This window comes from Enterococcus sp. R12, assembly GCF_058135755.1.
Map to the genome: position 1 here is coordinate 3126885 of NZ_CM176874.1, position 57069 is coordinate 3183953.

The 57069-nt window shown below is 42.9% G+C and carries 60 protein-coding genes, 1 tRNA gene and 1 other annotated feature (2 of these 62 running past the window's edge); of the genes, 29 read left to right on the forward strand and 32 right to left on the reverse strand.

All coding sequences use genetic code 11. The features are described from left to right. Together ACTW1R_RS14430 and ACTW1R_RS14435 are read right to left on the reverse strand one after the other, a co-directional pair. A protein-coding gene (locus tag ACTW1R_RS14430; RefSeq protein ID WP_005227945.1) for a DUF4956 domain-containing protein crosses the window boundary here: on the reverse strand, positions 1-273 show its beginning. 405 nt of this gene lie to the left of the window's left edge; 273 of the gene's 678 nt are visible here — the first part of the coding sequence; the start codon lies at positions 271-273; its stop codon lies off the left edge, out of view. Continuing rightward, the gene (locus tag ACTW1R_RS14435; protein WP_489927307.1) at positions 263-985 is read right to left on the reverse strand and encodes a polyphosphate polymerase domain-containing protein; all 723 of its coding nucleotides are present in this window, start codon (positions 983-985) and stop codon (positions 263-265) included. Before ACTW1R_RS14435 ends, ACTW1R_RS14430 begins: the two co-directional genes overlap by 11 nt. Before the next feature lie 132 nt (positions 986-1117). Between ACTW1R_RS14435 and ACTW1R_RS14440 the strand changes: the two genes are divergently transcribed. The 3 genes from ACTW1R_RS14440 to ACTW1R_RS14450 are packed head-to-tail and all read left to right on the forward strand — an operon-like array spanning position 1118 to position 3599. Continuing rightward, a complete protein-coding gene (locus ACTW1R_RS14440) occupies positions 1118-1792 on the forward strand; it encodes a response regulator transcription factor (protein WP_167821418.1) in 675 nt (224 codons plus the stop codon). A gap of 3 nt (positions 1793-1795) precedes the next feature. Then, complete coding sequence (locus ACTW1R_RS14445; RefSeq protein WP_005227932.1) at positions 1796-3112, forward strand: sensor histidine kinase; 1317 nt, start codon at positions 1796-1798, stop codon at positions 3110-3112. A 13-nt stretch (positions 3113-3125) separates the two neighbouring features. Beyond that, positions 3126-3599, forward strand: coding sequence for a GNAT family N-acetyltransferase (locus tag ACTW1R_RS14450; RefSeq protein ID WP_005227930.1), 474 nt, complete (start codon positions 3126-3128; stop codon positions 3597-3599). A gap of 348 nt (positions 3600-3947) precedes the next feature. Here ACTW1R_RS14450 and udk read toward each other — a convergent pair whose 3' ends face one another. The 3 genes from udk to ACTW1R_RS14465 all read right to left on the reverse strand — a co-directional run bounded on the left by udk (position 3948) and on the right by ACTW1R_RS14465 (position 6069). After that, complete coding sequence (gene udk, locus ACTW1R_RS14455; protein WP_005227927.1) at positions 3948-4571, reverse strand: uridine kinase; 624 nt, start codon at positions 4569-4571, stop codon at positions 3948-3950. Positions 4572-4654: 83 nt separating this feature from the next. Next, positions 4655-5338: a YjjG family noncanonical pyrimidine nucleotidase gene (locus tag ACTW1R_RS14460; protein ID WP_016609901.1), complete on the reverse strand. Its 684-nt coding sequence runs from the start codon at positions 5336-5338 to the stop codon at positions 4655-4657. A 14-nt stretch (positions 5339-5352) separates the two neighbouring features. Further along, positions 5353-6069, reverse strand: a complete 717-nt coding sequence (locus ACTW1R_RS14465; RefSeq protein WP_005227924.1) for a 16S rRNA pseudouridine(516) synthase — start codon at positions 6067-6069, stop codon at positions 5353-5355. Between the two features lie 300 nt (positions 6070-6369). Between ACTW1R_RS14465 and ACTW1R_RS14470 the strand changes: the two genes are divergently transcribed. The 3 genes from ACTW1R_RS14470 to ACTW1R_RS14480 all read left to right on the forward strand — a co-directional run bounded on the left by ACTW1R_RS14470 (position 6370) and on the right by ACTW1R_RS14480 (position 8913). Next, positions 6370-6984, forward strand: coding sequence for a 50S ribosomal protein L25/general stress protein Ctc (locus ACTW1R_RS14470; RefSeq protein WP_005227923.1), 615 nt, complete (start codon positions 6370-6372; stop codon positions 6982-6984). Positions 6985-7300: 316 nt separating this feature from the next. Then, entirely contained in the window at positions 7301-7618 is a 318-nt protein-coding gene (locus ACTW1R_RS14475) for a DUF960 domain-containing protein (RefSeq protein ID WP_005227922.1), read from the forward strand. A 248-nt stretch (positions 7619-7866) separates the two neighbouring features. Then, positions 7867-8913, forward strand: coding sequence for a helix-turn-helix domain-containing protein (locus tag ACTW1R_RS14480; RefSeq protein ID WP_005227921.1), 1047 nt, complete (start codon positions 7867-7869; stop codon positions 8911-8913). A 38-nt stretch (positions 8914-8951) separates the two neighbouring features. On the opposite strand, the gene ACTW1R_RS14485 is transcribed toward ACTW1R_RS14480, so the two are convergent. The 6 genes from ACTW1R_RS14485 to ACTW1R_RS14510 form a co-directional block, all read right to left on the reverse strand. Further along, on the reverse strand, positions 8952-9806 hold the full coding sequence (locus ACTW1R_RS14485; protein WP_010749087.1) for a MetQ/NlpA family ABC transporter substrate-binding protein: 855 nt from the start codon (positions 9804-9806) through the stop codon (positions 8952-8954). Positions 9807-9850: 44 nt separating this feature from the next. Then, positions 9851-10537 (reverse strand): methionine ABC transporter permease, encoded by a 687-nt coding sequence (locus ACTW1R_RS14490; protein ID WP_005227919.1) that lies wholly within the window; start codon positions 10535-10537, stop codon positions 9851-9853. After that, complete coding sequence (locus tag ACTW1R_RS14495; protein ID WP_005227918.1) at positions 10530-11564, reverse strand: methionine ABC transporter ATP-binding protein; 1035 nt, start codon at positions 11562-11564, stop codon at positions 10530-10532. Before ACTW1R_RS14495 ends, ACTW1R_RS14490 begins: the two co-directional genes overlap by 8 nt. Positions 11565-11635: 71 nt before the next feature. Then, positions 11636-11885: a binding site (T-box leader), on the reverse strand. Positions 11886-11962: 77 nt separating this feature from the next. Continuing rightward, complete coding sequence (locus ACTW1R_RS14500) at positions 11963-12301, reverse strand: glycine cleavage system H family protein (RefSeq protein ID WP_010749086.1); 339 nt, start codon at positions 12299-12301, stop codon at positions 11963-11965. Continuing rightward, positions 12283-12660 carry an arsenate reductase family protein gene (locus tag ACTW1R_RS14505; RefSeq protein WP_005227914.1) on the reverse strand — a complete coding sequence of 126 codons (378 nt, stop codon included), beginning with the start codon at positions 12658-12660 and terminating at the stop codon, positions 12283-12285. The genes ACTW1R_RS14500 and ACTW1R_RS14505 overlap by 19 nt, the downstream gene beginning before the upstream one ends. A gap of 9 nt (positions 12661-12669) precedes the next feature. After that, a complete protein-coding gene (locus tag ACTW1R_RS14510; RefSeq protein WP_010749084.1) occupies positions 12670-13854 on the reverse strand; it encodes an FtsW/RodA/SpoVE family cell cycle protein in 1185 nt (394 codons plus the stop codon). A 453-nt stretch (positions 13855-14307) separates the two neighbouring features. Here ACTW1R_RS14510 and ACTW1R_RS14515 point away from each other — a divergent pair, with 453 nt between their 5' ends. The 7 genes from ACTW1R_RS14515 to ACTW1R_RS14545 are packed head-to-tail and all read left to right on the forward strand — an operon-like array spanning position 14308 to position 20435. After that, positions 14308-16251 (forward strand): BglG family transcription antiterminator, encoded by a 1944-nt coding sequence (locus ACTW1R_RS14515; protein WP_167821415.1) that lies wholly within the window; start codon positions 14308-14310, stop codon positions 16249-16251. 2 nt (positions 16252-16253) lie between these two features. Next, complete coding sequence (locus ACTW1R_RS14520) at positions 16254-16709, forward strand: PTS sugar transporter subunit IIA (protein ID WP_005233600.1); 456 nt, start codon at positions 16254-16256, stop codon at positions 16707-16709. A gap of 15 nt (positions 16710-16724) precedes the next feature. Next, positions 16725-18062 (forward strand): PTS galactitol transporter subunit IIC, encoded by a 1338-nt coding sequence (locus tag ACTW1R_RS14525; RefSeq protein WP_074536139.1) that lies wholly within the window; start codon positions 16725-16727, stop codon positions 18060-18062. Positions 18063-18077: 15 nt separating this feature from the next. Continuing rightward, on the forward strand, positions 18078-18362 hold the full coding sequence (locus ACTW1R_RS14530) for a PTS sugar transporter subunit IIB (RefSeq protein WP_015510443.1): 285 nt from the start codon (positions 18078-18080) through the stop codon (positions 18360-18362). 12 nt (positions 18363-18374) lie between these two features. Further along, positions 18375-19223, forward strand: a complete 849-nt coding sequence (locus ACTW1R_RS14535; protein WP_005227902.1) for a class II fructose-bisphosphate aldolase — start codon at positions 18375-18377, stop codon at positions 19221-19223. Beyond that, positions 19223-19915 (forward strand): triose-phosphate isomerase, encoded by a 693-nt coding sequence (locus tag ACTW1R_RS14540; RefSeq protein WP_005227900.1) that lies wholly within the window; start codon positions 19223-19225, stop codon positions 19913-19915. The genes ACTW1R_RS14535 and ACTW1R_RS14540 overlap by 1 nt, the downstream gene beginning before the upstream one ends. Before the next feature lie 4 nt (positions 19916-19919). After that, positions 19920-20435 carry a YjbQ family protein gene (locus tag ACTW1R_RS14545; RefSeq protein ID WP_005227898.1) on the forward strand — a complete coding sequence of 172 codons (516 nt, stop codon included), beginning with the start codon at positions 19920-19922 and terminating at the stop codon, positions 20433-20435. Between the two features lie 102 nt (positions 20436-20537). On the opposite strand, the gene ACTW1R_RS14550 is transcribed toward ACTW1R_RS14545, so the two are convergent. Further along, a tRNA-Thr gene (locus tag ACTW1R_RS14550) sits at positions 20538-20610 on the reverse strand. 126 nt (positions 20611-20736) lie between these two features. Between ACTW1R_RS14550 and ACTW1R_RS14555 the strand changes: the two genes are divergently transcribed. Further along, a complete protein-coding gene (locus ACTW1R_RS14555) occupies positions 20737-20973 on the forward strand; it encodes a hypothetical protein (RefSeq protein WP_005227896.1) in 237 nt (78 codons plus the stop codon). Between the two features lie 173 nt (positions 20974-21146). Here the strand turns inward: ACTW1R_RS14555 and upp are convergent, their stop codons facing one another. The 7 genes from upp to ACTW1R_RS14590 all read right to left on the reverse strand — a co-directional run bounded on the left by upp (position 21147) and on the right by ACTW1R_RS14590 (position 27785). Then, a complete protein-coding gene (gene upp, locus ACTW1R_RS14560) occupies positions 21147-21776 on the reverse strand; it encodes a uracil phosphoribosyltransferase (protein WP_005227894.1) in 630 nt (209 codons plus the stop codon). Between the two features lie 248 nt (positions 21777-22024). Beyond that, a complete protein-coding gene (gene glyA / locus ACTW1R_RS14565) occupies positions 22025-23269 on the reverse strand; it encodes a serine hydroxymethyltransferase (RefSeq protein ID WP_489927308.1) in 1245 nt (414 codons plus the stop codon). A gap of 81 nt (positions 23270-23350) precedes the next feature. After that, positions 23351-24379 (reverse strand): L-threonylcarbamoyladenylate synthase, encoded by a 1029-nt coding sequence (locus ACTW1R_RS14570; protein ID WP_489927309.1) that lies wholly within the window; start codon positions 24377-24379, stop codon positions 23351-23353. Between the two features lie 176 nt (positions 24380-24555). Further along, complete coding sequence (prmC, locus tag ACTW1R_RS14575; RefSeq protein WP_142965603.1) at positions 24556-25413, reverse strand: peptide chain release factor N(5)-glutamine methyltransferase; 858 nt, start codon at positions 25411-25413, stop codon at positions 24556-24558. Further along, a complete protein-coding gene (prfA, locus tag ACTW1R_RS14580; RefSeq protein ID WP_005227884.1) occupies positions 25406-26479 on the reverse strand; it encodes a peptide chain release factor 1 in 1074 nt (357 codons plus the stop codon). Before prfA ends, prmC begins: the two co-directional genes overlap by 8 nt. Positions 26480-26482: 3 nt before the next feature. Continuing rightward, a complete protein-coding gene (locus ACTW1R_RS14585) occupies positions 26483-27067 on the reverse strand; it encodes a thymidine kinase (RefSeq protein WP_005227882.1) in 585 nt (194 codons plus the stop codon). Between the two features lie 139 nt (positions 27068-27206). Beyond that, entirely contained in the window at positions 27207-27785 is a 579-nt protein-coding gene (locus ACTW1R_RS14590; RefSeq protein WP_223597488.1) for a GNAT family N-acetyltransferase, read from the reverse strand. A 128-nt stretch (positions 27786-27913) separates the two neighbouring features. Here ACTW1R_RS14590 and msrA point away from each other — a divergent pair, with 128 nt between their 5' ends. Both msrA and ACTW1R_RS14600 read left to right on the forward strand, forming a co-directional pair. Next, the gene (gene msrA, locus ACTW1R_RS14595; RefSeq protein WP_016609916.1) at positions 27914-28432 is read left to right on the forward strand and encodes a peptide-methionine (S)-S-oxide reductase MsrA; all 519 of its coding nucleotides are present in this window, start codon (positions 27914-27916) and stop codon (positions 28430-28432) included. Between the two features lie 162 nt (positions 28433-28594). Beyond that, positions 28595-29659, forward strand: coding sequence for an iron-containing alcohol dehydrogenase family protein (locus ACTW1R_RS14600; protein WP_015510450.1), 1065 nt, complete (start codon positions 28595-28597; stop codon positions 29657-29659). 150 nt (positions 29660-29809) lie between these two features. On the opposite strand, the gene ACTW1R_RS14605 is transcribed toward ACTW1R_RS14600, so the two are convergent. Continuing rightward, a complete protein-coding gene (locus tag ACTW1R_RS14605; RefSeq protein WP_005227867.1) occupies positions 29810-30604 on the reverse strand; it encodes a Cof-type HAD-IIB family hydrolase in 795 nt (264 codons plus the stop codon). 354 nt (positions 30605-30958) lie between these two features. On the opposite strand from ACTW1R_RS14605, the gene ACTW1R_RS14610 reads away from it, so the two are divergent. From ACTW1R_RS14610 to ACTW1R_RS14640, 7 genes are all read left to right on the forward strand, one after another. Further along, a complete protein-coding gene (locus ACTW1R_RS14610) occupies positions 30959-32374 on the forward strand; it encodes a TrkH family potassium uptake protein (protein ID WP_260603761.1) in 1416 nt (471 codons plus the stop codon). Positions 32375-32572: 198 nt separating this feature from the next. Further along, on the forward strand, positions 32573-33922 hold the full coding sequence (locus ACTW1R_RS14615; protein ID WP_123834461.1) for a Mur ligase family protein: 1350 nt from the start codon (positions 32573-32575) through the stop codon (positions 33920-33922). Further along, positions 33915-34586, forward strand: a complete 672-nt coding sequence (locus tag ACTW1R_RS14620; protein WP_005227859.1) for a type 1 glutamine amidotransferase — start codon at positions 33915-33917, stop codon at positions 34584-34586. Before ACTW1R_RS14615 ends, ACTW1R_RS14620 begins: the two co-directional genes overlap by 8 nt. A gap of 187 nt (positions 34587-34773) precedes the next feature. Next, positions 34774-36366 carry an alpha-glucoside-specific PTS transporter subunit IIBC gene (locus ACTW1R_RS14625; protein ID WP_016609922.1) on the forward strand — a complete coding sequence of 531 codons (1593 nt, stop codon included), beginning with the start codon at positions 34774-34776 and terminating at the stop codon, positions 36364-36366. Between the two features lie 13 nt (positions 36367-36379). Then, entirely contained in the window at positions 36380-37711 is a 1332-nt protein-coding gene (locus ACTW1R_RS14630; protein ID WP_008379332.1) for a 6-phospho-alpha-glucosidase, read from the forward strand. A gap of 63 nt (positions 37712-37774) precedes the next feature. Next, entirely contained in the window at positions 37775-38548 is a 774-nt protein-coding gene (locus ACTW1R_RS14635) for a MurR/RpiR family transcriptional regulator (protein WP_077452306.1), read from the forward strand. After that, entirely contained in the window at positions 38541-38981 is a 441-nt protein-coding gene (locus ACTW1R_RS14640; RefSeq protein ID WP_005233546.1) for a hypothetical protein, read from the forward strand. The genes ACTW1R_RS14635 and ACTW1R_RS14640 overlap by 8 nt, the downstream gene beginning before the upstream one ends. Before the next feature lie 56 nt (positions 38982-39037). Here the strand turns inward: ACTW1R_RS14640 and ACTW1R_RS14645 are convergent, their stop codons facing one another. Then, positions 39038-39868, reverse strand: coding sequence for an endonuclease/exonuclease/phosphatase family protein (locus ACTW1R_RS14645; RefSeq protein ID WP_016609923.1), 831 nt, complete (start codon positions 39866-39868; stop codon positions 39038-39040). Positions 39869-39961: 93 nt separating this feature from the next. Next, positions 39962-42136, reverse strand: coding sequence for a PTS transporter subunit IIBC (locus ACTW1R_RS14650; RefSeq protein WP_074536166.1), 2175 nt, complete (start codon positions 42134-42136; stop codon positions 39962-39964). Positions 42137-42387: 251 nt separating this feature from the next. Between ACTW1R_RS14650 and ACTW1R_RS14655 the strand changes: the two genes are divergently transcribed. Together ACTW1R_RS14655 and ACTW1R_RS14660 are read left to right on the forward strand one after the other, a co-directional pair. Beyond that, on the forward strand, positions 42388-44652 hold the full coding sequence (locus tag ACTW1R_RS14655) for a glycoside hydrolase family 65 protein (protein WP_167821410.1): 2265 nt from the start codon (positions 42388-42390) through the stop codon (positions 44650-44652). Between the two features lie 107 nt (positions 44653-44759). Next, a complete protein-coding gene (locus ACTW1R_RS14660) occupies positions 44760-45779 on the forward strand; it encodes a LacI family DNA-binding transcriptional regulator (RefSeq protein WP_005227844.1) in 1020 nt (339 codons plus the stop codon). Positions 45780-45857: 78 nt separating this feature from the next. On the opposite strand, the gene ACTW1R_RS14665 is transcribed toward ACTW1R_RS14660, so the two are convergent. Both ACTW1R_RS14665 and ACTW1R_RS14670 read right to left on the reverse strand, forming a co-directional pair. Beyond that, complete coding sequence (locus ACTW1R_RS14665) at positions 45858-46823, reverse strand: ribose-phosphate diphosphokinase (RefSeq protein WP_010749060.1); 966 nt, start codon at positions 46821-46823, stop codon at positions 45858-45860. Positions 46824-46894: 71 nt separating this feature from the next. Further along, positions 46895-47434 carry a C39 family peptidase gene (locus tag ACTW1R_RS14670; protein WP_005233534.1) on the reverse strand — a complete coding sequence of 180 codons (540 nt, stop codon included), beginning with the start codon at positions 47432-47434 and terminating at the stop codon, positions 46895-46897. A gap of 140 nt (positions 47435-47574) precedes the next feature. On the opposite strand from ACTW1R_RS14670, the gene ACTW1R_RS14675 reads away from it, so the two are divergent. After that, positions 47575-49467: a M13 family metallopeptidase gene (locus ACTW1R_RS14675; RefSeq protein ID WP_087628064.1), complete on the forward strand. Its 1893-nt coding sequence runs from the start codon at positions 47575-47577 to the stop codon at positions 49465-49467. A 63-nt stretch (positions 49468-49530) separates the two neighbouring features. Here the strand turns inward: ACTW1R_RS14675 and ACTW1R_RS14680 are convergent, their stop codons facing one another. The 3 genes from ACTW1R_RS14680 to ACTW1R_RS14690 all read right to left on the reverse strand — a co-directional run bounded on the left by ACTW1R_RS14680 (position 49531) and on the right by ACTW1R_RS14690 (position 51549). After that, on the reverse strand, positions 49531-50142 hold the full coding sequence (locus ACTW1R_RS14680) for a hypothetical protein (protein WP_241655703.1): 612 nt from the start codon (positions 50140-50142) through the stop codon (positions 49531-49533). Positions 50143-50248: 106 nt separating this feature from the next. After that, positions 50249-50857, reverse strand: coding sequence for a hypothetical protein (locus tag ACTW1R_RS14685; protein ID WP_167821409.1), 609 nt, complete (start codon positions 50855-50857; stop codon positions 50249-50251). Positions 50858-50994: 137 nt separating this feature from the next. Further along, entirely contained in the window at positions 50995-51549 is a 555-nt protein-coding gene (locus ACTW1R_RS14690) for a hypothetical protein (RefSeq protein WP_240935560.1), read from the reverse strand. Positions 51550-52419: 870 nt separating this feature from the next. Here ACTW1R_RS14690 and ACTW1R_RS14695 point away from each other — a divergent pair. Continuing rightward, complete coding sequence (locus tag ACTW1R_RS14695; RefSeq protein ID WP_167821407.1) at positions 52420-53439, forward strand: hypothetical protein; 1020 nt, start codon at positions 52420-52422, stop codon at positions 53437-53439. A 100-nt stretch (positions 53440-53539) separates the two neighbouring features. Here the strand turns inward: ACTW1R_RS14695 and ACTW1R_RS14700 are convergent, their stop codons facing one another. Genes ACTW1R_RS14700 through ACTW1R_RS14710 form a run of 3 tightly spaced genes read right to left on the reverse strand, consistent with a single transcriptional unit; the run spans position 53540 to position 55142 of the window. Next, a complete protein-coding gene (locus ACTW1R_RS14700; RefSeq protein ID WP_005227832.1) occupies positions 53540-53839 on the reverse strand; it encodes a hypothetical protein in 300 nt (99 codons plus the stop codon). Continuing rightward, positions 53840-54403 carry a cysteine hydrolase family protein gene (locus ACTW1R_RS14705; protein WP_074934050.1) on the reverse strand — a complete coding sequence of 188 codons (564 nt, stop codon included), beginning with the start codon at positions 54401-54403 and terminating at the stop codon, positions 53840-53842. A 43-nt stretch (positions 54404-54446) separates the two neighbouring features. Continuing rightward, positions 54447-55142, reverse strand: a complete 696-nt coding sequence (locus ACTW1R_RS14710; protein WP_005227823.1) for a 5'-methylthioadenosine/adenosylhomocysteine nucleosidase — start codon at positions 55140-55142, stop codon at positions 54447-54449. 151 nt (positions 55143-55293) lie between these two features. On the opposite strand from ACTW1R_RS14710, the gene ACTW1R_RS14715 reads away from it, so the two are divergent. Continuing rightward, the gene (locus tag ACTW1R_RS14715; protein ID WP_087628066.1) at positions 55294-55896 is read left to right on the forward strand and encodes a class I SAM-dependent methyltransferase; all 603 of its coding nucleotides are present in this window, start codon (positions 55294-55296) and stop codon (positions 55894-55896) included. Positions 55897-55953: 57 nt separating this feature from the next. On the opposite strand, the gene macP is transcribed toward ACTW1R_RS14715, so the two are convergent. Both macP and ACTW1R_RS14725 read right to left on the reverse strand, forming a co-directional pair. After that, complete coding sequence (macP, locus tag ACTW1R_RS14720) at positions 55954-56250, reverse strand: cell wall synthase accessory phosphoprotein MacP (protein ID WP_005227820.1); 297 nt, start codon at positions 56248-56250, stop codon at positions 55954-55956. Next, a complete protein-coding gene (locus tag ACTW1R_RS14725) occupies positions 56243-56821 on the reverse strand; it encodes an NUDIX hydrolase (protein ID WP_005227818.1) in 579 nt (192 codons plus the stop codon). Before ACTW1R_RS14725 ends, macP begins: the two co-directional genes overlap by 8 nt. 218 nt (positions 56822-57039) lie before the next feature. Here ACTW1R_RS14725 and ACTW1R_RS14730 point away from each other — a divergent pair, with 218 nt between their 5' ends. Beyond that, a protein-coding gene (locus ACTW1R_RS14730; RefSeq protein ID WP_010749055.1) for a 5-bromo-4-chloroindolyl phosphate hydrolysis family protein crosses the window boundary here: on the forward strand, positions 57040-57069 show its 5' portion. It continues 612 nt past the right edge of the window; 30 of the gene's 642 nt are visible here — the first part of the coding sequence; it begins with the start codon at positions 57040-57042; the stop codon falls past the right edge of the window.

Consider the following 57069-nt stretch of genomic DNA (forward strand, 5'->3'; position numbering starts at 1 on the left):
TCTAGACCCTCCTGGAACCGAGCGGAAACGAATCAAACTGAAGGCGCCTAAGATCGCCACACCTGTGCCAAGATTGCCGTTGACTAGCATGATCACGGATTGAACGAGGATCGGTAAGACCGCCAAGGTAATGACGAAGTTTTTTGTGTAGACATTGCGGATCATATGGATCGCCGCTACCAATATTCCTAAAAGCAATGAGGCGGCGATACAGATCAATAAGCTACGCCATTCCAAGGTGCTCGTATCGCCAGAAAACAGACTAGATAACATGTAACCATTCCTCCTTCTTGAACAAATGCCGTTGATACGTTTGGGCATATTTTGAAAAGCTACCTTTGCGCACGCTGTATTTGTTCAACAGCTCCACAAACCATAATGGATAAGCGCCGAGGGCTTTCACTTCCATCAACACCCCGATTTCAAGTGCTACCAGCGCTCCCTCACTGCCAGAACCGAACATAAGATCATAGGTGCGAAAGCGAATGTTTTGGTCGAATGTCACGCGAAATTCACTATCATCATCAATAAACAGCGACAAGCGATCATAGGCAATCAACACTTTCGGCAGCAAGTCTGGGTTTTGCTTAAATAGCCAGTGAATCTCTGCAGCGATTTGCGGTGCTTCTGCCATTGACGGCAAGACCCCTGTTTGCAACCAGCCGCAATAGTCAGCATAGGGCAGCGGGATTCGGCGTTTGTAGACCACGCCATTGACTTTCTTTTTGATCTCTAAAAAAATCAACTGCTGCTCTGTCGGTATGCCATAGCTGCGGACCCGAAATTTTTCTTTGTATTTCGGTTTGTCCATCGAATGACGAATAAATCGGTAATCGTGGGTATCGTAATACAAGGACATAATCGTGTGCTGCCCATATTCATCGATCGCCATTCTTTGCTGCAGCTCAGCAAGAAATGCAGGAAATTGCTCCTTGGCTATTAAATATTTTGTCTCTTTTCTTTGAAAGACTTTTTTCAATTTCATAAAAATGTTCCTCCCTTGAAATCCATGCACTGAATTTACGGCAGCTATCTTAAATGCAGCTTAAGGCAAAACAGTTTTTTTAAGCATTTTTTATGCTATTCGTGCTATTCTTATCCTTAAAGAGGTGGGAACATGATTAAACTATTAGTGATCGAAGATGACAAAACATTATCTGATAATATGAAAGAAATCGTCAGCGAGATCGGTGACGTCACACAAGCCTATGATGGCAGTGAAGGCTTATACGAGGCAGAAACGGGGATCTATGATTTGATTATTCTCGACTTGATGATGCCAGAGATGAACGGTTATGAGGTGCTTTCTGCCCTAAGAAAAAAAGGACTCCAAACACCCGTCCTGATTTTAACAGCCAAAGACGGCTTAGAAGACAAAGTGACTGGTTTTCAAAAAGGGGCAGATGATTATTTGACCAAGCCTTTTTATCGGGAAGAATTATTGATGCGGATCAAAGCGTTGCTAAAACGCTCCGTAGGTTTGTTCAATGAAAATACCCTGGAATATAACGGATTGCTGTGCAACCTTGGCACCAATGAGGTCAGTTACCAAGGGCAGCTTTTGCCGATCCAAGGGAAAGAATTTGAGCTGCTGCTTTATTTTCTACAAAATAGAAACATTATTTTGACTAAGGAACAGATTTTTGATCGCATCTGGGGATTTGATTCAGAAACGACCTTGACTGTCGTCGAAGTCTATATGAGCAATCTGCGGAAACACTTGCGCCAGACAGGGATCGACAAAGAGATCCGTACGTTGCGAAATGTCGGCTATATTATGCAAGGAGCCTAGTCTATGAATAAAGAACGCTCTAAGAGACAACGGCTGCACTCCTTTCTCCTAAATGTCAGTGCCTTTGCGTTGGTTTTCTTACTTTTAGGAACCATCGTCCTCCAATTGTTCAACCAATCGGCTTATCGGCAAACCGACATTTCTTTGGAACAAGCAGTCAAAGATACCCGCTTGATCCAAGCAGAGATCAGCGCTTCGCAATCCAATCTAGAGGTATTGCCACCAGATAGTGCCATGCCAAAGATCCCTGGGACCAATCGCTTCAATACCCAGTTGATTCTCTGGTCTGAAGACGGTGAGATATTAAACAAGCAGACCTTGGGCGGCCGCTTTTCACAACTGGCAAGTTTATCTTTAGATACAAGCCACTTAGACAGTATCACATCTTTTTCAGTGGTAGATCAGTCCTTGTCAGAGGAAGAAGAGACCCTTTTGTTTCGTTCGATCACCACCAAAGCACCAACAAATGATGCTGGTGTCGGCTATATCCAAGTCTTGGCGAACACTAACCAAATCAAAAATGCGATGAACAATTTCCAAACGATTTTGATTTTATCGATGATCTTTTTCTGGATTCTTTCGATCGGGATCAGCTATTTGCTTTCCAGCTTGAACATGCGCCCCATTTTAGCCTCCTGGAAAAAACAGCAGGAATTTGTCGAAAATGCATCCCATGAGCTGCGCACACCATTGACGATCATTCAAAACAGTCTGGAACGCCTGTTTACCAAGCCCAATCATACGATCATTGAAGAATCTGAAAGCATCGCCCAAGCGTTAGCGGAAACTCGGCGGCTGACTGGATTAACGGCGGATTTGCTGACGATCGCCCGCAGTGATTCCAATCAATTGCTTTTGACAAAAGAAACCATCGAGCTAGCTCCTTTTATCGATGACTTAGTCAAACCTTTCAAAGAAATTGCCGAATTGGATCAAAAACACTTTGTTGTCGAAAACTTTGCCAAAACGACCGCTTGCTTTGACCAAAAGAAAATCCATCAAGTCCTCGTGATCCTCCTAGATAATGCCTTAAAATATACCAGCAGTGGTGATAAAATCACCCTCTTATCGGAGATTTCTAACAAGCAATGGCTGATCGAGGTCAAAAACACAGGACCAGCCATTTCCGATGAAGAAAAAGCCCGTATCTTTGACCGCTTCTACCGCGAGGATCGTTCCCGCTCCAAAGAGACCGGCGGCTATGGTTTAGGCTTAGCGATCGCCAAGCAAATCGTTGAAGAGCACAAGGGACAAATCCAGGTCAAAGATTTGCAGCCACGAGGGGTTATTTTTCAGATTCGTTTACCTAAAGAAGGATAAAGGAGAAAAACAAATGCAGGTCATCACCCTTAAAGAACACCCTGACTACTTAGCAGAAGCCATTCGTTACTTCCAAAAACAGTGGGCTGGTCCCGACTCCCTCATGGTTTATGAGGATAGCCTGACCCATAGTTTTTCAGCAAATCCTTTGCCGCAATGGCTGCTGCTGGTCAACGAAGAAATCGCAGCAGACGGACGTTATCAAATCATCGGCTGCGGTGGCTTGATCCCCAACGACTTCATCAGTCGGATGGATTTAACCCCTTGGCTTTGCGCCTTGTATGTGGACCCTTTGTGGCGTGGCCAAGGCGGTGCCCGCCTTTTGATCGAAACAGCCAAGCAACGTGCTGCTGGAGCTGGTTTTGATTCTCTGTATCTATGTACGGATCTTTCTACTTTTTATGAGAAATTTGCTTTTGAACCGATCGGAACGGGCTACCATCCTTGGGGAGAGTCTTCCACCATCTATCGCTGTTCTCTCACCTAAATGAACAAAAAAAAAGCTGTGAACAAAAATGTTCACAGCTTTCTTTACTCACAGTACTATTGCTAGTAGAATACCCTATCTCCACAAAAGGAATATTCCGACACCCTACAAATCCGGTAGGTTGCTTACGCGGTGTGCCTCTGCTATCAATCTGGTCAGCTAATGCTAGACCTTCTCGACTCGTCGCATGAGGATTACTTTACCATAAAACTAGTCGGAATACTACTGTTTTTTATAAAATTAAAACTGCTGATAAGCATTTCTCAAGAAAGAGTGCCTATCAGCAGTTTTTCATGAATCAATTGTTACTTTTCAAATAGAAACATTCCAATTGATGGATAAAAAAACTTAGGATAAGAAGGTCGCTACTTTGGTCGTAATCAAATCGATGGCTACGTGGTTTTCGCCGCCTTCTGGTACGATGACATCGGCATACCGTTTGGTCGGTTCGATGAATTGATGATACATCGGTTTTACCACCGTCAAGTATTGTTCGATCACAGAATCCAATGTCCGGCCACGTTCTTCCATGTCACGTTTGATTCGGCGAATGATTCGAATATCATCGTCTGTATCAACATAAAGTTTAATATCCATTAAATTACGCAATCGCTCATCTTCTAGAATCAAGATCCCTTCCAAGATAATGACTTCTTTGGGTTCTTGAATGATCGTTGCTTCGCTGCGGGTATGCGCGACATAATCATAGACGGGTTTTTCGATCGTTTGATATGCAAGCAGCTGTTGCAAGTGATCGATCAACAAATCAGTATCAAATGCAAAAGGATGGTCATAGTTGGTGTTCAACCGTTCTTCAAAGCTCAGATCACTTTGGTCTTTATAGTAGGAGTCTTGTTCAAGCATCATAATAGAATGATTGGGGAAATGATTAAAGATCGCCCGACTCACGCTTGTTTTTCCACTACCTGATCCACCTGTCACACCAATAATAATGGGCTTGCCATTCGTCATTCAATTAACCTCTTTCATCTTAAAAAATTCACACTGGTTCTATTATAGCGAAAATTCGGCAAATTACTACTGTTTCTGTAGAATCAGTGCTGCAATAAAGGAAGTAATTGCTGCAAACGTTCGATCTCATAAGTAGGCTGAATCTCACCACTGTTTTTTTTCTTTGGATTGAACCAAATCGTATCGATCCCTGCCAGTTGTCCGCCTAAGATATCTGAAGTCAGTGAATCGCCAATGATGACTGTTTCTTGTTTTTTAACGTTTGGTATGCGAGCAAACACATAGTCAAAATATTCTTTCATTGGTTTTTGATACCCTGTATCTTCTGAAACAAAAATATCACGGAAATACGGCTTTAATTTGGCATCTTCCAAGCGGCGATATTGGGTTTCAGAAACCCCGTTCGTCACCACGTATAGGTCAAAATGCTGCGCCAACTCCGCTAAGATCTCATCACTGTTGTCTAACAGTTTATGTCCTTCATTTAGAAATTCCCGATAGGCCAATTCAACTGCTGGACTATCGACCTGAATGCCTTGCGTTTCAAAAAACAAACCGAAACGCTCATTGATGACTTGGTCTCTCGTGATTTTCCCTTGCTCAAACTGCTGCCACAAATCATGATTGATCGTTTGATAGCTTTGTTTGCGCTCTGGGGTCATTTCCAAGCCATGAGCTTCAAATAGTGCTTTTAAGGCTTGATCTTCGGTATCTTGAAAATCGAGGATCGTGTCATCGACATCAAATAATAATGTTTTATACTTCATTTTCTCCCTCTTTCTCAGCGGAAATGCGCCGCCAGTCCTTTTAATTCTTCTTGCGTCAGCGAGCGATAGCTGCCCACTGCTAAATCATCTGGTAGAACTAGCGACCCCATCGCTGTTCGTTTCAGCTGAATGACTTTTTTCCCTCGGGCTAAAAACATCTTTTTCACTTGATGGAACTTGCCTTCAGCAATTTCTAACGAAACAAAGGAACGAGCCGCTCGGGCATCGATGATCGTTAGGGCAGCTGGTTTGCAAGTGACACCACCATGAAAGGTGATCCCTGTGGCAAATGCCGCCACATCTTCAGGAGTCACCAAGTCATTGACCACCACTTCATATCGCTTGGTCACCTTTTTCGTGGGATGCAGCAAGTCATAGCCTAACTGACCATTCGTCGTAACTAATACCAACCCTTCCGTGTCCCGATCCAATCGACCGACGGCATAAAGATCTGGGTGCTGGTCCTTTGGTGCAATCAAATCGATCACTGTCTGGTGCTGTTGATCAACATTCGCTGTAACAACACCATTGGGCTTGTTGACGATATAATAGCGTTCCTGCGTCTCCAACTGCCGACCCGCAACGATGATTTGATGGATGGCGCTATCGACATTGCGCTCAGGTCGCCCTTCAATCCTTTGATCCACGAGGACTTTTCCTTGCTGAAACAACCGTTTCATCTCTTTACGAGAAGTATTCAATTGTTGCTCGATCACTTTATCTAAACGCATAAATTTTTCTCCATAGTGGCTATTATAGCTCAGGATCTAATGAAAGGAAACTGCCAGGATTTCAAATGATTTGACTTTCTTTGTCTTTTTGCGTAAGGTTAAAGAGTAAAGTAAATATAGTTTCTCATACACAGCGTTATGACCTGGTGGAGAAAAGTTGAACCAAAACTTTCTGGGGCAGTTGTGTACACAACTGCCCTTTTGCGTGTTTTCACTCACGTACCACTTAATGTGCAGAGTTAACAAAATTTGCTTAAAAAATCTCGTTATTAACGAGAAAATTTTAGGAGGAATTGAGTTATGTCAGTATCATTAGAAGTTACGAAAAGAGAAGTTCGCCCACGTTCTTTACGGAACAAGTTGCGCCACGAAGGAAAAGTACCTGCAATTGTCAATGGGTACAAAGTAGAAAGCACACCGATTGCTGTCAATGCAGCAGAATTAGAAAAAATCTTGCGTGAAAATGGATTGAATACCGTAATCACGATCAGTTTAGAAGGCAAAAAAGTCAATACACTGATCAAAGAGTATCAATCAGATACCTTCACACGCAATTTAACCCACGTTGAATTCCTATCTGTCGATATGAATGAAGAAACAGAAGTAGAAGCAGAAGTAACCTTAATTGGCGAATCTGCTGGTGTCAAAGCTGGTGGTGTTCTAGCACAAAACTTGTATACAGTCGTTGTATCAGCAACACCAGACAAATTGCCTGAACGTGTTGAGATCGATGTAACGTCATTAGAGATCGGCGATTCATTAACAGTGGCTGATCTGCCTAAGAACGACGAGTACACGATCGTGACCGATCCAGAAGAACAAATCGTTGCGGTTACTGAACCACAAGAAATCTCTGAAGATGAAGAAGCTGGCGAAGCTGCTGAACCAGCAGTTATCGGTGAAGACGAAGAATAATCATAGAACATCGTTCTTAAGATCGCGTCTTCAATCAACAGACACTTCTAAGAAATGCAAGACTCTTGAAGGGCTTTTCCTTTAAGAGTCTTTTTCATTCTTACGAAGGGCTGGTGAGCTGCAACTGACTATTTTCCACTAAAAGACGTCATGGGAAAGCTTGGTCCAGCCAACCCATCAAATTTTTAAGAAAATAGTTAAAATGCGTCGCTGACCAAAAAGAAAAGCAGAAGTAGTTGCATTTTTGACGGTTCTTCATTATGATAAATAGACAAATTTGATGTTATTGGCAAGCCTACTTGAAGGAGGGGTTTTTATGTTTGAAACATTTGATGATCACCGCAGCCGCTACGCTTCTGGCGGGATTGTTCAAACACTGCCTGGCGAACTGATCGATAGTATTTGGTTAATCATCGATCTCGATTTAAAAGGGTTTATTCCGTTGACAAATCTGCTCACCTTTGAAGTCCAAAACAATCACGGTCGTGTCACACTGCTTTTTTCTCAAGCACAAAGTCAAATCGAACTCGGCGTTGATCTGCCTTACCGTTATTCCGACCTCTATCCCCAAAAAGTCTATGTGTATGACGATGGGCAGCGGCAAACGATTTTATTGCCTAGCGAGACTCGTTAACAGCGCTTCGTGTTTCTCTTTTTATAACGATACTTACATAAAAAACCACCCTTTTTATTTTAAAAGGTGGTTTTTTTTGATTCCTTCCTCTCATTTAATTCTATATTATAAAAGGTTCGAGCAAGCAACCAATGAATCCCCCGTTTTTTATTACGTTTTATTGACTATTTTTTGTATGTTAAAATAACGTGTGAAGTTCCCTTATAATAAGGACAGTTGCAAAATTCAGCTGAAAGAGGTGCCTAGTTTTGAAAAATATCCTTGAAAAAGATATTATGCAAATGCTGCGTCTGTCCACGATGCTCTTGAGCGAAAATCCCCTTCCTTTGAATAAAGCTGCTGCCGACCAAAATCTTTCCGTCAAAACGATCCGTCGGCTACTGTCCAGTTGTTTAAACGAGGACCCTTCCTTCCATTATGATGTGCAGCAAGGACACATTCGTGCCTTTCATGATTTGCAGCAGCCCCTAGCCAGCAAAAACTTCCCCCATACAGAAATGCTTGCTGCATTGTTTAATAAAAGTACAAACTATCAGTTGCTCTTGTTACTGTTAAAAATGCCGACCATTTCCTTTGCAGACCTCCACAAGCGGTATTACCTGAGCCCCTCCAGTTTGCATCGGCGCTTTTTGTCCTTTTCCTTTTTTTTGGCACCTTATCGTCTAAGGATCGACCGTCGCAGTTTTCCTTTGATTACTGGCAATGAACGGCAACTGCGCTATGTGATTTTTCGACTCACCCTCTTAGCAAGCCCAACGCTTTCTTCTAATCAAGCGTTTCAAGAACTGAAGCAGATTCATCAGTTGCGGGCAAACGCTTTTTATCCCAACACCCCCGCCACGTTTACTCAGCAAGTTTATCCAACATGTTTTGTGCCGCGTTTTTATTTAGTTGGTGAACGCAGCTATTTATTTTTGTGGCAACAACTGCTAGCACTGGAGCCTTTTTATGTGCCAACAGAAGAAGCCTTCCTTTTGCGACGAATCATCACGCCGATTTTGTCGGAGCATCCGCTCCAGCAGCCATTAGAAGTGCTTTTGTCGAAAATTTTCCAAGCCCATCTTTTGGGCGCCTTACTGGAAGGCAATTTATTTGTCTATCCGCCACTAAATCCTTGCCTATCTGAACGTTCCCAACGCTTGGTCCAGGCTTTTTTGACTCAGCTTCCCCATTACGAAAAACTCTTAAAAAAGCATCCCGAGTTGCCCTTACTCTATGAATGCATTTGGCAAGAGCTCTCTTTTTTCCAACCGATCATTGCCTTTCCGCAAAAAAAAGAGCGTCCGCTTAAGTAGCGACACGCTCTTTTGAGGTTCATTTAGTTGGCAGTGAATTATTTTGCGTCAGCATCAACGATTTTCACTGAACCTTGCCATTGTTCTTCCACAAAGTCTTTGATTTCGTCTGAATGCAGCACTTCGATCAATTTCTTGATTTTGTCGCTATCTTCGTCACCACTGCGGACAGCGATCACGTTGACATAAGGCGAATTATCCGCTTCTAATAAAACAGAATCATCCGCTGGGTTCAAATCGATCCCGAATGCGAAGTTCGCATTGATGGCAATTAGGTCTGCTTCGTCGTTTTGATAAGCAGTCGCCAAAAGAGATGGATCGACGTCATGTTTAAATTCTAAGTTTTTCGGATTTTCAGCAATATCATCAAAGGTTGCCGTTTCTGTATCAACGCCGTCTTTTAAAGTGATCAAGTCAGCATCTTGTAAGATCGTTAGGATACGACCCCAGTCAGATTCAGAAGTGGAAGTAAGAACCGTTGCACCATCTTCTAGTTCTGAAATATCAGAGATTCGTTTTGAGTAAAGACCCATTGGCTCGATATGGATCGCACCAGCATTGACAAAATCATAGCCATTGTCTGCGATTTGTTTGTTCAAGTAAGGAATGTGTTGGAAGTAATTGGCATCGATATCGCCATTTTCCAATGCTTTGTTTGGCAACACATAATCATCGAAGGTTTTGATTTCAAGATCAATGCCTTCTTCTGCTAGTAAAGGTTTGGCTTGTTCTAAAATTTCCGCATGAGGCGTAACTGATGCACCGATCACTAATTTTGTTGATTCTCCCTCAGCCGCAGATGAGTCAGAGCTTCCTGAATTTGAGCCTGTGCCACAAGCTGCTAAAGCGGCAGTTAACAATAAGGTTGTTGCAATACCAAAAATCTTTTTCATATCCATTTCCTCCCATATTTTCCACTTTTTGTTCTTCGTTTCATTTACCGTTTATCGGTGGCTTTCGCAAGGAAATCGCCGATTCCTTGGATAATGAAAACGATAATTAAAATAATCACTGTTGCAACAAGCGTAACAGTGTAATTTCCACGTTGAAATCCTTCTTGCCAAGCCAAAGCGCCTAGCCCGCCGGCACCGATCGCGCCTGCCATGGCAGTATAACCAATCATTGAAATCGTTGTGACTGTCAGTCCTGAAATCAATGCTGGAACACTTTCGGGAATCACGATCTTGTAGATGATCTCCCAGTAACTAGCACCCATCGCTTCCGCTGCTTCAATCACACCAGGATTGACTTCACGAAAAGCAATTTCCACCATCCGAGCATAAAACGGTGCCGCCGATAAAACTAATGCTGGGATCGCTGCTTTTGCCCCTAGGAATGAACCGACTAATAATGTTGTAAACGGAATGATCAAGACCATCAAAATCATGAATGGCGTTGAACGAAAGGCGTTACTGATGATGGAAACCACGTTATAGAAAATGTTGGCTCCCGCTGTTTGTTTACGCCCTAGTGAATAAAGCGCCAATCCTAGAAGTAAACCGATCACAACCACTAAAACCATGGAGAAGAAAGTCATAAACAAGGTGTCTAAGGTTGCTTGCTGCATATTGGCCCAGTCGACCTTTTCAAAATTAAAATAGGTTTCTACAAATGACTTATCCACGTTCAATCACCTCCACGCCTACTTGCTGCTCTTTGAAAAAGGCGATCGCTTTTTCGATCTCACTTGCTTCACCTGTCAATAAAACCGTCAAGCCGCCAAAGGATCCCTCATTGGTTTGTTGGATCTTTCCGTAAACGACATTGACATCGATCTGAAAGCGACGAATCGCTTGTGAAATCACTGGTTCATTGGCGTTGTCTTGTGTAAAAGTCAAGGTCACTAAATGCCCTTGCGGATTTTCTCGTAGGAAGGCTTGCCGTAATTCTTCAGCATCTTCTTCTGGCTCCAAATCTTGCTGAACAAAACGTTTGGTCACTTCCTGCTGTGGGTTACGGAAAACCGATTGTACTGACCCTTCTTCCACGATCTGCCCATGCTCCATCACCGCGACCTTATTACAGATTTTGCGAATGACGTTCATTTCATGGGTAATCAGGACGATTGTCAAATGCAATTTTTTATTGATGGAAAGCAAGAGATCCAACACTTCTTCTGTTGTTTGTGGATCTAACGCACTCGTTGCTTCATCACACAGCAAAATTTCTGGTTCATTCGCTAATGCACGAGCAATCCCGACTCTTTGCTTTTGTCCCCCAGACAATTGTGCCGGATAGGCATTTTCCCGTCCTTCCAACCCAACTAATTTAATCAGCTCTTGCGCTCGTTGACGGCGTTTTGCTTTTTCAACGCCAGCCAACTCCAATGGCAATTCAATGTTTTCCGCCACCGTTCGAGACCATAAAAGATTAAAGTGCTGAAAAATCATGCCGATTTTTTTGCGGAAGTTTCTCAATTCTTTGTTTTTCAATGCCAAAATGTTTTGACCGTTAATGACTACATCTCCCGCTGTCGGCAATTCTAGGCCGTTCAACAAACGTACTAATGTACTTTTCCCAGCACCAGAGTAACCGACGATTCCGTAGATATCGCCTTTTTCCACTTGCAGTGAAACATCATTGACGGCGTGGACAGCCGTTTGCTTTTTGCCGAATGACTTTTTTACATGCGACAATTCGATTAATGCCATGTTATTCCCATCTTTCCTCTTTGGTTGGTTAAACACAAAAAAAGCTTTCATCCTCTGTACATTATACTGTTACAAAGGACGAAAGCACAACTTCCGCGTTACCACCTTGATTTACTGTCGATTCGCATCAACAGCCTCGCTCAGTACTTGAATTGCTTCGCATACTGCTGCACTGTAACGGGTGCCTCCCGTGATAGGCTTGTTTCCACTCACCTATCATGCTCAAAGACCATCTTCCATCCTCTCTCCGTTGCCCATTTGCACCAAACAGGGCTCTCTGTGTACGTTAAGAACATGTACTCTTCTTTTCAAAGCATTCATTTATTGAGCAAATTATAGCAACGTCTTATCCGACTGTCAATTCTTTTTGAAAAAATAGTCGTTTTTACAGGTTTGACTTACAAGGCTTCAAATTGACTTGGGTCAACCTCTTTGAAGCTGACTAGCCAAGCGTTCATCTCGTCTTCATCATTTAAGGTATCAATCGATTGATCAATTTTTTCATTTACGGAAGAAATCACGCCCGTCAATGGACTTGGAAATTCACTGACTGCTTTTTCCGCTTCCAGCTCAACAAGGGTCTCTCCTTGTTTTAAAGCAGTTCCTGCTTTTTGAATCGAAGCAAACGTGACCGCACCAAGTTCTTCTTGCGCTTCTTTTGTTAAACCGACACAATATTCTTTCCCGTTAAACAAAACCCACAAATTATCTTTTTTTCTTAAGCATTTCTTTTCCATGATTCTAGTAAGACTCCTTCATATTCATTTTCTTTAAATCCATTAATCAAAAAGCGGTCGCCGCTAACCAGCAGTGGGCGCTTGATCAACATACCCTCGGTTGCCAGCACATCGGCTGCGTCTTGGGCAGTCATGGTCGGCACTTTTTCTTTTAATTGCAATTCACGGTATTTCATGCCGCTTGTGTTAAAGAAACGGGTTAACGGTGCTTCGCTTGATTGGATCCAAGCCAGCAATTGTTCCGGTTGAGGCGGTGTAGCTACCATATCGATCGCTTCAAAGGGAATCTCGTGCTCTTCTAACCAACGCTTCGCATTTCGGCATGTACTGCATTTTGGGTACCAATAAAATGTAATCATGTGAACTCCTTAAAGTGTTTTTGGTGCGGTCTCAGCTTGATAGCGCATCGATAAAATCAAACCGATCCCAATCATATTGCTTAATAGGGCAGATCCTCCTTGGCTAATAAACGGCAGTGGAATCCCCGTCAACGGTAAGAGACCGATATTTGCGCCAATGTTTTCGAACACATGGAAGAGAATCATCATAATGATCCCAGTTGCCAAGTAGGCATAAAATTCATTGTTGGTATCGAAACATACGCGGATCATTCGGTAAATCAAAATAAAATACAATAAAATGACAAACGCGCTGCCAATAAACCCAAAATTCTCACCGATCACCGAAAAAATCATATCGGATTCTCGGACTGGTACATACACATCGCTGACATTAAATCCTTTCCCAAACATCCCGCCAGAGGCGATCGCCATCAGAGCATACGCCAATTGGAAGGATTGCCCTTGGGTATCATGAAAAGGATCTAGCCACGAATCGATACGGGCGAATTGGTATTCTTTAAAGATTCCTGTATTGTACAGAAACTCGCGACCAACATCGGTAGTCACTAAGAAAATCGTTCCACCGCCGAGAATCACAAATGCCGCAATCACTGGCACGATGATTCGCCATGAGATCCCTGACATCAAGAAGACCCCACCGAAAATCGCTAGAAAGACCAACATCGTACCAAAGTCATTTTGTAAGGTGATCAGGATCAGGACTGGGATCGTGACGGCTAACATTTTTGCAATCAGTAACCCATCTGTTTTCAGATCCCGTTCCCGATGCTTGACATTGTGCTGCGTGACGACCAACGCCAACATCATGATATAGGCGATCTTCATCAATTCTGAAGGCTGCAAGGTAAAGGGACCAAAACTAAACCAGTTTTTCGACCCTGTCGAGGCAGCCATCGTCCGGTTGTAAAATTTCAGCAGCGCCAACATAACGGCTAGCCCAGCTCCATAAATATAGGGCGTCAATTTCCAGAGCCATTTTGATTTGATCTGCATGATAATGATCACGGCAACAACGCCTAACACATACCATAAAGCTTGAAACCCTAACATTCGCAGCATATTCGGGTTATTCGGATCGTGTGTCAGCGCCACATACAGGGACGCCAAACCAATCAGACATAATAAAAATACGGGTAGAATCACACCGTAGTCAATTCGATTATCGTTCGTTTTTATTCGTGAATTTTCCATGTCCACACTCTCTTCTGTAGAATCTTTATCCATTATAGTGATAATTGAGGAGAAAAGAAAGGATTGTCCATGAGCATTCACAAAAAATTTAGAAACTTTAATGATTTTCGGGAAAAGAGGGTTAAAAACAATCCAAAATTGTTTAGAATTACAACGAAATAATCGCTGAATTCGTCCATTCTTCTTATTAATCAAATACCTTGTTCTATGTGTTCTTCTTTATTTTTGATAAATCTTTGCTCTATGTAACAGAATAAAGCAACTTTAACTCCATGATAGATCCCCGCCTAGTTTTCGTTTCAAATAAATAGCAACAAATGACTACTTTTTACAAAATATAAATTGATATACGACAATCGTATTTACCACATTAATGTGGTAATGAAATGTTATTTACGCCACCATATAATTTCACTAGAATACAATTAAGGAAGCGCTTCCGGAGGTGAACGAATGATTTTAAGTAATCGAGAACAGCTACTGTTGCAATTGCTATTAGAACAAAAGGAGTTTCGCCCTGCATCTTTTTTTCAAAAGCAGTTAAATGTATCCCAAAAAACGGTTTATAACAATTTAACGACTTTAGAAAAGAAACTAAAAGATTCGGGACTAGCTATCAAAAAAGTACCAAGAAAAGGAATCTTTTTATCTGGTTCTGAATCAGCGAAACAGAATGGATATCGATTGTTAGCAAAAAAAGAGACTAAACTCGAACTATTTTCACCTAATTATCGTAAAATCTTTATTTTCGCTAACTATCTGTTTTCAGTAAAGCCAATGCACTATCAGGAATTCTCTGAATATTTTTATATTAGCAACCAGTCAATAAAGAAAGATGTTGATGAAATCGTTGCTTTCTGTCGATTCCATCACGTATCTACAAAAATGACTACTAGCGGACTCAAACTAACCTCAGTTGAATCTGCTACTCAAAACGTATTCAAATCTTTTTTAGAGCAGTATACCGACGCCAAAGCCAGTGAAAATCTTTTGGTCAACAATCTCTTTGACTCTAAGGTACTCGATTTAACGAAGAAATTTGTCTCAGATATGTCTCAAACAATCGGCCATCCAGTCAATAATTATTCTATTGAATCCTTGAAGCTTTCATTGCGAATTTTTCTTTCAAGACTTCTTATAGATAAACACATTGAAAAACAAGAGCATCTAGTATTTGACGAACTTAGACGAATGAAATTCTATATGATCGCGGTTGATTTTTCTGAAATGATCCAACACCAACTACCTGTTCAATTTAGTGATACAGATATTCAATATGTATGTTCCCTGTTATTAGCACACGGTATCGAACCTTTTGGACAAATGGATGAGCCTCACGAATCTACTATCACAAATTGTACGAAACAAATTATTCAAAAAATGTCACATATGTTAAACGCAGATCTGACACAAGATAAATTATTACTGCAAACATTATTGGCTCATATCGTTCCCATGATCCATCGATCAAAGACAGGAATTTTATTGAAAAACCCACTGATAAAAAGTATCAAAAAACAATACTCAACAATGTATACATTGACCAAATATGCAATTGGAGATTTAGAGGAGCGATTTCAAATCTTATTAACAGAAGACGAAGTTTCTTTTCTGACGATCCATTTTCAGTTAGCCTTTGAAAAGATAAAAATTACTAACCATATACTAATTGTTTGCCAATCAGGTTTTGCTACATCGGAGTTGATTTTTAACCGTATCAAACAGACGATCGCTGCTGATACCGTATTGGAGATCATTCCTTTAAGTAAACTGGCCAGTACATCTCTTGAGACTGTTGATCTGATCATATCAACTATTCCATTGGACATTACAGCACCGCCAGTTATTTATATTTCGCCGCTTCCTACTACCGAAGAAATAGGAAGAATCTCAGCAAAGATATCTAATCTTAATGAGAATGAGAAAAATTTTTACTCAAAAAAATACCAGAAAACGACTTTATTACAAAAATATTTAGATCCTACTTTCCTTTTTGTCAAAAAAAAGTTTCGAACAAAAAAAGATGTACTGGATTTTTTAGCAGATGATTATCTGAAAAAAAAGCTTGTTACAACAAAATTTAAGCATTCTCTATTTGAACGAGAGGAACTAGGAAGCACTGGCTTAAAGACGGGAGTAGCCATTCCACATGCTGATCCACATACAGTGAAAGAAACAAAACTTGCTTTTCTCACCCTCGATGCGCCAATTACTTGGGGAGACACAAAAATCCAACTAATTGTTTTGCTTGCGATTGCTGAAGAAAACATGATCGAGGCAAAAGAGTTGATCGCTTCGATTTACGGATTGTTTAACTCAGCCGAAGAAATTCAATGGATCGTTAATAGTCAAACGCAAGAAGAACTGTATCAAAGATTGTTAAGAGGAGGAAATTGATCATGTTTTTTGATCACCAAATCGTGTTACTTGAAAAAGATTCTAAAACAAAAGAGGAAGCTTTTCGACTATTAGCAGACGAACTCATCAAAACTCATTGTGTAAATGATCAGTTCTATCAAAATATCGTACAGCGAGAAGAAACCTTTCCTACAGGTTTAAAAATTAACGGCATTGGGGTAGCGATCCCACACACGGACAGCAAATTTGTTTTACGATCCCAAGTCGCTTTTATGTCACTTGCCTCTCCCCTTTCATTTATTGAAATGGGTTCACAAGAAAAGAAAATCGATGTATCCCTGTTGTTCATGCTTGCACTGAAGGAACCACATGAGCAATTGGGTATGCTGCAAAATCTTATCTCTATGTTTCAAACACCCGGGGTTTTGGAAGCCCTATCCTCAGTAACGACTAAAGAAGCGTATCTTTCGATTATTGAAAAAAATGGACTGCAATAAAAAGGAGGAACAATTATGTTAAATGCATTACAGTGGTTCGTTGATCTAGGTTCAATCGTTGTTTTGCCGATTTTAATTTTTATTTTTGGAATAATTTTGGGGACAAAACCTAGCAAAGCCTTTACTTCAGCCTTAACTGTTGGTGTTGGGTTTGTTGGATTGAATTTGGTGATTGACCTTCTAAGCAGCAGTTTGGGTCCCGCAGCACAGCATATGGTTGAACGTTTAGGATTAAATTTGACAACGATTGATGTCGGATGGCCTGCCGCAGCGGCAATTTCTTACGGGACGATTTTAGGAAGTCTTGCGATTCCGATTGGTGTGGTCCTAAATGTTCTACTCATCATTTTAGGGCTGACTAAAGTATTGAATGTAGATATTTGGAATATTTGGCACGCAGCCTTCATCTCTTCTCTGATTTATGCCCTCACTGGAGATTTTGCAATGGGAATCGCGGCGACCGTCATCTATTTGATGATGATTCTTTTAATGGGAGATATTTTAGGTCCGATCATTAATAAGTTCTACGGATTTCCTAATATTACTTTTCCTCATGGTACCGCCGCACCAGGATTCATCTTTGCACTACCGATGAATTGGCTCTTTGATCGTATTCCAGGACTAAAAGATTGGAAAGCAGATCCAGAAACCATTCAGAAAAAATTTGGTGTCTTTGGCGACTCTACTGTTATGGGCTTTTTGATTGGTCTTATCATGGGAATACTTGCCGGATATGACACAGCAGGGGTCGGCCAATTAGCCGTCCAAACAGGCGCTGTGATGGTTTTGATGCCCAAAATGGTGGCTTTACTGATGGAAGGTCTAACGCCTATTTCTGAATCTGCAAATGAATTCGTCAAAAAACGGTTTCCTGGAAGAGAGCTTTACATCGGTATGGATGCAGCATTATCGGTTGGTCATCCAGCTGTCCTTTCTTCCTCATTGCTTTTAGTTCCGATCACTATTTTGTTAGCCGTAGTTCTACCTGGCAATACGACCTTGCCTTTTGGTGATTTAGCAACTATTCCCTTTCTGATTTGCTTGATGGCTGCTGTTTTTGGAGGAAACATCATTCGAACAGTAATTGCTGGAACGATTTATATGGTAAGCATTCTATATATTACTTCGTGGGCAGCACCGCTTGTCACTACTGCTGCTCGATCCGCAAACTTTGATCTACAAGGAAACTCTATGATCACTGCTATGGCTGAAGGTGGTTTATGGACCACATTCCTTTATGTCGGCTTAACCAAAATATTAAGCTGGGGCGGTTTAGCCATAATTGGCATCTCTGTTTTGTTTGGATTGATTTATGTAAATAAAATTCGTCCCAAGAAACAAACATCGAAATAATAGGAGGAAATGATAATGAAAAAATTACTGATTATGTGTGGTACAGGTGTTGCAACTTCAACAATTGTAACAAATAAAGTAAAAGAATGGCTGAAAGAAAAAGGATTAACTGATCAAGTGAAACTGTATCAATCCAAAGTGGCAGATGAGATGAATAAAATTGATAACTATGACATCGTGGTGAGTACAACGGTTGTTCCAGACTCAATCAAAGATCGTGTAATTATGGGGCTACCGCTCTTAACAGGGATTGGTACAGAAGAGATGTACGCGGAAATCGAAAAGAAAATCAAAGAGTAAGGAGAATGCCCTATGTTGGTCACAACAAAAGAACTATTCGCACATGCAGAAAAACACAACTATGCATTACCCGCAGCAAATTTTTTCGACTTAACTAGTGCAAGAACATACGCGGAAACTGCTGAAAGTTTGAACAAACCTTTGATATTGGCCTTCGCTCAATCCCATATGAACATGTTGACTTTAGAAGAGGCTGCCATGATTGGAAAATTTTTAGCAAAAAAAAGCACTACACCTATCGCTCTGCACCTAGATCACGGTACCGATGAAGAGGTCATCAAAAGAGCCATTCATTTAGGTTTTACTTCCGTAATGATCGACGCTTCTGAGGAGTCATTCGAAGAAAATGTCCGTCGGTCAAAGGAGATCGCCGATTACGCTCATAAAAATGGTGTCGTTGTTGAAGCGGAAATCGGGCACGTTGGGTCGGAAAACAGTCTGGAATCAGCCCTAAATAGTCAATCTATTTACACAGAACCTTCTGAGGCTGTTGCATTTGCCAAATTAACCGGTGTTGATTCGTTGGCAGTTTCTATTGGCACCTCTCACGGACATTATCAAGGGATACCCAAAATAAATTTTGACGTTTTAAATGAAATACACCATGCCGTCAATGTTCCTCTTGTTCTGCATGGCGGATCCTCTTCTGGCGATGAAAACCTTGAAAAATGTGCCTTAGAAGGTATCCGTAAAATAAATATTTTTACGGACTTCGTCACTGCTGCTATGAATGAAATTCACAAAAATCAACCAAATGACTATTTCGATCTACTTCACTCAGCAAGCAATGGAATGTCCAAGACACTCGAGCACTATTTTAAAGTCTTTCATACCAAATCTTATCGTGAAGGAGAAAGCTAATGAAAAAAAGAACTTTAAGAACGCCGTTCTTTGTCGTCAATCCCAAAGCCTATCTTTATGGAAAACAAGCATTGGCATTGGCAAAAGCTGCTGATGAGTTGTCGTCTTTATATGACATCGACATTCTATTTACTGTGCAGCAAGCAGACGTTTCTCTAATTAAACAAGCAACAACATATTTATTCATCACTGTTCAACATTTAGACGGAATCGAAATCGGTCGAGGAATGGGTTATGTTTTACCCGAAGCAGTGGCAGAAGCCGGTGCTGAAGCTACCTTTTTAAACCATGCTGAACACCCCATGACATTGCAAGAACTGACGAAAGCGATGCAACGCTCAAATGAATTGGGAATTTTAACAATTGTTTGTGCGAATTCATTGACTGAAGCAAGATCCGCAGCTTCCCTAAAACCCGATGTGATGGTTTGCGAGCCAACAGAACTAATTGGAACAGGACAAACCAGTGATCTTCAATACATGACGGAAACAAATCGTGTTGTTCGTGAAATTGATCCAGAAATCCTAATTCTGCAGGCAGCTGGTATATCTAGTGCTGTCGATGTTGAAAAAGCTTTGTCGTCAGGGGCTGATGGCACTGGTGGGACAAGCGGCATTGTGCAAGCAGAAGATCCAGTTCAAACCCTTACAGAAATGATCAAACAAGCGGTGAAGTATAAAAAGGAGGATTAACACTGTGAAATTTTTAAAAGAGCAATTGACGTTAACTTCTAACGGGAATCGAGTATCTTACCACAACATCACAGAAGAAGTGAAAACGATGGTTGAAAAAAGTGGAATTTCAAATGGAATCTGTCTCGTACAGTCTCCTCATACGACCTGTTCGGTTATCTTTGAAGAATACATGCATGATACAGACTTTAACGGAGATGAATTTCTTCAAGTTGATTTAAACCGAATTCTCGATAAGATTATTCCTCGTGAGTTATCAGAAAATACCGATTACCGTTATCCTGGACCAAAGCATTTAGAATTTTTGATGAGTCTGGACGATCCAAACTACCCAACAGATCCAGCAACGATTTTAAACGGCGATGCACATATTCGCTCGAGTTTTTTCGGTGCAAGCGAAAGCTTTATTTTAAGTAACGGCAAGCTAGAGATCGGTTCAGTAGGCTATATCTATTTTGTTGATTTCGATCAAAATCGTGTGCGAAATAGGACATGCCATGTAATGCTAATGGGCGAATAAAAACAGTTACCGGGTAAACCAGGAAAAATTGAGATTACTTATCGCATGCAAAAGAAAAACCATGAATCCTCTAAAAGAAGATTCATGGTTTTTCATTTCTTATGCCAGCTGCAGGATTCGAACCTGTGACCTACGCGTTACGAGTGCGTTGCTCTACCAACTGAGCTAAGCTGGCGTTGTATGGCACAAAGAAAATTATATGCAAAAACGGTTGTTTTGTAAAGAGGTCTGCTGAAAAAAATCTACTTACTGAAATTTTCCGAAAATTGTGATATAATAGAAGTATCAAGGAGGTTTTTACATGGCAACATTTGGTAAATTCGAAACAACAATTGTCCCGTCACAAGAAGGTTCAACGTTTGAGGTCGCTACTCCTGTCATGTTCACGTTCCATGGGAAGAAACAAACTGGTACCATCACAAAGCAGTTGAAAAACTCTGCGGTGGTCGAGCTGAACGAAACCCCAGAAAACCAGAAATTAGTTTCGCAAAGTAATGGTGTATTGATCATCAATTACAAACAATTAACCAAACTATAACCCGTTTAATGCAAGGAGAAAATCAGTTGATTTTCTCCTTTTTTCATGGTCTGATTTTTTAAAAAGCACAAAAAAGCCATGGAAGAAGATCGAACCGTTTTGGCTGTCGATCTTCTTCCAAGGCATCATTGGCGAGGCAAAACTTCAGTTGCCTTTGTCTTATTTGTATTGATTTATTTTGTACCGAATAGACGGTCACCAGCATCGCCCAAACCAGGAACGATATAGCCGTGTTCATTTAGGCGTTCATCAAGATTTGCAGTATAGATGTCAACATCTGGATGGGCATCTTGCAATGCTTTCACGCCTTCTGGTGCAGCAACTAAGCAGACGAATTTCATGTTTGAAGCGCCGCGTTTTTTCAGTGCATCGATCGCCATGATCGCTGAACCGCCCGTAGCTAACATTGGGTCAACGATAAATAATTGACGTTCATCGATGTCTTCAGGTAATTTTACGAAGTATTCGTGTGGTTCTAGCGTTTCTTCATCACGGTACATCCCGATATGGCCAACTTTTGCGGCTGGGATCAATTCAAGGATACCATCAACCATGCCTAGACCTGCACGCAGGATCGGAATGATCGCTACCTTTTTACCAGATAGTGTTTTTTGTGTTGATTCTTCAATTGGTGTTTCAATCACTAGATCTTCAAGCGGCATGTCGCGAGACACTTCATACGCCATCAACATTGCGATTTCATTAACAACTTCACGGAAAACCTTTGTTCCACAGTTCTTGTCGCGGATCATTGTTAATTTGTGTTGGATCAGCGGGTGATCGATTACTTGAAATTTACCCATTTAAAAAAATCTCCTTTGGTTTTTCTCTTATTTTAAAGCAAATCGGCTCTTGTTACAACCATCTGCCACAGGCAATACTGCTTTTCCTCAAAAAAAGGATTGTGTTAGAAGGAAGGAGACAAGACGGCATGAAAAGCGCCTCTGCGTTCATTCTAGCCCCTTTTTCACTTTCGGTGATCAAAGAGCTGTAGCGCAGGAAAAACGCGTGAGACGTCTTGTCTGACCTTAACTTCTGTCACAGTCCCCTTTTATTTATTTTTATAAAGTGGATAGTTGTCCGTCAATTCTTTGACTTGCGCCGTGACTTCTGCCAAAACGGCTTCATCATTTGGTTTTTCTAAAACTTTGACGATCAATTTCGCCACTTCGACACAATCTTCTTCTTTAAAGCCGCGACTAGTGATCGCTGGTGTCCCCACGCGAATTCCACTCGTTTTGAAAGGACTTAATGATTCGAAAGGAATCGAGTTTTTATTGACGGTGATATTGACTTGATCCAGCAAAGCTTCTGCTTCTTTGCCGTTCAAATCAAAGCCGCGCACATCGATCAATAATAGGTGATTGTCTGTTGCACCAGAGACCAAGCGGGCTTGTGGTGCTTGGTTGAAGACTTTCGCCATTGCTTGTGCATTGCGGATGACTTGCTCAGAGTACTCTTTGAACGACTCATCTTGTGCTTCTTTAAAAGCAACAGCTTTCGCTGCGATCACGTGCTCTAATGGGCCGCCTTGGATACCAGGGAAAACGGCACTATTGATTTTTTTCGCTAAGTCTTCATCATTTGTTAAAATCAAGCCGCCTCGAGGGCCGCGTAATGTTTTATGGGTCGTAGAAGTCGTGATGTCCGCATAAAGAACTGGGTTTGGATGAAGACCAGCCGCTACTAAACCAGCGATATGCGCCATATCCACCATCAATTTTGCGCCAACTTCATCAGCGATTTCACGGAACTTCGCAAAATCGATCGTACGTGAGTAAGCACTGGCACCAGCAACGATCAGTTTCGGTTGATGCTTACGCGCCAAAATACGAACGACATTGTAGTCGATGACTTCTGTTGCAGGATCAACACCATAACTAACAAAATTATAGGTCTTGCCGCTGAAATTCACTGGTGAGCCATGAGTCAAATGACCGCCTGCGGAAAGATCCATCCCTAATACTGTATCGCCTGTTTCGATCAACGCTAAATAAGCTGCTGTGTTGGCTTGAGAACCAGAATGCGGTTGAACATTGGCATATGCCGCACCGAAAATACTTTTCGCCCGTTCAATTGCTAAGTTTTCTACCACATCAACAAATTCACAACCGCCATAGTAACGACGACCTGGATAACCCTCAGCGTATTTATTTGTCAAAATACTACCTTGCGCAGCCATTACACCTTCTGAAACGATATTTTCAGACGCAATCAATTCCAAATTGTTTTGTTGACGATTCGTTTCTTTTTCGATCGCTTGCCACAATTCGGGATCAAACGTTTGATAATCCATGCTTACAACACCCCTTTACCTTAATGGTAGCATTGTATCACATTTCTTCATAAGCTACCTATAATGAATTCTGGTTTTTTGCTAATTTTCTTGAAAGAAACTTTGATTTGCAGCTTTTTTCAACCGATTCATATAAGCAGCCCCTAAGCCGCTTTCTGGAAACGTGGGTGCAAATAAGACATCTAACTCAGCAATCGATTCATCTAACGCCCGTAAACCAGCAAACAGCCCTTTTGTCGCGGCTTCCACACTGTCATCAAAAAATAAATAGATGGCTGCAGCTTCAAAGCGGACTTGCTCGGCGATCGTTGGTCCAGCTAAAACCCCTATCTTAAACTGCTGTTCTTTTGCCCAAGCCATGGCTGCCGGCCAATCTTGGTCATTGACCATCATGACGTTGGTATTCGGTGCATAGTGCTTGTATTTCATGCCCGGCGCTTTGGGTGCTTCACTTTCTGTTACTAGGTGCTGATCGACGAGGACTTTTGTTTGTAAAACTGCTTCAAGCTGTTCTTTAGAGATCGCACCAGGACGTAAGATGATCGGCGGCGCCGTTGGGTCACTCAAATCTAAGACCGTTGATTCGACACCGATCTGCGTCACCCCATCATCCAAGATGCCAGCGATTTTGCCTGCCAGATCATGCTGAACATGCGCAGCTGATGTTGGGCTTGGTTTACCAGATGTATTCGCGCTAGGACCAACCAATGGCTGTTGGGCTTGCTTGATCAACGCTAACGTCTTGGTGTTGTTTGGCATCCGAAAAGCCGCTGTGGATAAGCCGCCAGTAACAATGCTAGGTAAACTGTCTTTTTTGATCGAAAAGATCAAGGTTAAGGGCCCAGGCCAGAAAGTTTCCATCAATTTATCAGCAAAAGGATGCTTGTTATCCACAAACGGTTCCAACTGCTCTGGCTCGGCAATATGAACGATCAAAGGGTTGTCACTAGGTCGCCCTTTGACTTGATATACTTGCGCAACAGCCGTGGGCAAAAGCGCGCTAGCCCCTAGTCCATAGACGGTTTCCGTCGGGAACGCCACCAATCCCCCCTCAGCTAAAATAGCTGCTGCTTCGTTCAACTGTGTTTGATCAAAAATTTTTGTTTCCACAATTTATCCACATCCTTTTTTGAGAAGTTTCCACACTTATCAACATTTTCTCGTTTCTTTTCCACATTTTGTGGAAAAGTCGTTTGTCAAGTGTGGATAACCCTGTTTATAACTCGGTTTATTTAGAAGTCGTTCATTTCATAAGGTTTTTGCAATTTTTCTGTAGCAAAAAAAATTTATTTATCCACATCTTGTGGATGACTGACGAACACCATCCGGTCTTGACCCGCAAGATCTTTTACTACGGTGACTTCTTTGTTGGGAAAAGCGGCTGCAAAAAGCTGTTGAACAGCTAACCCTTGCTGAAAGCCGATTTCTAGCGCCATTTGCCCGTTAGGCGCCAAACAATTCGGTGCTTGCTGTGCCAATTGCTTATAGATCGCCAATCCTTGTTCTTGAGCAAAAAGCGCCATTTTAGGCTCTTTTTCTCTTACGCTGATATCCATCAGCGGCCACTCTTCAGCGCTGATATACGGCGGGTTGGAAACGATCAGATCCCATTGCTGATCTGCCACGGGTTCTAAGGTATCTCCTTGGAAAAAGCGGATCTCTGCGTCTAAGGCTGCCGCATTTTCTTTAGCAACGGCTAATGCCTCTGCTGAAAGATCCACGGCACTTACGGCCCACTGCGGACGTGCCAATTTTAAGGCAATGGCGATCGCTCCAGTACCTGTGCCGATGTCTACGACTCGCAGCGGCTGATCTGCTGGTAATTTTGCCAAACACTTTTCCACCAGCTCTTCGGTTTCTGGACGCGGGATCAAGGTTGCAGGGGTCACTTTTAAGCGATGCCCATAAAATTCTTCATACCCTAATAAATATTGCGGTGGTTCATGCTGCAGCAGCTGCTCAAGATCTGCTGCGATCTGTGCCTCATCTTCCCTTAAGATGGGTTGGTCCATCTGCAGCAGCCAATCGAGTTGCTGCCAGTTTTTTCGCTGTAAAAACAGGTATTGGATCGCATACCCGTCCAGCCCTTTCGTTTCTAAAAAAGAAGAAGCCCGTGAAAGGACTTCTCGATAGGTTTTAGCCATTTTGCATCTCATCTAATTTTGATGTTTGATCGTAAACGATCAGTGCATCAACAATTTCATCGAGTTTTCCAGCTAAAATTTGATCCAATTTTTGAATAGTCAACCCGATACGGTGATCTGTTACGCGGTTTTGCGGGAAGTTATAGGTGCGAATCCGTTCAGAACGATCGCCGGTACCCACTGCTGATTTACGGTTTGCGTCGTATTCACTTTGTGCTTCTTGCTGCATTTGGTCATAGACCCGTGCCCGCAAGACTTTCATCGCTTTCTCACGGTTTTTCAGCTGTGAACGCTCATCTTGCATCGCAACAGCGATCCCTGTTGGCAAGTGCGTCAGACGAACAGCAGAAGCTGTTTTGTTGACGTGCTGACCACCAGCACCAGAGGCATGGTAAATATCGGTCCGAATATCTTTGTCTGCGATATCGATTTCGACTTCTTCAGCTTCGGGCATAACCACGACCGTTGCCGTAGACGTATGGATTCGGCCTTGTGATTCGGTAGATGGTACCCGCTGCACTCGGTGGGCGCCGCTCTCATATTTCAATTTTGAAAAGACGTTGTCGCCGGTGATCATCATGATGACTTCTTTGTAGCCGCCGATCCCAGTGACGTTGGCATCCATGACTTCGACTTTCCAGCCTTGGTTTTCCGCATATTTTTGATACATATTGAAAAGATCGCCAGCAAATAAGGCTGCTTCATCGCCGCCTGCTGCACCACGGATCTCCATGATGATGTTTTTGTCATCATTCGGATCTTTTGGCAATAACAAGATTTTGATGCGTTCTTCTAAAACATCTTTTTCTTTTTTCAAGTCAGAGAGTTCTTCTTTGGCCATCTCTGCCATTTCCGCATCAAGGTTTTCCCCAAGCATTTCTTCGGTATCCTTGATTCCCTCAACGACTTCTTTGTAACGACGGTAGACTTCCACCGTTTCCCGTGTATTGGCTTCTTCTTTTGAAAGCTGCATGAAGCGTTTGGTGTCAGAGATCACGGCTGGATCACTAAGTAATTCGCCTAATTCTTCGTAACGGTCTTCGATTGCTTGTAACTGATCGTACATTGATTATTCTCCTTCTTTTTTCATTCCCGGGTGAAAGTAATGTTTGCGGCAAACAGGATAATACGCTTCGTTACCGCCGATTTGTACTTGGTCGCCCTCGTAAACGGGTTTTCCGTCGATATAGTGCAAGTTCATGGTTGCTTTTTTATGACAGAACCAGCAGATGGTTTTCATCTCTTCGATTTTATCTGCGTAAAGCAACAAGTATTTTGAGCCTTCAAATAATTCATTGCGGAAATCATTTTTCAAACCAAAGGCCATCACAGGGATACCTAACTCGTCCACGATTTTGGTGAAAGCCAGCACGTGATGCTTCTTTAGGAACTGTGCTTCGTCGATCAAAATACAATAAGGTTTGTAACCGAGGTCTTTGATCAAATGGAACAGATCCGTTTCATCAAAAATCGGGATCGCGTCTCGTTCTAAGCCGATGCGGCTTGAAACATTTCCCACACCGCTTCTCGTGTCCAATCCACTTGTCATGATCACGACTGGTTTGTCTTGTTCTTCATAGTTGTGAGCAACTTTCAGTATCTCGATCGTTTTCCCACTATTCATTGCGCCATATTTAAAAAAAAGCTGTGCCATCTCGCCCATCCTTCCTCATACTCCTTTGGTATTATACTTGAAAAAGGAGAATTTTTACAGACTTAAATTCGACACCTGCCGCCTTTTACGCAAGAGTTTTACGAAAAATTAACGGATTTTTTGCCGCCGCCATCTCTTACTAGTTTCTGGCTTTTTGAGCAACTTCTGCCAATACTTGACTAGCCAGCGGATATTCTGGATTTTCATTCCCATTGATATCCGTTGCAATGATCACAAAACCAAGCTGCTGATACAGCGTGATTGCTGCGTGGCTCCAGGTTTGCGTATGAAGATACATCGGTTCGTTGGCTGCCTCCAAGACAGAAACGACTTGCGTGACCAAGCCGCGAGCGATCCCTTGACGTTGAGCTTGCGGCATTACTGCTACCCAATGGACTAGTGGAACCGGTGTGCCGTCTTGCTTGGCTTTTTTCCAAGCGGTAGCCGTACCGACCGGTGTACCTGATTGATCAAGGGCAAAAAACATTCGTTGTCCTAGCTGTGCTTGCTCGGGCATAAATTCCTTTTCAAAATACGCCAATGCCTCGGCCTCATTGTCAAACTCTCCGACGGATGTTTCAATCCGTGCCCAGTGCCTTTCGTCTCCTATTTGGTAGCTGCGTAATGAATAGTTATCGGATTGAACAGGCTGGATCGGTGTGCTTTTGTACGCTCGTTTCATCCAGATTTCTGCATATGGAATTGATTTATCTAACATTGGTTGTGCCTCTCTTTCTCATTTTGTTTTCTCGTAAAGAACTCATTTTCTGTTTTTTTCCTTCTTACAAGCATATCTCTTGTTTTTCTCTACTAGAAGCATACCATAGAAGCAAAGGAGGAATACCTATGAAAGATACGGCAATTTTTGCTGGCGGTTGTTTTTGGTGCATGGTGAAACCTTTTGACTCGCAGCCAGGCATCCTCAAAGTGGTTTCTGGCTTTACTGGCGGCCATGTGCCTAACCCAACCTACCAACAAGTAACGACAGGAACCACCGGTCACACCGAAGCAGTTGAGATCACCTTTGATCCTGAGGTCATCTCTTATGAAGAATTGGTTGCCATCTATTGGCAGCAGACAGACCCCACGGATGCGTTTGGTCAGTTTGCCGACCGTGGTGATTCCTATCGTCCAGTAATTTTTTACAATAGTGAAGAACAAAAAGCGATTGCGGAAAAATCAAAGGCGCAGTTGCAAGCTAGCGGCCGCTTTGACCGTCCGATCGTAACGAAGATCGAACCAGCAGAACCTTTTTATCCTGCAGAAGACTACCATCAAGATTTTTACAAGAAAAATGCAGCCCATTACAATGCTTATAGCGAAGGTTCCGGTCGAGCTGGCTTTATTCGCCAAAACTGGGCCTAACATTTTTGGAGCATGCCTCCCGATTCATCATTAACAGCCGATTTGCTCCCAAGGCAGATCGGCTGTTTTCTGTTTCTTTTGCCAAAAGGAAATTGACAGTCAGGGCATTTTCGCGATACACTGATTAGAAAATTCTGACGATTATAAAGGAGTGTTTGTTTGATGTTAGCCAATGAAGTCCGTCCAGGTCCTAATCGATATATTACTGGCGATGGGGTCTTATCTGATTTGCCAGAGTATTTAAGTGAGTTCCAAGAAGTTGCTGTGATCACTGGGGAGCAGTCATTCGATGTGTTTTCAGCCTATTACCCCCATTCATTTGACTACCCGATCTACCGCTACGATGGATCATCGAGTTATGAAAATGCGCAAGCCTTAGCTGAAGCGATCCAGCAAGCGGATGCCGTGGTGGCAATCGGCGGCGGCAAGGTCGCTGATACAGCAAAAATCACCGCCCAAACCCTTGGCGCAGAATTGATCGTGATCCCTACATTGGTTTCCAACTGTGCACCCTTCACCCCGGTGATCGTCGCCTATTACCCTGATCATACGATTTGTAAAATCGACTATGCCAAAAAAGGTGCCTACATGACGATCGTCGACACCCGTTTTTTACTAGCCACACCCGTTGATTACTTTATCGCTGGGATCGCTGATACGTTAGCCAAATATTATGAAATGGAAGCCATCGTCCGCAACATGGCAGAAGACGACAAGACTGCCTTAGTACGGCTAGGTTTCCAAAGCGCTCTTTTGATCAAAAACTTGTTGATTGCCGATGCGATCCAAGCTGTCAAAGACCTAGAAGTCGGGCAGCTGACCCCCGCCTTCGCCCGTATCACCGATGCGATCATTGCTTTGGCAGGCGAAGTTGGTGGTTTTGCAGTCGAATTTGGCCGCACATCTGGTGCGCATGCGCTGCATGACGGCTTGTCTTATTTGAGTGAGACCCATACCGTCTTGCACGGCAACAAAGTCGCCTACTGCATTTGGGTCCAGCTTGCCTATACCAATGATTTTGATGTGATTGAAGAATTACGGCCATTTTACGAAGCTTTGCACTTGCCAATGAAGCTGAAGGATCTCCACGTGACACGCCTTGATCGGGATTACTTCGCCTCGGTTCTGACCTATGCTGTCAAAGAAGAAGAAACCTTTATTTTGATCGATCCTGCGATCACACCCGAAAAAGTCTATCAGGCGATCGAAGCGGTGGAGGCGCTGTAAACCGTACACATTGCTAAACAGCTTTATATCAAAAAAACTGTTTCCCTAATACATTTCGGAAACAGTTTTTTTATTTGATCAAACAGACACGCAGTAGCGATCCTGGCTGCCCATATTCTTAGCGGGCGACAGCAACTGGCGCATTGCCCATCACTGCACGACTTCACCCAGCAACCCGTTTTCTAAACAGTAATGATAAATGCCTTCCTCGGCTACGTGACCGATCACTTCATCGGCGATTGCTTTTAACTCGTCCGAAGCATTATTCATTGCGAGACCCCAGCCGACTGCCTCCAGCATCTCAATGTCATTGTTGCCATCCCCAAAGGCAATGGCTTCAGATTTATCCAAGCCATAGTAAGCCAGCATTTTGGCAATGCCGCTTCCTTTTCCGCTGCTGGCTGGAATAATATCGACTGCGCGATCCCACCAGGCGGTGATTTTCGCCTCCGTGGTATTTGCCATCACTTTGGCGTAGTCTTCTTTCCCTGAGCCAAGCATCACTTGGAAAATGTCTTGCTGCTGGATCACCTCATCAAAATCTTCTGCTACGATCACTTCTTGGTGGGCAAAGGAAAAATACTCAACTAAGTCAGCATCTTTGCCATTGGCAACCGTTCGATCCTTCGTTGCGATCGCTACTGGACGCTTGAGGGCCGTGGCATTTTCAATGATTTGCTGAACATCTTTTTTAGGAATGGGGTTTTGGTGGATCCCCTCGGCTTGATTAAAACAATACGATCCGTTAAAGGTCAAAAACGCATCGAAGGTCACGCCTTCAAATTGCGGCAACGCGATGGGACTTCTGCCAGTCGCAATGCACAACAGGATCCCTTGCTTCTTCAAGGCTTTTAATGTGGCTAACATTCTTTCAGAGATTTGCTTTTTGCTCATATCGATCAGTGTGCCATCAACATCGAAAAAAATAATTTTTACGTCTTTCATGATACTCCCCATTTCCGTCTCGATTTTCAAAAAATTTGATGCGCTTTTTTGTCCGCTTTCTCGCTATTGTTCCGTGCGGATCGTCGCTGCTATCTTTTTCTTCTTTTATCTTCTCATAAATTGCCAGCGTTTTCTTCTGAAATCGTGAAATCCTTACTGATGTGCTTCGAGTTTTTAAGTTTCTTAAGCAATCAAGCTGCCGCAAGAACCACAGCCTGATCGTGTCCTCTAACCCAACGGCCCTTTCCAAAAGCTTTTCCTTGCACAATTTCTGCTGCTCATGAATTCTATCCTGCTTTCTTTCAAATCTACTTGGTTCTTTGGTATACTGGGGATAGTTTATTTAGTGAGGGGATTTTTGTAATGAACTTTACCCGCTTTGCCCGCTTGACGCAGCGCAGGAGCAAGACGTTTATTTCCCAGAATGTGTCTTCAATCCAAGTGATTGTTTTTTATTATATCGTGATGACGGTGGTCTCTTTGGGGCTTTTTTCACTCCCCTTCTTTCGAGAACCCGGCTCTCATGTCGCGTTTATCGATCTGTTCTTTATGGCGGTCAGCACGGTCAGTGTCACTGGGCTGACTACTTTTCCGATCAATGACGTGTTTAACGACCACGGGGTCATCTTATTGGAAGTCCTCTTTCAAGTCGGCGGTTTAGGGATCATGATGATTTCGACCTTTTTTGCGATCGTCTCACGGCGCAAAATCAGTTTAAAGCAGCGCCAGTTGATCATGACGGATATGAATCAGCCAAAGCTTAGTGGGATCGTTCGGATGATTCGAACGACGTTTACAATCATCTTGCTTTGTCAGGTGGTAGCAGGCACGATCTTTGCTGTTTATTTTCATCTTTACGGCTATTATGACAATTGGCGAGATGCGATCTTTTATGGATTTTATCAAGCGATCTCTGCTGTGACCAACTCAGGGTTTGATGTGACGGGCAATTCCATCTTGCCGTTTTCTCATGATTATTTCTTCCTGACGTGTATCATGATTTTGATTTTTATCGGGGGGATCGGATTTCCAGTAATTATGGACTTTCGGGAATGGGTCCTTTTTAAAATGAAAAAACAACGCCGCCGCTTGCCGTTTCGCTTTTCATTATTCACAAAAATTGCTGTTTTGGCTTTCGTGATCCTCTTTGTCGGCGGTACATTAGCGATCTTTTTCCTTGAGAAAGATTATTTGTTCAAAGATTACAGCTTTAGCGGTATGTGGATGAACAGCATGTTTTATTCCATGACAACGCGGAATGCTGGCCTACAGATCCATGACTTAGGCAACTTCCAAACCACGACGTTGATCGTTTTCTCCTTGCTGATGTTTATTGGTTGTAGTCCCAGCTCTGTTGGTGGGGGGATTCGGACGACGACCATTGCCATCATTGGGCTGTACCTCTATGCCTTCTTGAAAAGTGAGGACAATATCAATATCTTCGGTCGCCGGATCGATCAAGATGACGTCCGCAAATCAGTGGTGGTCTTCATGCTTTCGATGGGCATGTGCTTCTTTTGTGTCTTATTCTTGACCGCCATCGAGGATATCCCTTTGATCGCCATCATTGTTGAAGTTTCCTCGGCATTTGGAACCACAGGGCTTTCTTTAGGAATCACGGGCGATTTATCAACCATCGGCAAACTCGTGATTGCTCTTTTGATGTTTATCGGCCGTGTCGGTATGCTGTACACCTTGATGTTATTCGTACCAAAAGAAACACGTGACTTAGGCTACGAGTACCCAACGGAAAAAATCATTATCGGTTAAAGCAGCAGCAAACCTGGCAGAAGGTTTGCTGTTTTGCTTTTCAAGCCTTTGATCATCGCAAGTAAAAGAGCCATTTATCAGAATGGTCTTTGCAGAAATTTAAAGAATCGCAAAAGCAATTTAACCTTTTTCTTGGTATATGGTATGATAAATTGAATTTGCACAATGAAAGCATTCGCTCTAATGGAGGGTTACATTATGGGAATACGAAGTCATCTGGCTGTTTCAGTCGGTAAGACCTCTCAATGGGTATTAAAGAACTTTTTCAAAGGCGGCTCAAGCCTGCCTGGTAAATTAGCATTAAAAGTTGATCCACATATATTAGATCATTTGGCGAAAGATTACCAAGTCGTCGTGATCACAGGCACCAACGGCAAAACATTGACGACTGCCTTAACTGTCAATATTTTGCGCCAAGAATTTGATGAAGTATTGACGAACCCCACCGGCGCCAATATGGTCCAAGGGATCGTTTCAACCTTTCTATCGGCACGCCCTAAAAAAGGTAAAAAATTTGCGGTTTTAGAAATCGATGAAGCCAGTCTCAGCAAAGTAACGAAGTACATCAAACCGGAATTGTTCGTTTTCACTAATATTTTCCGCGATCAAATGGACCGTTATGGCGAGATCTATACGACCTATAAAATGATCGTTGAAGGTGCCGCAAACTCACCAGAAGCTACGATCCTCTGCAATGGGGATTCGCCACTGTTCAATTCGGTAGCAACTGTCAATCCGCGGAAATACTATGGATTTGATCATTTGCCAGATGAAGAGCAGATGGCCCATTACAATACGGATGGCGTGTTGTGTCCTGAGTGTCATCACATTTTACACTATAAAATGATCACCTATGCCAATCTTGGAAAATACTACTGCCCAAATTGCGGCTTCCATCGACCAGAATTGGATTATAAACTGACGGAAATGACCGCAATGGACAACACCTCTGCTGACTTTGTGATCGATGGCAACGACTATCGCATCGAAGTTGGTGGGATGTACAATGTCTACAATGCGCTGGCGGCAACTGCGGTTGCGGAATATTATGGCGTAGCACCTGTAAAAATCAAATCTGGTTTGGCCTATGACGAAAAAGTCTTTGGTCGTCAAGAAGTGATCCGCATTGGGGACAAAGAATGTACGTTAGTCTTAGTTAAAAACCCTGTTGGTTTGAACCAAGTCATCGATATGATCGGCCTGTCGCCCTATCCTTTCTCGCTAGTCAGCTTGTTGAATGCCAACTACGCAGATGGGATCGACGTCAGCTGGATTTGGGATGGCGACCATGAAGCGTTTGCCGATATGGGGATTCCTCAAGTGATCGCTGGTGGTGATCGTCACAAAGATATGGCGTTGCGGCTAAAAGTTGCGGGGATCCCTGAAGAAAAAATCATTGAAACCCCTGAACTTGATGACGTTATCAAGCAAATCGCAGACTTACCAACAGAAAAAGTCTATATTTTAGCGACTTACACTGCAGTCTTGCAGCTACGCAAAAAGCTTGCGGAAAAAGGCTATATCAAAGGAGGAATGAGTCGTGACTAAGTATCAACTGAATGTTGCCCACTTGTATGGAAATCTTTTGAATACTTATGGCGACAACGGCAATCTCTTGATGCTGCGCTACGTGGCCGAAAAACTAGGCGTGACCTTCAACGCAGAAGTCGTCAGCATTCACGAGCCCTTCGATCCTGAAAAATATGATCTCGTCTTCTTCGGTGGCGGACAAGATTTTGAACAAGTGATCGTTTCACAAGATATCCAATCAAAAAAAGAAGCCCTGACCAGCTATATCGAAAATGATGGCGTCATGCTGGCGATCTGCGGCGGCTATCAATTGCTGGGTCATTACTACATCGGTGCCAACGGCGAGAAAATCAATGGGATAGGTGCCTTGGATCATTACACCTTAAGCCAAGAAAACAATCGGTTCATCGGTGACATCGTGATCCACAATGAAGAATTCGATGAGACCTATTATGGCTTTGAAAACCATAATGGCCGTACTTTCTTAGGTAAAGGGGAAAAACCATTGGGGAAAGTCATCCAAGGACAAGGAAACAATGGCGAAGACCAAACCGAAGGCGTGGTTTACCGCAATGTGTTCGGCTCTTACTTCCACGGACCGCTCCTTGCAAGAAATGAGCATTTGGCAGAGCGCTTGATCCGCACCGCCCTTGCCAATCGTTATGGCAACGTCGAAATTTAAATACACGTACGTAGCAAACAAACCTGTGTTTCACAGGTTTGTTTTTTTTTGGGAAATTTCCCCGCAGTTGCCACTTCTTCTCTTTGTTTGCTTCTACGTTCCTATGCTGCCTCGCTTTATTGTAACCGCTATCTTTCTTTTCTATACTGAGGTTGTAGTAAAAATTGAAAGGAGATGTTAAGAAATTATGATGGAAAAAGTTCAGCGGTTTGGCGGTGCGATGTTTACCCCGGTCCTCTTGTTTTCCTTTTCAGGGATCATGGTCGCGCTGTGTATTATTTTTAAAAATCCGATGCTTGTGGGGAGCATCGCCACTGAAGGCTCTACTTGGTACAACATTTGGACGATCATTGAAAACGGTGCGTGGACAGTCTTCAACCAAATGGAATTATTATTTGTCATTGGATTACCGATCGGTCTCGCAAAAAAAGCCAATGCGCGAGCGGCAATGGAAGCCTTTGTCGTCTATATTACTTGTAATTATTTTATTTCTGGCATGATCGAGTACTTTGGTAACTTCTTCGGTGTCAACTTTGCAGCTGATCCCGGCGGTGAGAGTGGCTTGAAAATGATCGCTGGCATCAAAACATTAGATACTGGTATTATCGGAGCAATTTTTATTTCGGCAATCGTCGTCTATCTTCACAACAAGTTTTTCGATACGAAGCTGCCTGATTTTCTCGGAATCTTCCAAGGCTCTTCCTTTGTCGTGATCCTCGGTTTCTTTTTAATGCTGCCAGTTGCTTTTTTGATCGCATTGATTTGGCCGAAAGTCCAAGCTGGCATTGGGTCCATGCAAGGGTTTCTAGCAAGTGCTGGGGTCTTTGGGGTCTGGCTCTATACTTTCTTAGAGCGAATATTGATTCCCACAGGTCTCCATCATTTCGTGTATACCCCCTTTGTTTTTGGTCCCGCTGTCGTCGAAGAAGGAATCTCCAAATACTGGATGGCACATTTACAAGAATTTGCCCAATCCACCAGACCATTGAAAGAGCTTTTCCCTGAAGGGGGCTTTGCTTTACATGGCAATTCTAAGATCTTTGCTGCACCAGGGATCGCTGCTGCTTTTTATTTCACAGCCAAGCCTGAGAACAAAAAGAAGGTCTTAGCGATTTTGATCCCTGCCACTTTAACTGCCGTTTTAGCTGGTATCACTGAGCCATTGGAATTCACCTTCCTCTTTATCTCACCACCCCTCTTTGCGGTGCACGCTGTTTTAGCAGCGACCATGGCGGCAACGATGTTTGCCTTCGGGGTCGTTGGTGATATGGGGGGCGGCTTGATTGATCTGTTGGCGAAGGTCTGGATTCCGCTATTTCAAAATCATCGCAGTATGATCTTCACGCAGCTGGTGATCGGGTTAGCCTTTACTGCCCTTTATTTCCTTGTTTTCCGCTTCTTGATCCTCAAATTTAAGTTAGCCACACCAGGACGGGAAGAAAACAATAGCGAAGTCAAACTGTACACCAAAAAAGATTACAAAGAAAAACAAGCCAACACTGGTACGCCAGTGATTGCTGGTGCCAATCGCTACACCGAACAAGCCGCAGTCTACTTAGAAGGGTTTGGCGGTCGCGATAATATCGATAAAGTCACTAATTGTGCCACTCGCCTAAGAATCACCGTTAAAGATCAAGACCAAGTGCTGCCAGATGACATCTTTAAAGGCGCTGGTGCCCATGGTGTTGTTCGCAACGGCAACGCCTTCCAAGTGATCGTTGGCCTGGATGTGCCACAAGTGAGAGAACAATTCGAAAAATTATTAGCTGTATCAGACTAAGGAGGAAACAAAAATGAAAAAATTTTCAATCGTGATCGCCGGAGGCGGCAGTACCTTTACCCCAGGAATCGTCTTGATGCTTTTGGAACACTTGGATCGTTTCCCGATTCGCCAAATCAAGTTTTACGACAATTTGGAAGAACGACAAGAAAAAGTTGCACAAGCTTGCGAGATTTTATTGAAAGAACGCGCACCAGAAATCAGCTTTTTAGCAACCACTGATCCCGAAACCGCATTTCAGGATGTCGATTTTGTGATGGCGCATATCCGAGTTGGCTTGTATGCGATGCGCGAAAAGGATGAAAAAATCCCTTTGAAATATGGTGTGGTCGGCCAAGAAACTTGTGGTCCTGGCGGGATCGCTTATGGGATGCGTTCTATCGGCGGTGTCTTGGAGTTAGTCGATTACATGGAAAAATATTCCCCTGATGCATGGATGTTGAATTATTCCAATCCTGCAGCGATCGTCGCAGAAGCGACTCGTAAATTGCGCCCTGATGCCAAGATCATTAATATTTGTGATATGCCAGTGGGAATCGAAGAACGGATGGCGCAAGCGATCGGTTTAGCTTCTCGCAAAGAGTTGGTGGTTCGCTATTATGGCTTGAATCACTTTGGCTGGTGGACAGATATACGAGACAAAGCTGGCAATGATTTGCTGCCGCAGATCCAGGCACATGTGGCAAAATACGGCTATTCATTGCCAGAAGAAATCGAAGCGAGCCAACATGCTGATGCCAGCTGGATGCACACCTTTGCCAAAGCAAAAGAAGTGTACGAAGTTGATCCATCCACTTTGCCAAATACCTACTTGAAATATTACTTTTTCCCTCAAGATGAAGTGGCGCACACCAACCCATCTTTTACACGGGCAAATGAAGTCATGGCTGGCCGCGAAAAACACGTCTTTGGTGAATGCCAACGCATCGTAGAAAATCAGACAGCGACTGACACCACGCTTGAAGTGGATGAACACGCCAGCTACATCGTGGACCTTGCACGAGCGATTGCTTATAACACGCAAGAACGGATGCTGTTGATCGTGCCTAACGAAGGAGCGATCGTCAACTTTGATGAACAGGCAATGGTGGAAGTACCTTGTATCGTCGGCAGTAACGGAGCAGAACCAATCACACAAGGCAAGATCCCTCGCTTCCAAAAAGGATTGATGGAACAACAAGTCGCCGTAGAAAAATTAGTCGTGGAAGCTTGGGCAGAGGGTTCTTATCAGAAGCTATGGCAAGCACTGATTCTTTCAAAAGTGGTCCCAAATGCCCGTGTAGCCAAAGAATTACTCGATGAATTGATTGAAGCAAATCAAGCCTTTTGGCCAGAATTACACTAGCCAGCGTTCTTCGCCTCCCCTCCTGGCTTTTCAGCTATACTTAATCCATAAGGAGGGGTTTTTGTGAAATTACAGTATTTGATTCAACAGCACCAATCGGAGTTAAGTGAACTTGATCGTGGCATTCTAAACTACATTCTTTCCAACGGCGATACCGTTCTATCTATGGGGATCGTCGAGCTATCCGAGCAGGTTCACGTCTCAAAGTCATCTATTTTACGGTTGACGAAAAAACTTGGTTTTTCTGGCTATTCCGAGTTCAAATATTTTTTACGGCATCAGCAAGAACAGATAACAACGATTTCGCAGCAAAAAACGATTTTTGAAAAACAACAAGAGGATATTTTCGCCACCCTCAACTATTTAAAAACGGTAGACTTAGCTGCCCTCAACCGCTTGTTTGACCGCAGCAAAACCATCTACTGCTACCCAACTGGGTTTTCCCAAAAGAAAGCACTGGAGGAGTTTTCCAAAATGATGCTTTCTATGGAAAAACGAGTGATCGTATTGCCGAACAAAACGGAATTTGATATGGTCATGCCGATGATCACTGCCGAAGATTGTGTGATCATCGCCTCACTCAGCGGCGAAACAGAAAACGTCAAAGAGAATCTGACGACTTTTGCGATTCGTCAGATTCCCGTTTTGACATTGAGTGCGCCAGGAGATAATTATTTTGCTCGCCATTCAACGTTTCACCTGACCTATTATTGCGATTTTTTTCAAATCGGTCGCAAGAAAATCCCTAGCCAGTCTTTGATCGGACTGAGCTGCTTGATTGATTATTTGATCCGTTCCTACGGACTATTCACTTTACAGGAGGGCAACCATGACTAAACGTAAATGGGCGTTTCCATTGATTTTACTGAGTTATTGGCTTTTGATCGCCGGTGCTTACTATCTTTATCTTTCCTTGACTGCCTTCAACCATGGGATGACCTTTGCCCAGTACCTCAACTCGCAACCGTTAGCCGCTTTAGGGGTCTTGTTAAGTAGTCTCCTTTTGCTGCAAGGGGCTTGCCTGTACTTTATTCAACGGTTTTCCATGAGTAAAAAAGGCCTTTTGGGACAATATTTATTCCTGATCTTCTTCCAGCAGTTACTGACAGCGAATGTCATCGGCGCAGGACTCGTCTTTTTTACAAGAAGAAGTCTTTCGAGTCAGGAGGAAAACGCAACTTGGGGCGAAAAGAGTTTTACCTATGGGGCATTAGCATTCATTCTTTTATTGAGTTTATTCTTTTTCCTCCTTGTTCGATCAGCGATTTAACTTCCCCAAAAAGAAAAGCAGTGCCAGTTGGCACTGCTTTTTTGCTATCGTTTCTGCTAGTTTGGCTCTGTTTTTGAAGCAAAAACCACTTTGATTCCAAAGTGATCGCTGACGATCGGAGTACGCGTTCCGTCAAAAACGACTTCATATTCCGTTGCTTGCAGGTCATTGGATGCAAAAACATAATCGATCCGCAATGCTTCTCGATTGTCTTGCCAACCATCAATGGCTTTAACGACAGAGGCTTCACCGATCGTTTCGGCAGCCGTTAAAAAGCTGTCTTGCAGCTGTAAGGAGCTGTCAAGGACGAGTTGATGACCAGAACTGGCCGCATCGTTGTTGAAATCTCCTAGGATCAATAAGGTATCTGCCCGTTCTGCTAAAAATGCTTCTGTCTGTTGCCACTCGTAGGCAAATTTACCGTCTTGCCACCAAGAAAAATGACAGCTAACGACTTGTACGATCTGTCCATCGGCTTCAGTCACGCCGCTCAGGTTTTTGCGTGTGGTATGATCCCAGACATCCGTGGCTTGTGAAGCAAGGTATTCTTTGGCAATGATGGGCTGTTTGGACAATAAGGCATTGCCTTCGTGGTAAATGTCATAGCCTACGTGACTGTAGGTCCATGACCAGTAGTAATCACAGTCTAACAGTTGCAGTTCTTCCACTAGGCGTAAAGCAAAATTGTCCTCCTTGATTTCCACCAGCGTATCTGTGGGGCAATAAAGCCCATCAGGAACGATGGTTTGAGCAGCGATCGTTTGGTTGACTTCTTGCAAGGCGATGATGTCATAGTCGCCTGTTGCGATCTCTTGTGCGATCATCTTGCATTTTTCGAGCTGATTTTCTTCTAACCAGCTATGGGTGTTCAATGTTAATACCTTCATGAATAAGGCTCCTTCTCTCGGTTTGCTTGTACGATTCCTTTAAAAAATAAAAGAGAGCGGGTCAACAAAAGAGTCGACCCGCTTGTCATTTTATTATAGTTTTACGATTCCAACAACTGCGGCTGCTTGTTGCTTACCGATTTGGGTCAATTCAAAGGAATCGATTTGATCGCTGTTGGTCAACACTACAACGATGGTGGTGTCTTTGCCAGCAGCACTTACTGCAGCGAGGTCCATCTCCGCTAACTTGTCACCCACCGCCACTTGTTGTCCTTCAGTGACAGCTACCGTAAAGGGGGCACCGTTTAAGTCAACGGTATCTAAGCCCATGTGAACCAATACTTCGATGCCTTCATCAGAAAGCAAGCCAATCGCATGTTTCGTTGGGAAGATGTTGGTGACTTTCCCGCTGATTGGTGCGACAACTATCGTCTGCTCTGGGCGCACGCCATAACCGTCACCCATCATTTTTTCCGCAAACACTTGGTCTTTGACAGAGGTGATCGGCATCACTTCTCCAGTGGCAACGGCAGCTAGTTCAGCTGTCACGCCTTGGCTTTGGTGGGTAGTGGTTTCTACTGGTGCTTGACTAGCAGTCGGTTCGGGAATCGTGACACCAGAATCTAAGATATCTTGAATGTCTGATTTTAAGACATCTGCTTTCGGTCCATAGACTGCTTGCACACCGTTGTCTTTTACGATCAAGCCTAAAGCCCCTGCGGCTTTCCATGCTTTTTCATCGCCGACCGCTTCTCGATTTTTCACAGAGACCCGTAAACGGGTCATACATGCATCAACGTCGGCGATATTTTCACGTCCGCCTAATAAATGAATGATTTTCACGACTTGCGAATCTGGGTTCAAATTGCCATCCGCCGAAGCTGTTGCTGGCGCATCGCTGGCTCCTTCTGTTTCGTAGTTGCCGTTTCTACCTGGTGTTGCAAAGTTGAATTTTTTGATCAAGAAGTTGGCCAAGAAATACATCCCAACACCAAAGACGATGGTCACTAACACAAAGTTGATCAAATCTTGTCCTAAGCCGGCATTGATCGCCATTGGGGTACGGGTCAACAACTCGATATTCCCAAAAGAGTGGACCCGTAAGTTGACGATGTCCGCCATCGCAAACGCAGCCCCTTGTACGACTGCATAAACGATGTAAAGCGGTACAGCAGCAAACATAAACATGAACTCCAACGGTTCCGTTACCCCTGTCAAGAAGACAGCGATAGCAGCTGATAAATACATAGAGGTATATTTGTGCCGTTTGTCCGCATCGACATTGCGATACATGGCATAAGACAAGCCCATCAAGATCCCAGATGAACCAATCATTTGTCCAACTTTAAAGCGGGCAGGAACAAAGTTTTCCAATAAAAATTGATATTGTGACGTATCGCCAGCATTGCGCATGTTCACTAGATCCGTTGCCCAAGCAAGCCATAATGGGTCTTGTCCAAAGACTTGGGTGCCGGCTTGTGCGCCAGAAAGAATCGTGTAAGTTCCACCTAATTCGGTGTAATTGATCGGGATCGTCAACATGTGATGCAGCCCAAATGGTAAGAGCAGCCGCTCCAAGGTTCCAAACAAGAACGGTGCTAAAACGGGCGCACTTTCTTGTGATTGCGCGATCCATAAACCGAAGTTGTTGATGCCTGCCTGAATGTAGGGCCAAACGATCGATAACACTAATGCGACGACTACTGAACGGGCGATCACTACGAAAGGTACGAAGCGTTTGCCGTTAAAGAAGGAAAGCGCATCCGGTAATTTGCGGAAATTATAGTATTTGTTGTAAGCTGTTGCTCCCACAAAACCGGCGATGATCCCAACAAAGACACCCATGTTCAAAGCAGGTGCTTCTAATACACTAGTAAAGAAGCCGTCGATCATGATCTTCGTCCCAAATAACGTATGGGTAAAGGCGCCTTCTTCGGTTAACATCGCGCTCGTCACGCCAAAGATCGAACCAGTGATCCGATTGATCAAAATAAAGGCGATCCCAGCAGCAAATGCCCCACCAGCTCGCTCTTTAGCCCAACTACCACCAATAGCTAATGCAAATAATAAATGCAGGTTCCCAATAATTGCCCAACCAATGTTTTCAATGACGCCTCCTGTAGTGATCAAAAATGCCCAGTCGGCATTGATCATTGGGATCGTTTTCCCAATACTGATCATCAAACCAGCGGCTGGCATAACAGCGACAACCACCATTAGCGCTTTTCCGAATTTTTGCCAAAATTCGAAGCTCAATAATTTTTTCATCTTCCTTCTTCCTTCCCTGAATCGATTTACGCAATCGGTTTCTTAATGATTTCATTCTAACGGAGAAAAAAGATTTTGTAAACCCAGAAATATCAAAAGGGATTCTATTCGCTTTTTCACCTTTATATAACTGGATCTCTCTTTCTCGATGTTTCCTAACAGGAAATTCTTTAAACGCAACAACTTTCACTTGACGATGCAATCGTTTGCGCTTATGATAGAGATATCAAAAAGATTCTGGAGGGACTTTCATGAAAAAAATCCAACGATTGTTCGAGATCGATCCATGGAAAATCGCGACATCTACCTTAGATAAAGAAAATCGTCGACTGCAAGAGTCGCTAACAAGTATCGGGAATGGCTACATGGGAATGCGCGGCAACTTTGAAGAACAATACAGCGGCGATCATCACTTAGGTACTTATATCGCTGGTGTCTGGTACCCAGACAAAACCCGTGTCGGCTGGTGGAAAAACGGCTATCCTGATTATTTTGGCAAAGTGATCAACGCGGTCAACTTTATTGCAATGGACCTATTTGTCAATGACCAATTAGTCGACTTAGCAAAAATCAGCCCAAGTGATTTCCGTTTAGAACTAGACATGGAAACCGGGATTTTACGCCGCAACTTTACCGTCACTTTGGCAGGCGCCACCGTAAAATTCTCTTTTGAACGCTTCTTGAGCATCGTAAAACGCGAACTTGCCCTCATTAAGATGGACGCTGAGATCATTGAAGGCGACGCTGAGATCAAAGTCGTTTCTAAACTAGATAACAATGTCCATAACGAAGACAGCAACTACGACGAACGTTTCTGGGAAGAATTGGCTCATGGCCAAACCGAAACCTTCCATTATTTGACCACTCGGACCGTAGAAAATAATTTTGACATTGAACGCTTTACTGTCACTTCTGCTATGCGTCATAGCCAAACACCGATCGATTCCGTGAAAAGCGAGCTTTGCGTTGCTGATACCTTTGCCTTTTCTGGAACAGCCGGTGACACCTTCTCATTGATCAAAGAAGTCTTGATCGTTACGAGTCGTGATGTTCCCGCTCATGATCATCCAGCAAAAGTCACCGAATTAGGCACTTTATACAAAGCAGATTACGATGCATTGCGTGCAGAACAAGTCGCTGCTTGGAAAGCCCGCTGGGATTTAGCCGATGTGATCATTGAAGGCGATGCTGCAGCGCAACAAGGGATTCGTTTCAACCTGTTCCAATTGTTTTCAACCTATTATGGCGAAGACGAGCGCTTGAACATTGGACCGAAAGGCTTTACTGGTGAAAAATATGGCGGTGCGACTTACTGGGATACCGAAGCCTATGCAGTTCCATTGTATTTGGCATTAGCAAAACCAGAAGTGACCCGTAACTTGTTGAAATACCGTCACAACCAATTGCCGCAAGCCCATATCAATGCGCAAAAACAAGGCTTAGCAGGTGCCCTTTACCCAATGGTGACCTTCACTGGGATCGAATGCCACAATGAGTGGGAGATCACTTTCGAAGAAATCCACCGAAATGGTGCCATCGCTTATGCCATCTACAACTATACGAATTATACTGGCGATACAAGTTACCTGAAAAAAGAAGGATTAGAAGTGTTAAGCGCGATCTCACGTTTCTGGGCAGATCGTGTCCACTATTCAAAACGCCAGCAAAAATACATGATCCATGGCGTTACAGGACCAAACGAATACGAAAACAATATCAATAACAACTGGTACACCAATAAAATGGCTACTTGGGTCTTAGCTTATACCTTAGCCAGCTATGAAGCCTTCAAAGACGAAGCGACTGTCACGATCTCTGACGAAGAACAAGCCAAATGGCAAGACATCATCGACAATATGTACTTCCCAGAAGACCAAGAGCTTGGTGTGTTCGTCCAGCATGATACCTTCTTAGACAAAGACTTGATGCCCGTTTCCGATCTTGATCCAAAACATTTGCCGTTAAACCAAAATTGGTCGTGGGATCATATCTTGCGCTCTTGCTTTATCAAGCAAGCCGATGTTTTGCAAGGTATCTACTTCTTCGGCGATCAATTTAGCAAAGAAGAAAAACAACGGAACTTTGATTTCTATGAGCCGATGACAGTGCATGAATCTTCCCTTTCTCCAAGTATCCATGCGATTTTAGCAGCGGAATTAGGCATGGAAGAAAAAGCGTTGGAAATGTATGAGCGGACTGCTCGTCTTGATTTGGACAATTACAACAATGATACCGATGATGGCTTGCACATCACTTCTATGACCGGCAGCTGGTTAGCGATCGTTCAAGGTTTTGCTCAAATGAAAACTGATCACGATCACTTAGGGTTTGCGCCATTCTTACCTAAAACTTGGAGCCGCTACGCCTTCCACATCAACTATCGTGGACGTCTGCTCTTTGTTTCCGTCAATGAGTCAACGGTGACTTTGAAGAAAATCAGCGGTGAGGCATTGCCAATCAAGTTGTATGGCAAAGACTATGTTTTAGAAGACGAAATCAGTACAGCGATCAACTAAACAAGCCTTCTGAAAGAAGAAATGTCTGCATTTCTTCTTTCTTTTGATTGGCTCTACCCTTGTGCCGACACTTTGTGATACTATAAGCTAAAAAAGGAGGGAAATCAGTGAGCATTACGGTCAAAGATGTCGCCAAAAAGGCTGGCGTCGCTACATCCACGGTTTCTCGTGTCGTAAACGATCATCCCAGCATTTCTGAAGATACCAAGAAGAAAGTGCGCAAAGTAATGGCAGAAATGGGCTATGTCCCCAATCTTGCGGCTCGAAATCTCGGCAAACAGATATCCAGTGCCATTGGCGTGATCTTGCCGCCTCTTGATTCGAAAGAACGACTAGGAAACCCCTTTTATTTAGAAACGATCGAAGCCATCAATGAAGAGGCCCGCCATCATCAAATGACGGTTGCAGTTGCCTCCGCCCGTGACTTTGCTACATTACTAAAAAACGTGGAACGGATGCACCTGCAAAAACAAGTAGATGGCTTTATCTTGGTCTATTCCGATGAAAAAGACCCCATCATCGACTATCTGGTCGAAAAAGAAGTCCCTTTTACCTTGATTGGTCAACCATACAGCAATGAAGACAAAATCGTTTTTGTCGATAATGACAACCAGTTGTTAGGCAAGCAAGCAACTGAGCATCTGATCGCCCAAGGGCATACGAAGATATTATTTGCTACCAATACGACCCATGAAAACCTGTATTTCGAGCGTTTCTTCGGCTACCAAAAAGCCATGATGCTGGCAAATCTCCCCTTTTATCCAGCATTGACCTTTGAAAAAGCGGAAGATTACGTCACGTTTGAAGAAACGATCAAAGAATCCCAAGCAACAGCCATCGTCGTGATCGATGATCTGTTCGCTGTGCGGATCATTCAATTAGCAACGATGTATGGCTACAAAGTCCCCGACGACTTATCCATCATCAGTTTCAACAATTCGATCTTTGCTACTTTGACCCATCCGTATTTGACTAGTATCGATATCAACGTGTTGTCCTTAGGAAAAATCGCTACCGAACGGCTGATGGCGCAATTGAATCACGAAGATTCAAACGGCGTACAGCTGGTCGTACCACATAAGCTGATCAAACGAGAAACGGTCTTAAACCGCAACCAGTTGAACTGATTCGCTGGGTCTGATCCACTTCCCCTTACATGCAAAAGCACCCGCTGTCCCTAAGGATAGCGGGTGCTTTTCATATTATTATTTATACTCTTTGCTTTCCAGGCGGAACAATGGACTCATTGGTGTATTTTCATGAATGCGGCGAACGGCTTCCCCCATCAATTCAGCACAAGAAATGTAGTGCAGTTTTTCTGGATGGCGTTCTTCGCTAGTCCAGCAAGAATCGGTGACACAAATACTTTCAATCGCTGATTGATCCAAAATTTCTTTAGCAGGCGGTGAAAGCAAGGCGTGAGAGACACAAGCATACACTTCGCTGGCACCAGCTTCCTTCAACAAGTCTGCCGCTTTTGCCAATGTATGGCCGGTATTTAAAATGTCATCAACCAAAATACATTTTTTCCCAACGACATCACCGATCACATAGCCGCCATCGGCTTCATCTTGATCGACGATCGCGATCGCTGTATCTAAGTATTCTGCCAAACTACGGGTCCGTTGGACACCGCTGTTTTTTGGTGAAACTACGACATAGTCGTCACCGGTCATTTTTTGTTCGCGATAGTAATGGGCAAACAATGGGATCGTAAAGAGATTATCCACTGGGATGTCGAAAAATCCTTGAACTTGGACGGCATGCAAATCAAGCGTCAAGATTCGAGAAGCCCCTGCTTCCACCAGCATATTGGCAATCAATTTTGCAGTGATCGGCTCATGCGGGTTGGCGGTTCGGTCTTGCCGTGCATATGCGTAATAAGGCAAAACGACATTGATGGTCTTCGCACTAGCCCGTTTCATCGCATCGATCATGATCAATAGCTCTAAATAGTGATCATTGACGGGTTCATTCGTCGATTGAATGATATAAATATGGTCGCCCCGCACACTTTCTTCGATATTGATGGCAATCTCTCCATCACTAAACTGTGTCACTTTTGACTTCCCTAGTTCTGTACCGAAAACTTTCGCAATGTTTTCTGCTAATGGTAAATTTCCATTTAAACTAAAAATTTTCAACGAACTATCTTTATAACTTTCGCCCATGATTGCCTCCAATGAATGTGGTTGTTTTCTTCTATTCTAGCACAAAGTGACTGTTTTTTTAACCGTCTCGTTCAAGGAAGTGTGACGGTACCGTTTACCCAACTGGCGGGAATCACTTTTTTGTAGTTGCCCCAGTTGTCATGAACTTTAAAATAGCGTTCTCCGCTGGCGGTTTCAGCGTAGGCGTAAGCCACGACCCAATGATTGCCATACGTGCTGCCTAAAGGCTTCAAAATACCGATGATCACCGGTTTGCCTTCATCGATTCGTTTGCACGCTCGATGCCAGCCGCCAACAACAGTCGCACGTCCGCGGTAAGGCAATTGGAATTGATCGAAAAACCGAGTCAATCCATGACTGACCTGCCAAGCGATCGTCGGCAACCCATGAGGCTGAATCAGCACCCGCAGCATTTCCGTCACTACTGTCAGATCCCGCTGTTTTTTTCTACGAAACGCTTTCGGGATGATCGTTTCATCGATGTAATCTTGATAGTAGGCCAAAAAGACGGCTGCCGCATAGGTGCCGCATAAATACCCTGAAGGAGTGACCCACTGCTTATACGGACGAAACCGCTCTTCGGCGATCCCTTTCCACTCTACTTGTTCCATCTCGTTCACCTGCCTTTTTTCTTATTATACCTTAGATTCTCCTCCTACTTGGATCAAAACCCTTTTTCGTCTAGAAAACTTTTCTTTGCGTCCTTACAGATTTTGTTTCATAATAGTAGAAAGCGAGAGGAGCGAAAGACATGACAACCTTGTTAAAAGATGATTTTTATGACTATGTAAATGGCGAGTGGCTGGAGACCGCTGTTATTCCAGCAGATAAACCCGCTACGGGTGGATTCCAAGATCTCGTTGACGGAATCGATTCCTTAATGATCGCAGAATTTGAAAATATGGCACACGATCCCCATGCTACGCCAAAAGGCCGCATGAAGGATGCTGTGGCTTTTTACCGCTTAGCCAGCGATTTTGCCCAACGAGAGGCAGCGGGCGCTACTGAAGCAAATGCACTATTAGCAAAAATCGAAGCGTTGCGTTCTTATGAGGAATTGAATCAGCAACTGGCAAGTTTCGTTTTAGAGGGCATTGCCTTGCCTTTCCAACTAGATGTCGATGCAGACATGAAAAATGCGCAAATGAATACTTTGTCGGTCTATCCGCCTGCTACTATTTTGCCGGATAAAACTTATTACACAGAAAATCCCCAAGCAAGCGAAATGCTGCAAGTCTACTTTGAGATGGCCGTCAACGTTTTAGTTGCTTATGGAAAAGACCAAGCAGAAGCGGAATCGTTGGTAGAGCAAGCGATCGCTTTTGATAAATTGATCGCCCCTCACGTCCGCAGTGCGGAAGAAAGTGCGGATTATAGCAAAAATTACAATCCTCGCTCCTTGGAAGAATTTGCAAAGCAAGCCAGCAAGATCGATTTTAGACAACTCTTGACGGCCCTTTTACCAGGGACACCCGAAGAGCTGATCGTAACGGAACCCGCTTACTTTGAAGCCTTTGACATTATTGTTTCTGATAGCCATTTTGAACTCTTGAAAGGCTGGATGATCGTCAACCAAAGCTTGCGCTATACTAGCTATCTGAGTGAAGAATTGCGTCAGTTAGGCGGAACCTACAGCCGCTACTTATCAGGGATCGATGAAGCGGCTCCCCAACAAAAAGCGGCTTATTACTTAACGATGGGTCATTTTAATCAAGTGATCGGTGATTATTATGGACGCAAATACTTTGGGGAAACGGCGAAAAAAGACGTCAAACACATGGTGGAAACAATGATTGCTGTCTACCAAGAGCGTTTGCGCAACAACACGTGGTTAAGTGAAGAAACCCGCCAAAAAGCGATCATCAAATTGAATCGTTTAGGCATCCATGTCGGGTACCCTGATCAAGTTCCTGCCATTTATGACCAATTGCATACCGATGAAGAGAAAAGTCTGCTGGCAAATGCCCTGCATTTCAATCGTTTGTTCCGAGAAGATGCCTTCAAAAAATGGCAGCAGCCCGTGGATCGCGAGGAATGGGAAATGTCCGCCGCTACCGTGAATGCCTACTATCACCCATTTAAAAACGTGATCGTTTTCCCAGCGGCAATCTTACAAGCACCTTTTTATAGTTTGGAACAATCCACCAGCGCAAATTATGGGGGGATCGGTGCGGTCATTGCTCATGAGATCTCCCACGCCTTTGACAACAACGGGGCAAAATTTGATGAATATGGTAATTTAAACAATTGGTGGACAGAGGAAGATTTGGCCCACTTTGAACGCTTAGCTCAAGCGATGATCGACGAGTTTGATGGACTGCCCTTTGCCGGCGGTACCGTAAATGGAACGTTGACTGTTTCTGAAAACATCGCCGATGCAGGCGGACTAAGCTGTGCGCTAGAAGCAGCGCAAAAAGAAAGCGATGTTTCTTTAGCAGACTTCTTCACCAATTGGGCGAAGATCTGGCGTACAAAAGCCAAAGAACAATACCAACAGCTCTTACTATCGATCGATGTCCACGGACCAGCGAAACTACGTGCCAATATCCAAGTTCAAAATATCGATGAATTCTATACAACCTTTGATATCAAACCTGGTGACCCTATGTACCGTGCACCAGAAGATCGTGTGCAGATCTGGTAAACAATAGCGTAAGAAAAAGACAAACCATAGATAGCTAGGGTTTGTCTTTTTGCTATGGATTTTTTAGAAGTGATAGATGAACGAGACAACTAACGAAAGAACCCCCAGAAGAATATGAATGATACCTATGCCTACGAAAAAACAAAGCAAGACATGGTACATCCTGCATTTTCTATCTTCATAATAAAAGGCTTTATAATAGTCGAATGCCAATACACACCGCAGTAAAACATAGAACATCATAAAAAAATGAAGAAAGTAGAGCCGTTCCAGATGGTAGGTGATTTTCTCTACCGGTATCGTTCGCGATAGTAAACCAATCAAGGGATCGGCAGTGAAAATCAAGATAAAAAAACCAGCCAAGAAGAAGAAAAAGTGCTCAATTCCAGCGAGATGCTTTTTGTATTCAGGAACAAGCTCATGACGGTTTAAACTTGAAGTTGTATTCCAGGCTAGTATCATAATCATTGCACTCACAGCCGTTAACCCAATCTCTCGAATATCTGAAGTTCCAAGAGTTCCAATACGTCTGATTGGGGGTCTATAAGGCCTGAGTGGGAATCTATGATATTTCTCAAAAATTATTGCGCTCCCAAAGATTACATAATCAATGATGGAATAGATCTTCCCTTTTCGCTGATAACTATCAAGGGGTTGATATCTTTTTTTCAACACATTAAAAACCTCCTCACAATTTAAATAAAGCAATCCTGTAACAAACTTATTCGATTGAAAGACAATCTTTTAATCAGCTGAGTCTTGTCTTTTGCTAATGGATTTTTTAGAAGTGATAGATGAACGAGACAACTAACGAAAGAACCCCTAGAAGAACACGAGTGATAACTATGCCTACGAAAAAACAAAGCAAGACATAATACATCCTGCATTTTTTATCTTCATAATAAAAGGCTTGATAATAATCGAATGCCAATACACACCGCAACAAAACATAGAACATCATAAAAAAATGAAGAAAGTAGAGCCGTTCCAGATGATAGGTGATTTTCTCTACCGGTATCGTTCGAGATAGTAAACCAATCAAGGGATCGGCAGTGAAAATCAAGATAAAAAAACCAACCAAGAAGAAGAAAACGTGCTCAATTCCAGCGATATGCTTTTTGTATTCAGGAACAAGCTCATGACGGTTTAAACTTGAAGTTGTATTCCAGGCTAGCAAAAGTATCATTGCGGTTACAGCTGTCAACCCAATTGCGCGAATATCTGAATTTCCAAGAGTTCTTATAGGTCTAATCGATAATCTACGAGGCCAAATTTGGGAGCTATGATATGCTTCAAGTAATATTGCAGCCCCCATAATTATATGATCAATGATGGAATAGATTTTTCCTTTTCGCTGATCACTATCAAGGGGTTGATATCTTTTTTTCAATACATTAAAAACCTCCTCACAATTTAAATAAAGCAATCCTGTAACAAACTTATTCGATTGAAAGACAATCTTTTAATCAGCTGAGTCTTGTCTTTTGCTAATGGATTCTTTTAGAAGGGGTGAATAAATGAGAAAAATTAAGTAAGAGCTGCACGAAGAATACGAATGACACCTACGCCCACGAAAAAACAAAGCAAGACATAATACATCCTGCATTTTTTATCTTCATAATAAAAGGCTTGATAATAATCGAATGCCAATACACACCGCAACAAAATATAGAACATCATAAAAAAATGAAGAAAGTAGAGCCGTTCCAGATGATAGGTGATTTTCTCTACCGGTATCGTTCGAGATAGTAAACCAATCAAGGGATCGGCAGTGAAAATCAAGATAAAAAAACCAACCAAGAAGAAGAAAACGTGCTCAATTCCAGCGATATGCTTTTTGTATTCAGGAACAAGCTCATGACGGTTCAAACTTAAAGTTGTCTCCCAAGCTAGCAAAAACACCATTGCGCTCACAGCCGACAACCCAATCCCACGAATATCTGATCTCCCACGAATTATAGGTCTAATTGGGGAGCTATGATATGTTTCAAATAATATTGCAGCCCCCATAATTATATGATCAATGATGGAATAGATTTTTCCTTTTCGCTTGTATAACGTCACTTGATCCGTTTTCCCCAATACAAAGCCCCCTATTCTATTCATAAATGAGTATATTTTTGAAAAAACTTTTCCTATGGCACTGAGGTATGGACGTAAACTCCGAAGACACTATTTGCGAAATAAAAAGTTTATGGACATGATCCACATATAGAAGAGTGCACCTCCTACTAGAAATAAAAAGCTGTATACATAAATATAGCCCATGTAGCATTTTCTTTTTTTGTAATAAAAGGCTTGATAGTAGTCAAAAGCGAATAAACACCGTATCAAAGCGAACAGTAACATACGTAGATTGAGAAAATACAATCGATCTAAGTGATACATAATCTGTTCCAAAGGTAGTTGGTTTCGAAAAAGCAAATGATTAATTAAGCTTTCTGATCTGAATAAAAGCAAAATAAAAGAGACGAGTAAACCGAGAAAAAAGCTGATTTCTATACTATGTTTTTTTTCTTTAGGAATGTTTTTATGCGCATTCAACAAATAGGTCTTATAAAGAGAGTAGGACATTAATACGCTAAATAAGCCACCTACCATATACTCGTTCGTCCCCGGAATATGTAAATACTTAGGAATCGTAAGCGGAAAAGAATGATATGCACTAAAACAAAGGGCTGAGGTGATCACTAGATAATCAATCAAAGCATACAATTTTCCTTTAGTTGTATCATCGTCGAATATCTTGAATTTTTTCACTTCCCTCCTCTTTTAGTAAGCAAGGTTATCTGCTTAGGGATACCTCCAAAAATTAAGACGAAATAACTAATCCTACATTTTTTAAACAAATTAATCAAATTTAAATAAAATAACTAATTTTTGTCTTTTTATATGATAAATTTAACTTGTATAACACGTGTTGTCAAACTTTAATTATGAGGAGGAATTGAAATGAAGCAAAAATATTCAGTTATATTGTTACTTGTCGTTTTACTGAGTGGTTTTTTCTCACCAATCACGGCATATGCTGTCAGTGAGAGTGGCAATTTTGCAGATGTTCCTGATGACCATTACGAAAAAGCGAATCTATTGGTCGCCCTTGAAGAAGAGCTAGTAGAAATCGGTTTATCTTTGGAAATCTTTGCTAATACGAGTATCGATTTTGAAAATTTACAGTACCAGTCACTATTGCCAGCAGAGGAGCGTTCAGAAAGAAATTTACCAGCTGTTACGCCGGTCGTTCCTTTTGAGTTTCCTAAAGTCAAACAATTTGCCACTAGAATTTACGGGAACAATCCCACCAATGATCAACTTATGCACACATTTATGCTTTATTATTTTGATGTGCATGATTATGAGCGCAATGCTGGGCTGGTGGGTGACAGACTTCCCCTTCGTTACTACCCTGAGTATTACACCTTCAATGACACCAACGCTTACAATGCCTTTCTTAGAACCACTACGGGAGCCAAGTACTTGAATTTTGCGTTATCATCTTATAATGCGGTAACTAGTCTTAAAGATTATTTTTCAAATCTAGATATCTACAACCTTAAAAATCATGTCTCTAACGTAAAAAAATCCATTGCGGGATATAAGAACGCTGATGAATTGAAGTCTATTGCCGAGGACCTCTTTGAATATTTCACTGAAGAAAAATTTTCATTAGAATCCATAAACTCCCCAGAAAAATTCATGGAAGAAATTTCCAAGATGATCGATACACAAGAAACCATTGATCAAGCTTCGAAAAAGGCTATAAAAGGGATGTATGACACCGTTTTAGACTCTGTCTTTCTTTTACTCCTGGGTGCAAATCCAATTGGGATAGCGGGAATCGCTACCATGTATGTTACCGCTATGGCGACAATGTACGTATCTATTATTGATCTTGCTGCCATCAATACTTTAGCGGGTACGCGAAACAGCCGGCTAAACTTTAGACAGCTTAATAATTGGGGTATGTGGTAGCAAATAAAAATCAATTTGTTACATAACCCACCAATTAATATATAAAGAAGGAGCCTTCGAAAATCAATTGATTTTCGAAGGCTCCTTCTTCTATCGTTGTTTATTTCTGTAAAGCTTTTTTCATCATACTGATCACAGAATCAAATTGGGAATGCTCATTGACGACTTGATCGGCTTTTTGCCGATTGGGGCGGTCTTTTAGAAAGTCGAAGATTTGGTTTTCATTCTGGATGCCTAATTTAGCCATAAACTCATCCAAGTTCTGAAAATCCGTATACTTTTGTAAGAAGTCATTGTTCAACAACGCCTTTACATCAAGATCCCCTTTTTGATACGCTTGATAAAGGCTAGTCAGTTCACTGAAACTGAAATTTGCTTTTAATTGATCCATCCATCCCATTTATGCTTCCTCCTTTGCAGAAATGATTTTCGCGCCTAGGGTATTTTCAAAATGGCGTAGTGCCCATTCATGTCCGACCGCGTCAAAGCTGGCAACGGTATCTGCATCGATCACCAGTTGGTAGCCTAAATTATAGGCATCCACTGCTGTATGCAAGACACAGATGTCGGTACAAACGCCGGTCAGGTACAATTCCGTAATCCCTCTTTCCCGCAGACGGATGTCCAAGTCGGTACCGCTAAACGCGGAGTAATGACGCTTGTCGATCCAATAGACATTTGGCGCTTCCTGATAGTTTTCATAAAGCGGTGCTAGACGGCCGTAGAGATGTCGCCCCGCACTGCCCGCAAGATTGTGGGGTGGGAACAAGCGGTTTTCAGGATGATAGTTGTCTGTTTCCTCATGACGATCAATGGCAAAAACGACATACTCACCGGCTTCGATAAAGGCTTGCGTCCGAGCCACTAAGGCAGCTTCAATCGCTTGCCCAGCAGCACCCGTGGTCAATCGTCCCTCATCTGCAACAAAATCAAACGTATAATCAATGGATAGTAATGCTCTCATGCTTTCTTCCTCCTCTTACGAATCGGCTCCCCTGTTTTTTAAGTTACTTTAATGTTTCAACGAATGCCAACACCATTTCAGCGGAACGCTTGCCAGCTTCTAAGATAAACTCATCAAAAGAGACGGTTGCTGCGTGGTCGGCGGTGTCGCTGATCGCGCGCACGATCAAGAAAGGAATATTGAATTGCTGCGCGGTCTGTGCGATCGCGGCGCCTTCCATCTCACAAGCCAAGGCATCTGGAAAATGTCCTAAAATCTCCTGTACTTTTTGCGGGTCATGAATGAAGCTGTCACCGGTAACGATCAGTCCCTTTTTCACGGTATGATGAGTCGCTTCTGCGGCTTTCGTCATCTCACTGATCAAATAGCGGCTGGCTTCATAATACAAAGGCATCCCACCAGGCAGCTGGCCATATTCATAACCAAAGCCCGTCACATCGACATCAAAATAGGCCACTTTATCTGAGATCACTAAATCCCCTACTTGTAAACCGGCACCGATCCCACCAGCTGATCCAGTATTGATCACCATATTGACCCCGTATTGTTGGATCAATAAACTAGTGGTGATCGATGCCAGAACTTTGCCGATACCTGAACGAACGACGATCACTTCATGATTGCCGATACTTCCTGAAATAAATAGTGCGCCGCCGCGTTCCCAAGAAAGCGGTGAAATCAACTGTTCCCGCAACGCCTTGATTTCTTCCTCCATTGCACCAATAATACCAATTTTCATGTGTTTGCCTCCTACTTCTCGTTTATTTTTCATCCTTTAAAATGAAAAACAACAGAAATTCCCACGTATCTACTGACGTGTTTTTCTTCTTTCATGATAAACTAGTTTTGACGAAACGAACAGTTTTTTGTCATTATAAAAGGAGGCACTTATGTCTGAAATTTTCAACGCCATGGCAGCAAAATACGATACCCCTGAACGGATCGCGTTAGCACAATTAGTCACCCAAACCCTTGAACCTTATTTTAAAGACAACCAGCATCAAACTCTGATCGATATCGGCGGCGGTACCGGCCTAGTAAGTCTGCCCTTAGCAGCTTATGTCCAGCACTTAGCCATCTGGGATACTGCCCCTAACATGATCGAGGTTTCTGAAAAAAAAATCAACCAACTGCAGCTGGCCAATGCTTCTGCAACTGTCCACGATCTGCTGCAAGAATCCTTACAAGCAAAAGCAGACGCGGTGCTGCTATCTCTCGTCTTGCTGCATATTCCTGACACAGCCGCTATGATGGAAAAACTATACGACTTGCTACAGCCAGGAGGAACCTTTTATCTAGTGGATTTTCTCAAAAATCCCGCCGTGTCTCACCCGCTGGTTCATAATGGGTTCGATCCTGCCGCATTGACTCAACTGGCAGAGACGACTGGGTTTACTGCCACTTCCTTTACCGTTTTTCATGAAGCGGATCATTTGTTCATGAATCAGCCAGCTGCCATGTTTTTAGCTATTTTGAAAAAGCCGACCGAATAACAAAAAAGCCGCACTTGCAGAAGATGCAGGGGCGGCTTTTTCTTAGTACTAGATGAATCACAACAAAAAGATCGCTAAACCAACGACGACTAACAATAAAGTGACGATCACAATGGCTTTCATTAAAAAACGGTTCAGATCCCGAGATTTCTGGTTCTCACCGGCACGGGTCTTCGTGATTTCTTTGTTTTTCTTGCGCACTTTTCGGTAGTGGTTATCAATTTGTTTTTCTTTTTGTTTCCATTCTTTCTTGCTTTGCTTTTCTACGATTTGCTGATTGCGTTCAGCTGCCGCTTGTTCTTCTTCGCGTCTGCGTCGAAGCTCACTGCGGGTGATCAATGGTTCTTTAGGCAAGTCCGTTCCTCCGTTTCAATTCCAGCAACTCCCAAAATTGGATCGCAAACACGGTCTTCGCATCACAGATCGTTCCATCAGCGATAGCGGCTTGTGCTTGCTCTAAGGTCAATTCATAGACTTCCAGCACTTCATCTTCGTCTTGCGGTAAGGGATTTGTCACTTTTTCCAGCTCTTTGGCATAATAGACGTGCAAGAGCTCATTAGCAAAGCCTGGTGAAAGGTACATAGAAGAAACGTGCTCCAGCGTTTTTGCACGATAGCCAGTCTCTTCTTCTAATTCCCGGGCGCCAGTCAAATCTGGACGAGCACCTTCTCCTGGATCGATTTTTCCTGCTGGTATCTCTAAAATCACTCGCTCTAACGGTTTTCTGAATTGACGAACGAACAGCATTTTGTTCTCACTTGTCAAGGCGATCACGGCAACACCACCAGGGTGAAAGACTAGTTCGCGTTTACTGGTCCCGCCATTTGGCAAGGAGACATCATCAACGACCACATCAATGATCTTGCCATGGAAAATTTCATTCCGTTGGATCGTTTTTTCTTCAAAATCTTTAAATTCTAACATCTATCGACACCTAACTTTCCTCATACGTCTTATCTATCAAACACTTTAGCATAATTTAGAAAAAATATCTTCTTAAGAAATAGCAAGAAAGCTTATGAATTTACTAAAAATCGGAAAATCCACCCCAAGTCTGATATTTTTCTTTTAGTGAACATGCTAAAATAAAGATGTCGAATAACCCAATCTACTTGTCCAAGAGATTTTTAGGAGGAGGAAAAATGAAAAAAAACATCTGGCTGATCGTTGGT

Bases quoted from the DNA above. Each gene is read 5' to 3' on its own strand.
- ACTW1R_RS14505 (WP_005227914.1), bottom strand. From the start codon at position 12,660: ATGATTACATTTTATTGGTACCCAAAATGCAGTACATGCCGAAATGCG.
- ACTW1R_RS14530 (WP_015510443.1), top strand. From the start codon at position 18,078: ATGAAAAAATTACTGATTATGTGTGGTACAGGTGTTGCAACTTCAACA.
- ACTW1R_RS14630 (WP_008379332.1), top strand. From the start codon at position 36,380: ATGAAAAAATTTTCAATCGTGATCGCCGGAGGCGGCAGTACCTTTACC.
- ACTW1R_RS14520 (WP_005233600.1), top strand. From the start codon at position 16,254: ATGTTTTTTGATCACCAAATCGTGTTACTTGAAAAAGATTCTAAAACA.
- ACTW1R_RS14450 (WP_005227930.1), top strand. From the start codon at position 3,126: ATGCAGGTCATCACCCTTAAAGAACACCCTGACTACTTAGCAGAAGCC.
- ACTW1R_RS14465 (WP_005227924.1), bottom strand. From the start codon at position 6,069: ATGCGTTTAGATAAAGTGATCGAGCAACAATTGAATACTTCTCGTAAA.
- ACTW1R_RS14485 (WP_010749087.1), bottom strand. From the start codon at position 9,806: ATGAAAAAGATTTTTGGTATTGCAACAACCTTATTGTTAACTGCCGCT.
- ACTW1R_RS14710 (WP_005227823.1), bottom strand. From the start codon at position 55,142: ATGAAAATTGGTATTATTGGTGCAATGGAGGAAGAAATCAAGGCGTTG.
- ACTW1R_RS14475 (WP_005227922.1), top strand. From the start codon at position 7,301: ATGTTTGAAACATTTGATGATCACCGCAGCCGCTACGCTTCTGGCGGG.
- ACTW1R_RS14470 (WP_005227923.1), top strand. From the start codon at position 6,370: ATGTCAGTATCATTAGAAGTTACGAAAAGAGAAGTTCGCCCACGTTCT.
- ACTW1R_RS14460 (WP_016609901.1), bottom strand. From the start codon at position 5,338: ATGAAGTATAAAACATTATTATTTGATGTCGATGACACGATCCTCGAT.
- ACTW1R_RS14495 (WP_005227918.1), bottom strand. From the start codon at position 11,564: ATGGCATTAATCGAATTGTCGCATGTAAAAAAGTCATTCGGCAAAAAG.
- udk (WP_005227927.1), bottom strand. From the start codon at position 4,571: ATGACGAATGGCAAGCCCATTATTATTGGTGTGACAGGTGGATCAGGT.
- ACTW1R_RS14435 (WP_489927307.1), bottom strand. From the start codon at position 985: ATGAAATTGAAAAAAGTCTTTCAAAGAAAAGAGACAAAATATTTAATA.
- ACTW1R_RS14515 (WP_167821415.1), top strand. From the start codon at position 14,308: ATGATTTTAAGTAATCGAGAACAGCTACTGTTGCAATTGCTATTAGAA.
- upp (WP_005227894.1), bottom strand. From the start codon at position 21,776: ATGGGTAAATTTCAAGTAATCGATCACCCGCTGATCCAACACAAATTA.
- ACTW1R_RS14540 (WP_005227900.1), top strand. From the start codon at position 19,223: ATGAAAAAAAGAACTTTAAGAACGCCGTTCTTTGTCGTCAATCCCAAA.
- ACTW1R_RS14500 (WP_010749086.1), bottom strand. From the start codon at position 12,301: ATGGAAAAGAAATGCTTAAGAAAAAAAGATAATTTGTGGGTTTTGTTT.
- ACTW1R_RS14700 (WP_005227832.1), bottom strand. From the start codon at position 53,839: ATGGGATGGATGGATCAATTAAAAGCAAATTTCAGTTTCAGTGAACTG.
- ACTW1R_RS14715 (WP_087628066.1), top strand. From the start codon at position 55,294: ATGTCTGAAATTTTCAACGCCATGGCAGCAAAATACGATACCCCTGAA.
- prmC (WP_142965603.1), bottom strand. From the start codon at position 25,413: ATGGCTAAAACCTATCGAGAAGTCCTTTCACGGGCTTCTTCTTTTTTA.
- glyA (WP_489927308.1), bottom strand. From the start codon at position 23,269: ATGGATTATCAAACGTTTGATCCCGAATTGTGGCAAGCGATCGAAAAA.
- ACTW1R_RS14665 (WP_010749060.1), bottom strand. From the start codon at position 46,823: ATGGGCGAAAGTTATAAAGATAGTTCGTTGAAAATTTTTAGTTTAAAT.
- ACTW1R_RS14535 (WP_005227902.1), top strand. From the start codon at position 18,375: ATGTTGGTCACAACAAAAGAACTATTCGCACATGCAGAAAAACACAAC.
- ACTW1R_RS14555 (WP_005227896.1), top strand. From the start codon at position 20,737: ATGGCAACATTTGGTAAATTCGAAACAACAATTGTCCCGTCACAAGAA.
- ACTW1R_RS14670 (WP_005233534.1), bottom strand. From the start codon at position 47,434: ATGGAACAAGTAGAGTGGAAAGGGATCGCCGAAGAGCGGTTTCGTCCG.
- ACTW1R_RS14510 (WP_010749084.1), bottom strand. From the start codon at position 13,854: ATGGAAAATTCACGAATAAAAACGAACGATAATCGAATTGACTACGGT.
- ACTW1R_RS14605 (WP_005227867.1), bottom strand. From the start codon at position 30,604: ATGAAAGACGTAAAAATTATTTTTTTCGATGTTGATGGCACACTGATC.
- ACTW1R_RS14675 (WP_087628064.1), top strand. From the start codon at position 47,575: ATGACAACCTTGTTAAAAGATGATTTTTATGACTATGTAAATGGCGAG.
- ACTW1R_RS14645 (WP_016609923.1), bottom strand. From the start codon at position 39,868: ATGAAGGTATTAACATTGAACACCCATAGCTGGTTAGAAGAAAATCAG.
- ACTW1R_RS14625 (WP_016609922.1), top strand. From the start codon at position 34,774: ATGATGGAAAAAGTTCAGCGGTTTGGCGGTGCGATGTTTACCCCGGTC.
- ACTW1R_RS14725 (WP_005227818.1), bottom strand. From the start codon at position 56,821: ATGTTAGAATTTAAAGATTTTGAAGAAAAAACGATCCAACGGAATGAA.
- ACTW1R_RS14705 (WP_074934050.1), bottom strand. From the start codon at position 54,403: ATGAGAGCATTACTATCCATTGATTATACGTTTGATTTTGTTGCAGAT.
- ACTW1R_RS14650 (WP_074536166.1), bottom strand. From the start codon at position 42,136: ATGAAAAAATTATTGAGCTTCGAATTTTGGCAAAAATTCGGAAAAGCG.
- ACTW1R_RS14600 (WP_015510450.1), top strand. From the start codon at position 28,595: ATGTTAGCCAATGAAGTCCGTCCAGGTCCTAATCGATATATTACTGGC.
- ACTW1R_RS14590 (WP_223597488.1), bottom strand. From the start codon at position 27,785: ATGTTAGATAAATCAATTCCATATGCAGAAATCTGGATGAAACGAGCG.
- msrA (WP_016609916.1), top strand. From the start codon at position 27,914: ATGAAAGATACGGCAATTTTTGCTGGCGGTTGTTTTTGGTGCATGGTG.
- prfA (WP_005227884.1), bottom strand. From the start codon at position 26,479: ATGTACGATCAGTTACAAGCAATCGAAGACCGTTACGAAGAATTAGGC.
- ACTW1R_RS14640 (WP_005233546.1), top strand. From the start codon at position 38,541: ATGACTAAACGTAAATGGGCGTTTCCATTGATTTTACTGAGTTATTGG.
- ACTW1R_RS14440 (WP_167821418.1), top strand. From the start codon at position 1,118: ATGATTAAACTATTAGTGATCGAAGATGACAAAACATTATCTGATAAT.
- ACTW1R_RS14655 (WP_167821410.1), top strand. From the start codon at position 42,388: ATGAAAAAAATCCAACGATTGTTCGAGATCGATCCATGGAAAATCGCG.
- ACTW1R_RS14695 (WP_167821407.1), top strand. From the start codon at position 52,420: ATGAAGCAAAAATATTCAGTTATATTGTTACTTGTCGTTTTACTGAGT.
- ACTW1R_RS14585 (WP_005227882.1), bottom strand. From the start codon at position 27,067: ATGGCACAGCTTTTTTTTAAATATGGCGCAATGAATAGTGGGAAAACG.
- ACTW1R_RS14525 (WP_074536139.1), top strand. From the start codon at position 16,725: ATGTTAAATGCATTACAGTGGTTCGTTGATCTAGGTTCAATCGTTGTT.
- ACTW1R_RS14615 (WP_123834461.1), top strand. From the start codon at position 32,573: ATGGGAATACGAAGTCATCTGGCTGTTTCAGTCGGTAAGACCTCTCAA.
- ACTW1R_RS14445 (WP_005227932.1), top strand. From the start codon at position 1,796: ATGAATAAAGAACGCTCTAAGAGACAACGGCTGCACTCCTTTCTCCTA.